55 protein-coding genes and 1 tRNA gene (1 of these 56 cut by a window edge) are annotated in these 56,254 nt (G+C 65.2%); 27 read left to right on the top strand and 29 right to left on the bottom strand.

The features are described 5' to 3' along the window. The 12 genes from V3B41_RS00280 to V3B41_RS00225 form a co-directional block, all read right to left on the bottom strand. On the bottom strand, window positions 1-729 hold the 5' portion of the coding sequence (locus V3B41_RS00280) for a hypothetical protein (RefSeq protein WP_329859557.1). It extends 99 nt beyond the left edge of the window; 729 of the gene's 828 nt are visible here — the first part of the coding sequence; its start codon is at window positions 727-729; its stop codon lies beyond the left edge, outside the window. A gap of 24 nt (window positions 730-753) precedes the next feature. Further along, window positions 754-3,201, bottom strand: coding sequence for a VirB4 family type IV secretion/conjugal transfer ATPase (locus tag V3B41_RS00275; protein WP_024958424.1), 2,448 nt, complete (start codon window positions 3,199-3,201; stop codon window positions 754-756). Between the two features lie 84 nt (window positions 3,202-3,285). Further along, window positions 3,286-3,594 (bottom strand): VirB3 family type IV secretion system protein, encoded by a 309-nt coding sequence (locus V3B41_RS00270; protein ID WP_012480639.1) that lies wholly within the window; start codon window positions 3,592-3,594, stop codon window positions 3,286-3,288. Further along, a complete protein-coding gene (locus tag V3B41_RS00265) occupies window positions 3,587-4,009 on the bottom strand; it encodes a TrbC/VirB2 family protein (RefSeq protein ID WP_033833163.1) in 423 nt (140 codons plus the stop codon). Before V3B41_RS00265 ends, V3B41_RS00270 begins: the two co-directional genes overlap by 8 nt. A gap of 73 nt (window positions 4,010-4,082) precedes the next feature. Continuing rightward, entirely contained in the window at window positions 4,083-5,048 is a 966-nt protein-coding gene (locus V3B41_RS00260; RefSeq protein WP_049429682.1) for a lytic transglycosylase domain-containing protein, read from the bottom strand. Window positions 5,049-5,051: 3 nt separating this feature from the next. Continuing rightward, window positions 5,052-6,095: a P-type DNA transfer ATPase VirB11 gene (gene virB11, locus V3B41_RS00255; RefSeq protein ID WP_033833165.1), complete on the bottom strand. Its 1,044-nt coding sequence runs from the start codon at window positions 6,093-6,095 to the stop codon at window positions 5,052-5,054. Window positions 6,096-6,109: 14 nt separating this feature from the next. After that, the gene (locus V3B41_RS00250) at window positions 6,110-7,363 is read right to left on the bottom strand and encodes a TrbI/VirB10 family protein (RefSeq protein ID WP_049429683.1); all 1,254 of its coding nucleotides are present in this window, start codon (window positions 7,361-7,363) and stop codon (window positions 6,110-6,112) included. Next, window positions 7,360-8,139, bottom strand: a complete 780-nt coding sequence (locus tag V3B41_RS00245) for a TrbG/VirB9 family P-type conjugative transfer protein (protein ID WP_033833167.1) — start codon at window positions 8,137-8,139, stop codon at window positions 7,360-7,362. The genes V3B41_RS00250 and V3B41_RS00245 overlap by 4 nt, the downstream gene beginning before the upstream one ends. After that, window positions 8,136-9,182 carry a type IV secretion system protein gene (locus tag V3B41_RS00240; protein ID WP_049429684.1) on the bottom strand — a complete coding sequence of 349 codons (1,047 nt, stop codon included), beginning with the start codon at window positions 9,180-9,182 and terminating at the stop codon, window positions 8,136-8,138. The genes V3B41_RS00245 and V3B41_RS00240 overlap by 4 nt, the downstream gene beginning before the upstream one ends. Window positions 9,183-9,271: 89 nt before the next feature. Continuing rightward, on the bottom strand, window positions 9,272-9,718 hold the full coding sequence (locus V3B41_RS00235; protein ID WP_049429685.1) for a hypothetical protein: 447 nt from the start codon (window positions 9,716-9,718) through the stop codon (window positions 9,272-9,274). Between the two features lie 424 nt (window positions 9,719-10,142). Further along, window positions 10,143-11,822, bottom strand: a complete 1,680-nt coding sequence (locus V3B41_RS00230; RefSeq protein WP_329859552.1) for a type IV secretory system conjugative DNA transfer family protein — start codon at window positions 11,820-11,822, stop codon at window positions 10,143-10,145. 36 nt (window positions 11,823-11,858) lie between these two features. Next, on the bottom strand, window positions 11,859-12,116 hold the full coding sequence (locus V3B41_RS00225) for a hypothetical protein (RefSeq protein ID WP_005410128.1): 258 nt from the start codon (window positions 12,114-12,116) through the stop codon (window positions 11,859-11,861). A 238-nt stretch (window positions 12,117-12,354) separates the two neighbouring features. Between V3B41_RS00225 and V3B41_RS00220 the strand changes: the two genes are divergently transcribed. Beyond that, a complete protein-coding gene (locus V3B41_RS00220; RefSeq protein WP_197632135.1) occupies window positions 12,355-13,563 on the top strand; it encodes an MFS transporter in 1,209 nt (402 codons plus the stop codon). 16 nt (window positions 13,564-13,579) lie between these two features. Here the strand turns inward: V3B41_RS00220 and V3B41_RS00215 are convergent, their stop codons facing one another. Next, window positions 13,580-14,059, bottom strand: coding sequence for a MerR family transcriptional regulator (locus V3B41_RS00215; protein ID WP_049429687.1), 480 nt, complete (start codon window positions 14,057-14,059; stop codon window positions 13,580-13,582). Window positions 14,060-14,148: 89 nt separating this feature from the next. Here V3B41_RS00215 and V3B41_RS00210 point away from each other — a divergent pair, with 89 nt between their 5' ends. From V3B41_RS00210 to V3B41_RS00180, 7 genes are all read left to right on the top strand, one after another. Continuing rightward, window positions 14,149-15,387 carry an NADH:flavin oxidoreductase/NADH oxidase family protein gene (locus V3B41_RS00210; protein WP_329859547.1) on the top strand — a complete coding sequence of 413 codons (1,239 nt, stop codon included), beginning with the start codon at window positions 14,149-14,151 and terminating at the stop codon, window positions 15,385-15,387. 92 nt (window positions 15,388-15,479) lie between these two features. Beyond that, complete coding sequence (locus V3B41_RS00205; protein ID WP_049429689.1) at window positions 15,480-15,956, top strand: membrane protein; 477 nt, start codon at window positions 15,480-15,482, stop codon at window positions 15,954-15,956. A gap of 133 nt (window positions 15,957-16,089) precedes the next feature. Then, entirely contained in the window at window positions 16,090-16,473 is a 384-nt protein-coding gene (locus tag V3B41_RS00200; protein ID WP_329859545.1) for a hypothetical protein, read from the top strand. An 86-nt stretch (window positions 16,474-16,559) separates the two neighbouring features. After that, complete coding sequence (locus tag V3B41_RS00195) at window positions 16,560-16,829, top strand: hypothetical protein (protein ID WP_005410135.1); 270 nt, start codon at window positions 16,560-16,562, stop codon at window positions 16,827-16,829. Window positions 16,830-16,951: 122 nt separating this feature from the next. Then, complete coding sequence (locus V3B41_RS00190; protein WP_049429692.1) at window positions 16,952-17,197, top strand: hypothetical protein; 246 nt, start codon at window positions 16,952-16,954, stop codon at window positions 17,195-17,197. A 97-nt stretch (window positions 17,198-17,294) separates the two neighbouring features. Beyond that, complete coding sequence (locus V3B41_RS00185) at window positions 17,295-17,543, top strand: hypothetical protein (protein ID WP_005410137.1); 249 nt, start codon at window positions 17,295-17,297, stop codon at window positions 17,541-17,543. A gap of 182 nt (window positions 17,544-17,725) precedes the next feature. Then, on the top strand, window positions 17,726-19,429 hold the full coding sequence (locus tag V3B41_RS00180) for an ATP-binding protein (RefSeq protein WP_329859542.1): 1,704 nt from the start codon (window positions 17,726-17,728) through the stop codon (window positions 19,427-19,429). Window positions 19,430-19,437: 8 nt separating this feature from the next. Here V3B41_RS00180 and V3B41_RS00175 read toward each other — a convergent pair whose 3' ends face one another. Beyond that, entirely contained in the window at window positions 19,438-20,961 is a 1,524-nt protein-coding gene (locus tag V3B41_RS00175) for an FAD-dependent monooxygenase (RefSeq protein ID WP_329859540.1), read from the bottom strand. 82 nt (window positions 20,962-21,043) lie between these two features. Between V3B41_RS00175 and V3B41_RS00170 the strand changes: the two genes are divergently transcribed. The 3 genes from V3B41_RS00170 (at window position 21,044) to V3B41_RS00160 (ending at window position 24,264) form a co-directional block, all read left to right on the top strand. After that, window positions 21,044-21,688, top strand: coding sequence for a TetR/AcrR family transcriptional regulator (locus tag V3B41_RS00170; protein WP_295550508.1), 645 nt, complete (start codon window positions 21,044-21,046; stop codon window positions 21,686-21,688). Window positions 21,689-21,762: 74 nt separating this feature from the next. Further along, the gene (locus tag V3B41_RS00165) at window positions 21,763-23,904 is read left to right on the top strand and encodes a TonB-dependent receptor (RefSeq protein ID WP_329859537.1); all 2,142 of its coding nucleotides are present in this window, start codon (window positions 21,763-21,765) and stop codon (window positions 23,902-23,904) included. Between the two features lie 162 nt (window positions 23,905-24,066). Further along, window positions 24,067-24,264 carry a hypothetical protein gene (locus V3B41_RS00160; protein ID WP_080355030.1) on the top strand — a complete coding sequence of 66 codons (198 nt, stop codon included), beginning with the start codon at window positions 24,067-24,069 and terminating at the stop codon, window positions 24,262-24,264. Between the two features lie 69 nt (window positions 24,265-24,333). On the opposite strand, the gene V3B41_RS00155 is transcribed toward V3B41_RS00160, so the two are convergent. From V3B41_RS00155 to V3B41_RS00145, 3 genes are all read right to left on the bottom strand, one after another. Further along, window positions 24,334-25,656, bottom strand: coding sequence for an XVIPCD domain-containing protein (locus V3B41_RS00155; protein ID WP_197650378.1), 1,323 nt, complete (start codon window positions 25,654-25,656; stop codon window positions 24,334-24,336). A 31-nt stretch (window positions 25,657-25,687) separates the two neighbouring features. Further along, window positions 25,688-26,551 carry a hypothetical protein gene (locus V3B41_RS00150; RefSeq protein WP_329859535.1) on the bottom strand — a complete coding sequence of 288 codons (864 nt, stop codon included), beginning with the start codon at window positions 26,549-26,551 and terminating at the stop codon, window positions 25,688-25,690. 198 nt (window positions 26,552-26,749) lie between these two features. Then, window positions 26,750-27,097 carry a helix-turn-helix domain-containing protein gene (locus V3B41_RS00145; RefSeq protein WP_049429707.1) on the bottom strand — a complete coding sequence of 116 codons (348 nt, stop codon included), beginning with the start codon at window positions 27,095-27,097 and terminating at the stop codon, window positions 26,750-26,752. 102 nt (window positions 27,098-27,199) lie between these two features. On the opposite strand from V3B41_RS00145, the gene V3B41_RS00140 reads away from it, so the two are divergent. Further along, complete coding sequence (locus V3B41_RS00140; RefSeq protein ID WP_329859534.1) at window positions 27,200-28,189, top strand: MDR family oxidoreductase; 990 nt, start codon at window positions 27,200-27,202, stop codon at window positions 28,187-28,189. A 146-nt stretch (window positions 28,190-28,335) separates the two neighbouring features. Continuing rightward, complete coding sequence (locus V3B41_RS00135) at window positions 28,336-28,656, top strand: hypothetical protein (protein ID WP_197619797.1); 321 nt, start codon at window positions 28,336-28,338, stop codon at window positions 28,654-28,656. An 88-nt stretch (window positions 28,657-28,744) separates the two neighbouring features. On the opposite strand, the gene V3B41_RS00130 is transcribed toward V3B41_RS00135, so the two are convergent. After that, window positions 28,745-29,137: an ankyrin repeat domain-containing protein gene (locus tag V3B41_RS00130; RefSeq protein ID WP_197650376.1), complete on the bottom strand. Its 393-nt coding sequence runs from the start codon at window positions 29,135-29,137 to the stop codon at window positions 28,745-28,747. A gap of 299 nt (window positions 29,138-29,436) precedes the next feature. Between V3B41_RS00130 and V3B41_RS00125 the strand changes: the two genes are divergently transcribed. Then, window positions 29,437-32,190 (top strand): UvrD-helicase domain-containing protein, encoded by a 2,754-nt coding sequence (locus tag V3B41_RS00125; protein WP_329859980.1) that lies wholly within the window; start codon window positions 29,437-29,439, stop codon window positions 32,188-32,190. Window positions 32,191-32,324: 134 nt separating this feature from the next. Here the strand turns inward: V3B41_RS00125 and V3B41_RS00120 are convergent. Then, window positions 32,325-32,414, bottom strand: a tRNA-Ser gene (locus V3B41_RS00120). A gap of 124 nt (window positions 32,415-32,538) precedes the next feature. Between V3B41_RS00120 and V3B41_RS00115 the strand changes: the two genes are divergently transcribed. Further along, complete coding sequence (locus V3B41_RS00115; protein WP_329859533.1) at window positions 32,539-33,612, top strand: DUF4241 domain-containing protein; 1,074 nt, start codon at window positions 32,539-32,541, stop codon at window positions 33,610-33,612. Between the two features lie 54 nt (window positions 33,613-33,666). On the opposite strand, the gene V3B41_RS00110 is transcribed toward V3B41_RS00115, so the two are convergent. Further along, window positions 33,667-34,659, bottom strand: coding sequence for a LysR family transcriptional regulator (locus tag V3B41_RS00110; RefSeq protein ID WP_049429058.1), 993 nt, complete (start codon window positions 34,657-34,659; stop codon window positions 33,667-33,669). A 135-nt stretch (window positions 34,660-34,794) separates the two neighbouring features. On the opposite strand from V3B41_RS00110, the gene V3B41_RS00105 reads away from it, so the two are divergent. Next, window positions 34,795-35,382, top strand: a complete 588-nt coding sequence (locus V3B41_RS00105) for an NAD(P)H-dependent oxidoreductase (RefSeq protein ID WP_197619789.1) — start codon at window positions 34,795-34,797, stop codon at window positions 35,380-35,382. Window positions 35,383-35,588: 206 nt separating this feature from the next. Further along, a complete protein-coding gene (locus tag V3B41_RS00100; RefSeq protein WP_197619788.1) occupies window positions 35,589-35,945 on the top strand; it encodes a ligand-binding protein SH3 in 357 nt (118 codons plus the stop codon). A gap of 355 nt (window positions 35,946-36,300) precedes the next feature. On the opposite strand, the gene serS is transcribed toward V3B41_RS00100, so the two are convergent. After that, window positions 36,301-37,581: a serine--tRNA ligase gene (gene serS, locus V3B41_RS00095; protein WP_049430061.1), complete on the bottom strand. Its 1,281-nt coding sequence runs from the start codon at window positions 37,579-37,581 to the stop codon at window positions 36,301-36,303. Between the two features lie 113 nt (window positions 37,582-37,694). Between serS and V3B41_RS00090 the strand changes: the two genes are divergently transcribed. After that, a complete protein-coding gene (locus V3B41_RS00090; protein WP_049430060.1) occupies window positions 37,695-38,333 on the top strand; it encodes an energy transducer TonB in 639 nt (212 codons plus the stop codon). 119 nt (window positions 38,334-38,452) lie between these two features. Beyond that, a complete protein-coding gene (locus V3B41_RS00085; RefSeq protein WP_049430059.1) occupies window positions 38,453-39,025 on the top strand; it encodes an energy transducer TonB in 573 nt (190 codons plus the stop codon). Window positions 39,026-39,172: 147 nt separating this feature from the next. On the opposite strand, the gene aroA is transcribed toward V3B41_RS00085, so the two are convergent. The 4 genes from aroA to V3B41_RS00065 form a co-directional block, all read right to left on the bottom strand. Then, on the bottom strand, window positions 39,173-40,480 hold the full coding sequence (aroA, locus tag V3B41_RS00080) for a 3-phosphoshikimate 1-carboxyvinyltransferase (protein WP_295550550.1): 1,308 nt from the start codon (window positions 40,478-40,480) through the stop codon (window positions 39,173-39,175). 76 nt (window positions 40,481-40,556) lie between these two features. Next, window positions 40,557-41,756, bottom strand: a complete 1,200-nt coding sequence (gene pheA, locus V3B41_RS00075) for a prephenate dehydratase (protein WP_006452477.1) — start codon at window positions 41,754-41,756, stop codon at window positions 40,557-40,559. 51 nt (window positions 41,757-41,807) lie between these two features. Continuing rightward, entirely contained in the window at window positions 41,808-42,893 is a 1,086-nt protein-coding gene (gene serC / locus V3B41_RS00070) for a 3-phosphoserine/phosphohydroxythreonine transaminase (protein WP_049427601.1), read from the bottom strand. Window positions 42,894-43,110: 217 nt separating this feature from the next. After that, window positions 43,111-43,917: an FHA domain-containing protein gene (locus V3B41_RS00065; RefSeq protein ID WP_197619787.1), complete on the bottom strand. Its 807-nt coding sequence runs from the start codon at window positions 43,915-43,917 to the stop codon at window positions 43,111-43,113. Window positions 43,918-44,042: 125 nt separating this feature from the next. Here V3B41_RS00065 and V3B41_RS00060 point away from each other — a divergent pair, with 125 nt between their 5' ends. From V3B41_RS00060 to V3B41_RS00050, 3 genes are all read left to right on the top strand, one after another. After that, window positions 44,043-44,318, top strand: coding sequence for a polyhydroxyalkanoic acid system family protein (locus tag V3B41_RS00060; protein WP_197619786.1), 276 nt, complete (start codon window positions 44,043-44,045; stop codon window positions 44,316-44,318). Between the two features lie 80 nt (window positions 44,319-44,398). After that, complete coding sequence (locus V3B41_RS00055) at window positions 44,399-44,890, top strand: phasin family protein (protein ID WP_329859532.1); 492 nt, start codon at window positions 44,399-44,401, stop codon at window positions 44,888-44,890. A 237-nt stretch (window positions 44,891-45,127) separates the two neighbouring features. Then, complete coding sequence (locus V3B41_RS00050) at window positions 45,128-46,141, top strand: restriction endonuclease (RefSeq protein WP_329859531.1); 1,014 nt, start codon at window positions 45,128-45,130, stop codon at window positions 46,139-46,141. Between the two features lie 119 nt (window positions 46,142-46,260). On the opposite strand, the gene V3B41_RS00045 is transcribed toward V3B41_RS00050, so the two are convergent. From V3B41_RS00045 to V3B41_RS00030, 4 genes are all read right to left on the bottom strand, one after another. Further along, complete coding sequence (locus V3B41_RS00045) at window positions 46,261-46,653, bottom strand: type II toxin-antitoxin system HicB family antitoxin (RefSeq protein ID WP_197619783.1); 393 nt, start codon at window positions 46,651-46,653, stop codon at window positions 46,261-46,263. 13 nt (window positions 46,654-46,666) lie between these two features. Next, window positions 46,667-46,843: a type II toxin-antitoxin system HicA family toxin gene (locus V3B41_RS00040; protein WP_329859977.1), complete on the bottom strand. Its 177-nt coding sequence runs from the start codon at window positions 46,841-46,843 to the stop codon at window positions 46,667-46,669. A 94-nt stretch (window positions 46,844-46,937) separates the two neighbouring features. Beyond that, the gene (hutC, locus tag V3B41_RS00035) at window positions 46,938-47,666 is read right to left on the bottom strand and encodes a histidine utilization repressor (RefSeq protein WP_049427593.1); all 729 of its coding nucleotides are present in this window, start codon (window positions 47,664-47,666) and stop codon (window positions 46,938-46,940) included. 27 nt (window positions 47,667-47,693) lie between these two features. Further along, entirely contained in the window at window positions 47,694-49,064 is a 1,371-nt protein-coding gene (locus V3B41_RS00030) for a formimidoylglutamate deiminase (protein ID WP_049427591.1), read from the bottom strand. A 67-nt stretch (window positions 49,065-49,131) separates the two neighbouring features. Between V3B41_RS00030 and hutI the strand changes: the two genes are divergently transcribed. From hutI to V3B41_RS00005, 5 genes are all read left to right on the top strand, one after another. Then, a complete protein-coding gene (hutI, locus tag V3B41_RS00025; RefSeq protein WP_049427589.1) occupies window positions 49,132-50,355 on the top strand; it encodes an imidazolonepropionase in 1,224 nt (407 codons plus the stop codon). Then, on the top strand, window positions 50,352-51,893 hold the full coding sequence (hutH, locus tag V3B41_RS00020; protein WP_197619779.1) for a histidine ammonia-lyase: 1,542 nt from the start codon (window positions 50,352-50,354) through the stop codon (window positions 51,891-51,893). Before hutI ends, hutH begins: the two co-directional genes overlap by 4 nt. Beyond that, on the top strand, window positions 51,890-52,744 hold the full coding sequence (gene hutG, locus V3B41_RS00015; RefSeq protein WP_329859530.1) for an N-formylglutamate deformylase: 855 nt from the start codon (window positions 51,890-51,892) through the stop codon (window positions 52,742-52,744). Before hutH ends, hutG begins: the two co-directional genes overlap by 4 nt. Continuing rightward, window positions 52,741-54,408 carry a urocanate hydratase gene (hutU, locus tag V3B41_RS00010; protein ID WP_049427583.1) on the top strand — a complete coding sequence of 556 codons (1,668 nt, stop codon included), beginning with the start codon at window positions 52,741-52,743 and terminating at the stop codon, window positions 54,406-54,408. Before hutG ends, hutU begins: the two co-directional genes overlap by 4 nt. A gap of 200 nt (window positions 54,409-54,608) precedes the next feature. Beyond that, window positions 54,609-56,045, top strand: coding sequence for a serine hydrolase domain-containing protein (locus V3B41_RS00005; RefSeq protein WP_329859529.1), 1,437 nt, complete (start codon window positions 54,609-54,611; stop codon window positions 56,043-56,045). The last annotated feature ends 209 nt before the right edge of the window (window positions 56,046-56,254 follow it).

Genomic DNA, 56,254 nt, shown 5'->3' with positions numbered 1-56,254 from the left:
ATTGGCCTTCATTGACTCCTGATAGGCGTCGTAGGACCGCATGCGCGCCTCCCACTCCTGCTGCAGCTTGGAAATATCGTTTGCCGTACGCAGGGAGTCGCTGTTCACGGCCGAAAGAGTTCCCGCAAGGTTGCCATCGGCGCCGCCTCTCCAGCCCATGATCTCAGACAACGACGCGTTGATGCTGGGAATGGTCTTCTCGATGAAATCCACCGTCTCGTTGCGCTTCCGGTTTTCCATCATCTGGATGTTGACGCACAGCTGCTGCTGCTGCGCGTAGAGATCACCGGAGGTATCCAGCACAAACTTCTTCAGCAGGCTGCCAGCGCTGAAGCCCGCCGACGTACGGCAGAGGTCGGCGACCATATAGTCGTCTGGAACCCGCTCCAATGTGGCGCCTGGCGGCAAGCCGAAGTTGTTGATCATGCCCTGGATCTGGACAAGCGCATTTTGGTACTCCTGGAACGTCCTTCTCCACCGAGTTACCTGAGCCGCGTACTCCAGCCCGTCAGCCTTCATTTGCGCCTTCCCTTGGGCAAAGTCCTTCAGTGCCTGCATGAGATTACTGAGGTCGAAGACAGGGTAACCACCGGCCGAAACCGACGTGGTGGAGAACATGACCATGCTCCCCAGCAGGATGGCTGCCAGGCGCTTCTGACGCAGACCGCGGTGGCGCTTGTGATTTCGGGATGTCATGCTCATGTTCTTCTCCAGGGGATTGGATTTCATTCGGCGCTGTCTGATCCAGGGCTTTCAAGCCGCATCGGTTTCGGCAGAGGCCTTGGCTTTACCAGAGCCCTTTCGGTTCTTGTAGAAGTCCTCCAGCCACTGTTCCGGCGTGAGTTCGTCCACAGTGATCCGATTGCGGACTGCAGCCGTCTGCAGCACCCGATGCATGATGTCGATGTTGTCGGTCGAGGCCGAGATCACCGACAGGATGTCGTCCATGCCACGCAGGTTGAGCTGGCAGACACTGGAAGCATGGCCCTGCTTGACCAGGAAGCAGCGCGAGCGCTCGTCCAGTGCCGTGACCACCTTGAACTCCGCCTCGGTCAACTTCAGGCCATCCATGTAGTCGCTCTTGCTGGCGTTCGGGTTCGGCAGCAGGATGAGCGTGGCGGTCTGCTCGATCAGGGCAGCGGAGATATCACTCTTCAGCGCGTCTTCCGGGCTCTGCGTGGCGAAGATGCCCAGGCCGTTCTGCTTACGGATGGTCTTCTGCTTGTTCTTCGCGAACTCCTTCAGGCCACCCTCGCCGTCCAGGATCTTCCAGAATTCGTCCATCACATAGATCAGCGGTCGACCGTCGATCAGCGATTCCAGGCGGTGCAGCAGGTAATTGATGACCGGCACGCGCACTTCGGGGTTGTCGATGATGTCGGTGTAGTCGAAGCCGATGATGTTGGCCTTGCTCAGATCCACCGTATCGATCGGATTGTCGAAGACCCAACCCAGCGAATTGCCCGAAGTCCAACGGCGCATGCGCGCATAGAGGCCGTCGTCGCCCATGTTGGGCAGGCTCTTCTGGAAGTTGGTCATGCTGCGCAGATGCATCGGCGTATCGAGCATGCTCTCCACCGCACGGTAGATGTCCTCTTCCTCGCGGGCGCTGTACTCGCGCTTGCCGGCCAGCACCTTGATCAGGTCGGCCAGGAACTGCACGTTCGCTTCGTTGTTCTCGCACTGGAACGGGTTGAAGCCAGTCGGCGCACCGTTCTCCAGAGCCAGATAATTGCCACCGCAGGCACGCACGAAGATCTCCGCACCACGGTCCTTGTCGAAGAAGAAGATGGTCGGTGACGGCTCATACTTCTGAACCTGGCTGAGCAGGAAGTTGATCAGCGCGGTCTTGCCGGTACCGGACTTGCCGATCACCATGGTGTTGGCGATCGCCTTCTCACCCAGCGAATTCTCGGATGGATGGGTGGCATGGAAGTTGAAGTAGTACGGCTGGCCGTTGGTGGTCTGCAGCGTGGTCACGCAGTCGCCCCACGGGTTGTTGTGCTGCTTGCCGGTGGCGAAGTTGTGCAGCGGCGACAGACCGAGGAAATTCAGCGAGCTGACGTTGGCCAGCCGCGTGCGGAAGCGCCAGTTGGCTGGCAGCTGCGAATAGAACGACGAGGTAACTGCCAGATCCTCCTTGGTCGACACGAAACCGGCGTTGGACAGCTCGGCACGGGTCGAGGCCACGTTCTGCGACAGCTTCGCCTGGCTGTCGCCATACACCGCGATGATGAAGTGGTATTCGCCCAGCACGAAGTTGCCTGACGACAGATGATCCATCGCCTGGTCGAGTTCGACGATCTGACTGACCGCCTTGTCGCCCGAGGAGATCATCATGCCCTTGGTCCGGTCCAGCACCTTCAATGCGTCCTGGCGCCCCATCGGGCTGAACGAATGGGTGATGACGTACTCGTAGTCCAGATACTTCAGACCATTGAGGATGCCCGGATAGGTCCCCTCGGCATATTCCTTGATATTCAGGATCGCGCCGAAATGATTGACGCCATTGGGCGTATTGATCACGAAATCGCCGGTCTTGGCCGAGAACATGTGCCGGCTGACCGGAAGATAGTCTTTCACTGGCGCCGACAGTACCGGCACCGGCTCATCGATGCGGTTGATCAGGTAGCCGAACAGCTCCAGCGTTTCGGAAAACACCACGCCGTTCTTGGCTTCGTACATGCCGAGCCGGTACGGCGCGTAGTCGCGGATCACCGCCTCGACGTTGCCGGCCAGCTCCATCAGCTTCTCGACAGCCTGCTCCTGCTCGGCGCGCAGCTTGTCCACGTTCGCGGACTTCTCCACGAAGCGCTTTCCCGCCACCACCGGGCGATAGATCATCGTCAGGTACAGCTCGTTCTGCATGATGCGCTGAGAGGACAGCATGCCCATGTACTGGTCGGACACGTCCTGGTTGAAGCGCTGCTTGTAGTAGCTCTTTCCCTTCAGCGTGCGACGGCGCCGGATGTCATGCACCCAGAAGGCAACGTTGACGAAATCCGGCGCGCGCAGCGTCTGCAGCAACCGGTTGAACGTGTTGTGCCGATGCTCAAGCTCCCATTCTTCGCGCCCCACGAACGGCAGCCCTTCCAGGTGCCACGTCAACAGGTAGTCGCCGCCCGTGGTCTTCACCACATTCGGAGCCACGTGCGACGACAAGGGGATGAATTCGCTGATGGAGGTATCTGGGTTGAACATACGACTGCTTCCAAAAGGTACTGCCGGCAAAGATGCGGAGTTGGCCAAGCGGGCGTTCAACGCCCGCCTGGCCGGATCCAGCCCTCAATCCCTGGGGGCTGGCTTGTTGCGGTAGTGATTCGGGTTGAACACCCACATGCCATCATGCTCCTGCACGTTGCGCACCTTGAGCTTGAACATCAGGCGCAGGCCCAGCAGGCGGAAGATCATCTCGTCACGCTTGGCCATCTGCCGCATGATGAAGATGGCCACCGGGATGGTCAGCAGAAACCAGAAGTTCGTGTACATGCTCAGCAGCAACAACCCGCCCGCCACCATGAAAAATGGCAGGTAGGGAACGCCCAGGAACATCGCTGGGCGCGTGCATCCCCGGAACAGGACGTTCTTATGCACTGTAGTACTGGACGGCGTGCTTGATCATTTCAAACGCCATGCCAGCGCCGTCGCCACCACCGACCTTGTCGCAGCTGCCAGCCTCCTTGCCGAGCAGCATGCGCGCGATCTGGCCTGCCGCGCCGATCAGCACACCGCCGATCAGGATCGGGGCCACGTCACCGATGCGCTTGTGGGCAAACGCGATCTGGTAACCGGCGAAGATCACGGCGATCGTGACCACGGCGATAGAGGCCATGTTCAGCAGGCCGTTGATGTTGGAGAAGAAGCCGCAGACCTTGCCATCGGTGCCGCCGAAGTCGGTACCGCCTGCCAGGGCCTGGGGAGCGAACACAGCACCTGCGAATGCGACGGCCATCAGCATGGTCTTCAGCGTGCGCTGGGCCTGGACGAGGTCGAGATTGAATCGCTTCATGGATTGATTTCCTTGTTGATGGACTAACACAACTGAATCGACCAGCCGGGGGACCGGTCGCACCACGACTTCGTCAGAACACGAAGGCCGCATCCCCTGCGGGAATCTGCTGCACCGGCGCACGGGGTGCCGGTGCGTTGTAGAAATTCTGGGTGTCCGCTGCCGGCGCGTTGCGCTCGTTCCAGGGGCGCAGCATCACCGGCGCATTCGCGCCAGCAGCCATCCCGGGCAGCTGTTGCGGCATGGCTGCCCCACCCTGAGCCGCACCAGGCTGCTGATACTGCTGCGGAGCCTGCTGCGGCATGTCGTTTCCGCCCTGCGCCTGTGGCTGCATCATTCGATCGACCGAACCCAGCACCACGCGCGATACCGCCTGGTCGGCGATGTTCAGCAGGCTGCTGCGGGCCATCGCACCGGTTGATGGGTAGACGGTGTAGGCCCGGGCCGGGTCATTGGACGGTACGTACACCGGCGCACTGCTCTGGGCGACGATGCGCGTCTGGGCCGGCGAGACTGTCTGCGGATGATGTTCGACCCTGACCACCCGACGCTCGCCACGGCTGACCACGTCAATCGGCGCGACGCCATTGCTTGCGACCTGCTGACCGCGGCGGATCGAGTCGTAGATCTTCTGCACGTACCCGTGACGGAAGCCGGTCTCGAAGTTGCCCGAGTAGTAGCAGCTGAACGACTTGCCCCAGTCACCACCGGAGCGCTTGTAGCAGTCGGCGAGGATGCGCGAACCAGCCTGCAGGTTCGGGCACTGTTGGAAGGCCTTCTCGTAGGAATCCAGCCCGTACTTGCCCAGGTTGTAGCGGTTGACCTGGGCCAGACCGATGGAGAAGTTGTAGCCCTTCTCCTCCAGCATGCGAACGGTGGCCAGCGCCTCGTCGAGGGCCTTGGGCTGGCGCACCAGGGCGCCGCCGACCACACCGATGGCATAGGGGTTGCGCGACGATTCCACGTTGATGACGTGCTGCATCACGTCCATCGAGACGGCCATTTCCGGGCACGCCATCATTTCCAGTCCTGGCAGCATTGGTCAGCCCTCCTGCCCCTGGGCACGCCCAGGATTGAAGTCGATGCCGGTGATGTAGCGCGAGCCGGCATGCGCCTTGATATGCACGACGATGTCGATGGTCATCATCAACAGTCGCTTGATGACGTTGAACTCCAGGCCAGAACCCTCGGCCGAGGCCTTCACCATCAGCGCCAGCTGGTCCCAGGTCTGCTCCGGGCTACCGGCATGGCAACTGGTGATCGAGCCCGGGTGGCCCGATGCGCAGTTGCGGATGAAGTAGAACGCCTCGTCACCGCGCAGCTCGGCCAGGATGATGCGCTCGGGCTTCATGCGCAGGCAGGCTTCCATGCAACTCTTTGCGCTGACATTGCTGGTGCTCTGCCCACCCTTGGAGTACAGCAGGTGCACCACATTGGGTTGGGTCAGAAACAGTTCGCGCGCGTCCTCGATCGTGACCAGGCGTTCGTTGTCCGGGATATGATTGACCAGCGCTTTCATGAAGGTGGTCTTGCCGCTACCGGTCGCACCGGAGACCACGATGTTCTTGCGGTACATCACCGCACGACGGAAGAACTCTGCGTACTCGCGCTGCTGGCGCAGTTCCAGCAGCTCGCGGTCCTGCTCGCTCAGACTGCCATCCTGTTCCAGGATCTGGTTGAAGAAGCCATCCTCGTGGTACTGGGTGAGCGACTTGGTGTGCTTGGACGGCAGGCGGATCGTGATCGAGACCTTGCCGGCATCACAGGCAGGTGGAATCACGAACTGCGCACGTTGCCCGGTCGGGAAGGTGAGCGAGACGACCGGATCGGCATCGGTGATGCGCTGGCCGGTGTTGCTTTCGTTCACCACGGCGGTGCAGAACTGCCGGGCCCGCTCGAACGTCAGGCCCGGCACCTCCACCCGCTGCCACCCCGCCCGGGTCTCCAGGTACAGCTCACCGGGACGGTTGATGCAGATTTCCGTCACTTCCGGGGATGTCATGTACTCGGCGATGCCCAGCACTTCGTACTGATAGCGCAGGAAGTCGCTGGAAACGAGGGCGAGGGGTGACACTTCGGCGTCCATGGTTGTTCTTCGGGTTACCGGCGCGGGTTGAGCACGTTGGTGAAGTCGACGTCCTTTGCGACGTAGACGTTCACGACGGTGCCCTGGTTGATGGTGACAGTCGGCGGGCGATTCGAACTGGTCAGGGCTTCGTTGGCGAGACGCTCCATCGTGCGCGCGGTGGCGCTTTCATAGGGCGAACGAACGGCAAAACCATTACTGGAAACCGTCGTCGACTCCGGGCCATGCTCGGCTGCGGCGTACTTGAAGGCGTCGGCGATCAGGCTGATCATCAGCGCCGATGCAATGCGACTGCCCCAGTGCGCGCTGTACTGGCCAGGATGACCGGCACCACCCAGCTGATCCACGCCCGGGCTGGACATGGCCACGTCGATGCCATTGGGCGTGGTGATGCGATCCCAGATCACTTCCACGCGCTTGCCCTTGGGACCACCACCGTACGCACCGTAGATCTTGGACCCCTTGGGCAGCAGCAGGCTGCGGCCGTTGATCGAGTACACCGGTTCGGTCAACAGGCACGACGTATAACCTGCAAGATCGGTGATGATGCGGGTCTCGAGAACACAACGCAGATAAGTGCCACGCACCAGCAGTGCATCGGGACTGCGGATGTAGGAAGCATTGGACACATCCTCCACGTCAGGCCCGCGGCGCACCTTGGCCGGCGGAGCATTGCCGTTCTGCGCCTGCAGCGCAGCCAACGTGGCCTGCATGTAGGGATCGTCGTTGTCCCCTGCTGCGGCCTGGCCGCCAGCATCGCCCGTGCCCACGCCTGCGCCACCACTACCGGCAATGCGGCGATCCAGCAGACTCGGGCCACGCTCGACCTCGCGCTCGGGTTCGGCACGAGGAATGAACGTCGGGCCCATCGTTTCCTGCGGCGGTGGCGGCAGCATCGGAATGGGTTCGGCGGCTTCCCGGGCGGCCTCGCGAATCGCGGAGGGTGCAATGATCGGCAGGTCGGGGGTGCTCGAACGTGCAACCTGCGGCGGCGCCTTGACTTCTTCAGCGTCTTCCTTGCCCTTGCGCAGCAGCAGGAAGCCCATGGCCAGCAACAACACCAGGATGCCGCCGAGGAACAACAGCGCCTTGCGGTTCAAGCGCTGCTCTTCCGCAGAGCGAAGCTGCGGGGCACTGGCATCCAGGTCCGGGGTTGCCTCGGCCTGCGCATGCCCATAATACGGGTTCGTCGGTGGCTCCTGAGCCGCAGGGCCCTGCCCGTACGGAGACGGATTTGGATCGTTGCCGGGAGTGTTCTGCTGGCTCATTTCTTCACATTCCTTCGCAGGCCGACGACGAAGTCGCCGTGGCGGATGACCAGGTACGGGTAGGTCCCGTGCACGATCAGCGTATTGCCCTCAACCGTGGTGTTGACCACGAAATCCTCGCCGTACTCCTTCTCGCGACCGAACACGGCCGGGAAGATGCCGGTCTTGTATTCGGGCGAGTTGGGCAGTTTCAGATAGGTGAAACGGCCATCGTCGTAGGCGTTGACCGGGATCAGCCACCCCATCTTCTTCGCCTTGCTGGTCGAATAGGAGTAGTTGAAGTTGTATTGGCGGTCCTTGGCCAGCTCGGTGCTCAGCAGCGGCTGCGCCTCTTCCTCGACCGCTGCCTGGGCAGGCCCGAACACAGTGTCATTCGGATAGACGAAGGCGATCTTGTACTGCACGCCGGCGCGACGGGCCTGCTCAAGCTGGCGCCAGTCGGTGGCAACGACTTTCAGCTCGAAAATGTACGAATGGGTCTCGGTACGCACCATCATGTTGGTGTCGACGTCGACGTTCTTCGGCTTGAGATAGAACACGTTCTCGCGACGGGTGAGTTCCCAGCCGCTGCTGAAGCCGGTGCTGTAGTCGAGGATCTTCTCGTTCGGGCTCAGCTCGATCTGGGTGGTGAGGCCCAGGCCGGTGCGAACCGGGTAGATGCGGTCCTTCTCATACTCGTAGTGGTCAACTGCCTGCGCCATCGCCGCGCTGGAAAACACCAGCGACAGCAACGACAGCAGCGCCCACGCGCTTCCCCTGATTTTTCGACTACTCATCGGTTGCTTGCTCCATCAGCATTTCCGGTGGAATGGTTCGGTGCCGGCATCATTGCCGGCTGTCCCGGCGCGCCCTGCCCCGGCATCGGCTGCCCCTGGACCGGCTGCCCCTGCATGGGCGCACCCTGCATCGGCTGCATCTGCCCACTGGCCGGCACTGCGACAGGCTGACCGGTGGCGGGATCGATCATGGTGGCAGCGGCCGGATTGTTCGGAACGTACATGCCCTGCGCCTGCTGTGCAGCGAGCTGTGCCTGTTGCGCAGCATCCTGGGCCTGTTGCTGCATGGCACCGTCATCCGGCACGGGCACGCCGCGCGCATAGTCGTTGTCGACACGGTACTCCGTGACCTGGAACGCCAATGGATTGAGCACGCGGTCCTGTTCGGAGAGCGCCAGATTCTGGTTGTACTGGAAGCGCATGGTGACCAGCTGGTTGTCCAGATAGGTCGATGCACCGCTGCGCTTGTCGAGCAGGCTGCGCTGGATGCGCACGGACGCGCCACGGAAGCTGCCGTTCGCCTGCACGCCCAGCGGGGTAATGCTGAGGATCTTGACCCTGATCGCCTTGCCCCGGCCGTACATCACGAACGGATTCTGCGGATTGTTGCTGGCATAGCGCTGCTTCATGCTTGCGGCGACGGCATCACTGGACATGACGAACACCAGCTCCCAGTCGCGCAACCCCATCACTGCGGAGTCGTACGACTCGCGCGCCAGCACGTACTGGGCGACATTGCTGCGGTTGACCGCCTCATTGGTGGTGATCGTCTCGCCCTGGAACGTACCCCTCAGGCGCGCCACAGTAGCGGTACCCGTGTAGGCATCGGCCATCACCAGGAAGGGCACCTTCTCCTTCAGCGGCAGCATGTAGTAGTAGCCGCCAGCCAGTGCCAGCGACATCAGCAATGAGCCGGTGGCGACCCACCAGGCACGGCGCTCACTACGACGCGCCATGTCGGCCACGGTGATCTCGTAGCTGACCGCCTTGGCGACCGACTGCTCGACCTTGGGACTATTGCCGGGATCCTTCTTGCGGAACATGGATTCTTCCGTACTGCTGAAACATCAATGGGCGTGGCACCCCTGCGACAGGCGCGGGGAGCGGCACGTTCGATGATTTCGAGGTGGACTCAGGTGCCGCTGTTGGAATCAGCGCCCTGTGCCGACGCGGTCGGCGTCGAGCCAGCGCTCTGCACAACGATCTGGTTGCCAACGATGGAGACGGAGATGCCCTGCGCTGCATAGGCCGCCGTCAGATCGATCACGGCCTGCTGAGCGTTGGTGGTGCCGATGTTGGAGACCGCGCCGTACAGGGTGAAGTCCGAGCTCAGGCGGTAATCCAGCGTGCGTCCGGAATCCTTGGCCCAGCGCTCGAGCATGGCTTTGAGCGTGCCATCCATCGGCGAGGCCTGGTAGACGTAGCTGGAGTACAGCGGGATCTCGGTGGTTTCCGCAGCAAAGCGGTTCACCGGCTTCCAGCGGCCTCCAAAATCGGGAGCGGACTTGGTGGCGCAACCGGCCACCATCAACGCCGCCACTGCGGCGATGGACATTTTCGCGATAAACGCCTGATTCATACGGGCTTCACTTTGACGTACGAAAAAGCAGTCCCGAGCATTGGTCCCCTGGTCGTCCGGCGCTGCGTCGCGCACGCCGGAATCGGAGCGACGCACTGACTGGCAGCACACCCACTCCGGCTCCCCTGCAGCCAACGGCTGCCAACCAAGTCGCGGGGCCGCCAGACACTCCCGGCGACACACCCGCATACCTCACCAACGTCGAAACCATCCATGTTTCATGGCACAAACTCCTGGCCACCCTGCTCTACAACATCTGCCATCCATCACACATTTCTGAACGGCATGCACAGGGTCGCACAACCACGCGTCAATTCCATGTCAGACAAGTCTGAAAATCCATGAACAAATGCCGAATTCTTGACTCAACTCACGTTTTCACGTCGATGAATATAAATCTACGTCACAAATTTAGCGACGTGAATTAGACGTTAAGCATGGGAACGTCGACTTTCGGCAGCAGCCTCGACGTGAAGTAGCGGTCCTTGTAATAACGGATCTTGTCGCATTTCACAGGATGCGGTATGCCCTCGTACAGGAACACTTCCTTGTCCGGCCCCATCGCCTTCAGCTCCTGCGGCAGCATCAGTGCCCGCCGCTCCTCGGTGAAGCTGTGGGTCTTCTCGCGGGCGTGGGTGACGTTCTTCTTGCGGATGGTGGTGTAGCCCAGCATGTCCGAATAGTCGTTGGCGTCCTGCTGCTCGCGCGGCGCGTACAGGATCTGCAGCGCGTGGTTGGTGATGATCGTTCGCGAGACTTCCCGGCCGTAGGTGGCATCGAGCTGGGACATGCTCTGGATGATCGGCAGCAGGCGGATGTTGTAACCGGCCATGTAGGACACCGCCGAGGCGATGATCTCGACCTTGCCGATCGAGGTGAATTCGTCCATCAGCAGCAGGCACTGGTACTTCAGATCCGGGTTGGACTTGGGCAGTTCCTTGGTGTTGAGGTTGATCAGCTGGCTGAAGAACAGGTTGATGATCAGGCGGCTCTCGGCCAGCTTGTTCGGCTGGATGCCGATGTAGATGGTCATCTTCTTCTTGCGGACGTCGGTCAGCAGGAAGTCGTTGCTGCTGGTGGCCTTGTCCAGCACCGGGTTGATCCAGGGGTTGAGCGGTTCCTTGAAGGTGCCCAGGATCGAGGCGAAGGTCTCGTCGGCCTGGGACAGCATGTTGGCGAACGCCGAGCGCGCGTTGGCGCTGAGGAACGAGCGCTCCGACAAGGCCTTGAGGTACTTCTTCAGGTCGGTGCCGTCGCCGGATGACAACCGGTAGACAGAACCCAGCGTCGGCGTACCCGAGCCGCCCGGGAAGCCGCTGCTGCGCTCGTCGTCCCAGTTCTCGAACAGATACAGGGTGAAGGCCATGAACGCGTTGCGCGCCTGGCTGACCCAGAACTTCTGGTCCTCGGCGCCGTCCGGATACAGCATTGCGGCGATGCTCATCAGGTCCGACACCCGGAACGCCGGGTCATCGGAGACGTAGCTGAGCGGGTTCCAGCGATGCGTGCGCCGGTCCTCGGCGAAGGGATTGAACAGGTAGATCTCCTGGCCCTGGCTGGCGCGCCAGCCACTGGTCAGGTCGAAGTTCTCCTGCTTGATGTCCAGCACCACCAGTGATTCGGCATACTCGAGCAGGTTCGGGATGACCACGCCCACGCCCTTGCCCGAGCGGGTCGGCGCGGCCAGGATCACGAACTGCTGGCCGTCCAGCCGCACCAGCTTGCCGCTGTGGCTGCCGACCACGATGCTCTGCCCGGTCTTCTTGAACATGCCATGCTTGGCCAGGTCGGCGCCGGTGGCAAAGCGTGCATCACCGTGCAGCGAACGCTTGTCCTTCTTCAGCAGCAGCACCAGGCCGGTGACCAGCAGCACCAGCAGGGGAAGGCCGAAGCCCACGTAGCCGGCCCATTTGATCTTGCCCACGAACGGCGCGACCTGCGGCTGGCCGATGGCGTGGTAGTACTGGTAGTACGTGTTCCAGGTGAAAAGCTTGGTGTCCAGCCCCAGGAACAACAGGGTCAGGTAGCCGGAAAACACGAAACCAAGCAGCAGGGTCGCCAGCGTGATGATGGCGATGATCGAATACTTCTTACTGGGCAACACCCGGATCCTCCATGATGCGCACGAGGGCGCGACGGCCTAGCGGCGGCGCCAGCGCGACGCCTTCTTCCGCAGGTTGTTTTCGTTCTCCAGCCCGGGCTCTTCGCCCTCTTCACGCACCCGCTGCAACAGCAGTTGGCGCGCTTCGGCCAGTGATACCAGGTCGGTCAGACGATCCCCATCGTCGGCGACGACCGCATGGCCGACCACATCGCCCGGAGCGTACACCGGCTCGTAGGACACCGCTACCAGCTGATAGCGACCACGCGTCTCCAGCACATGCCTGAATTCCTGCATCGATTTCCTCCTTGTTCAAGCGCTCCACGATCCCCTGCGTGCACCATCATGCCGCTCCGCATGTCGTCATCACATGCAGGACGCCAGCCACAGTGCGCCACACCTCCTGCAGCCCCGGGGCCACCCTCGGCTGGCCACAATCCCATCGATCAAACGCTGATTTGCCCCCTGGCATGGCTGCCCCTGTTGCGGTGCAGCAGTACAATGTCCGGCTCCCCTGCCCCTTCGCGCCCTCCGCATGAGCCCCAACTCTTCCCTGGCTGCGCGGCTGACGCCCCGTCAGCGCACCCTGATCATCCTCGCACTGTCACTGGGCGGCTTTGCCATCGGCACCAGCGAATTCGCCAGCATGGGCCTGATGCTGGAGATCAGCCGTGGCCTGTCGATTTCCGAAACCCAGGTCGGCCACCTGATCAGCGCCTATGCCATCGGCGTGGTCGTCGGTGCGCCGATCCTCGCCTTCGTCGGCGCCAGCTTCCCGCGCCGCAAGCTGCTGCTGGCGCTGATGGGCTTCTATGCCATCGGCAACCTCGCCAGTGCGCTGGCACCGAACTACGGCACGATGCTCATTGCGCGTTTCGTCGCCGGCCTGCCGCACGGTGCCTACTTCGGCGTGGCGATGCTGGTGGCGGCGGCGATCAGCCCCGCCGGCCAGCGTGGCCAGGCGATGTCGCGCGTGTTGCTGGGCCTGTCGATCGCGATCCTGGTCGGTAATCCGCTGACCACCTGGCTGGGCCAGCAGCTGAGCTGGCGCACCGCCTTCGCCCTGGTCAGCGTGCTGGCCGTCGCCACCGTGGCGATGATCGCGCGCTTCCTGCTGCCGGATCCGGATGAAGTTCGCACCTCGCCGATGCGCGAACTGCGCGCCTTCAATACCACGCAGGTGTGGCTGGCGCTGGCCATCGGCGCGGTCGGTTTCGCCGGCATGTTCTGCGTGTTCACCTACCTGGCACCGACCCTGGTGCAGGTCACCGGCGTCGCCGAATCCTGGATGCCACTGGCGGTGGGCGTGTTCGGCATCGGCGCGATCATCGGCAACATCGCCGGTGGATGGCTGGTCGACAAGTTCCAATTCAAGGCCGCCGCCGTGGTGCTGCTGTGGTCCATCGTGATGCTGCTGCTGTACCCGCTCGCCGCGCAGTCGGTGTGGACGATCGGCCCGATGATCATCACCGTCGGCACCATGGGCGCACTGGCGGCGGTACTGCAGACGCGCCTGATGGACGTGGCCGGCGAAGCGCAGACCCTGGCCGCCGCCTCCAACCATGCCGCCTTCAATACCGCCAATGCGCTCGGCCCGTGGCTGGGCGGCATGGCGATCAGTGCCGGCTTCAGCCCGGCCAGCACCGGCTATGTCGGTGCCGCCACCGCCATCGGCGGCCTGCTGCTGTGGTGCGTGGCGGTGATGCTGGACAGGAAGCGCAAGGCCACCGCCGGCAGCCACTGAACACGGCGCCGGGTCGTCAGCCGCTGCCCATGCGGCGGCGGCGTCCCGGCCGCAGCATTGCCACGTCGCCGGCTGCAAGCGTCGGTCGCGCCAGCTCGCCACGTTTCACACGGTCCAATACCCGCCGCGAGTTGGCCGCGCAGTCAATCCCGTCCGGCCGCGCCTGGATGTCCTCAATCAGGGCCAACAGGTGCGTCCGGCTCTGTACCAGCCGCAACTGCAGCGCCTCGATGTCGGCCACCTTCTGCTGCAGCATCGAGATCAATGCGTCGTGCTGCCACTGGCCCATGTCTGGCGGCAGCAGGGCGCGTATCTCCTCCAGGCTGAAGCCGGCGCGCTGCGCACCGGTAATCAGTTCCAGCAGCAGCACCGCCTGCTCCTGATAGTCGCGGTAGCCGTTGGCCTGCCGCTGGACGACCAGCAACCCTGCCTCCTCATAGAAGCGGATGCGTGACGCCGCCAGGCCCGTGCGCCGGGCCAGCTCACCGATCTTCATCCGCCTGAATCCTCGACATCGGAACCCATTGACCTTCAATCAAACTTGAAGGTTAGCGTAGCGCCATTCCCCTGTCCTGGAGCTGTCCGATGTCGCTGTTCTCGCCCTTGGCGCTGCCTTCCGGCGCCCTCATCCGCAACCGCATCGCCAAGGCGGCGATGGAGGAGAACATGGCCGACGCCGACCACGCCCCCTCCGAAGCGCTGCTGCAGTTGTACCAGCGCTGGGCCGACGGCGGCGCCGGGCTGATCATCACGGGCAACGTGATGGTTGATGGCCGCGCCATGACCGGCCCCGGCGGCGTGGTGCTGGAAGATGATCGCCATCTCGACCGCTTCAGCGCCTGGGCAAGGACAGCACGCTCGCGGGGGGCGCAGATGTGGATGCAGATCAACCATCCCGGTCGGCAGATGCCGGCCGCGCTTGGCCAACCGGCCCTTGCACCTTCGGCGGTGCCACTGGACATGGGCGCGCTGTCCAAGCAGTTCGCGCCGCCAAAGGCGATTAGCGAAGCCGACATTGAAGAAGTGATCGCGCGCTTCATCCGCAGCGCCGAGCTGGCCGAACGCGCCGGTTTCAGCGGCGTGGAGATCCATGCGGCGCACGGCTACCTGCTCAGCCAGTTCCTGTCGCCGCTGTCGAACCGTCGCGAGGATCGCTGGGGCGGCAGCCTGGACAACCGTGCGCGCCTGCTGCTGGAGATCGTGCAGGGCGTACGCGCCAGCGTGGCGCCTACGTTCGCAGTGGCGGTGAAGCTCAACTCCGCCGACTTCCAGCGCGGCGGTTTCTCGCCCGAGGACGCGCGCGCCGTGGTGGAGATGCTGGCGCCCCTCGGCGTGGATCTGGTCGAACTGTCCGGCGGCAGCTATGAGATGCCGGCCATGACCGGCGCCGCACGCGACGAACGCAGCGTGGCCCGCGAAGCGTACTTCCTCGAATTCGCGCGCGAGATCGCCACGGTGGCGACGATGCCGCTGATGGTCACCGGCGGCATCCGCCGCCGCGAGGTGGCAGAACAGGTGCTGACCAGCGGCGTGGCCATGGTCGGCATCGCCACCGCGCTGGCGATCGAGCCGGATCTGCCGCAGCACTGGCAGCAGGGCCGCGACCCGGTACCGGCGTTGCGCAACATCAACTGGCGCAGCAAGCCGCTGGCGGCCAGCGCACACATGGCGGCAGTGAAATACCAACTGGGTCGGCTCAGCCAGCGCCGCCCCACTGCGCCCGGCGTCTCGCCGGCGTGGGCGTTGTTGCTGGCGCAGGCCGCCGGCAAATGCCGGGCTCGCCGCTACCGGCGCTGGATCCGTGCACGCGCAGGTGGATGCTGAGCGGGCGGGCTTCTCATCACTGCAGCGATGCTCCACCATCTGCATGACCTGCGGCAGTCCGTCGCCGGTCGCAGCAGGCAGAAGGAACCACCGTGGCAGCAGGACCGACCAAGAACCGCGAAAAGCTGCTCGATGATCTGCTCTCGCTGGGCCGCAACTGGGCACTGGCGATCGCCATCGCCGGTGCCGGCGCAGCGGTCCATTACAGCGAGTCGGTGTTCGAAGCAGGACTCTGGCGCGGCCTGCTGCCCACGATCTGCTTCCTCGTCGCAATCATCTGGATCGTGCTCAGCATCATCCGCTTCGACCTGACCCTCCAGCAGCACTTCGAGCGCAAGCGCACGCGCTGGCTCAGCCGCCTGCTCTATGTCGTGCTGCTCGGCACCGGCGTCACTGCCGTGTTCTTCGTCACCGAGCTTGCGGCCAACAACCACATCGCGCGGATGTGCGACTCGGTGGCCAACGAACCGGCCAGCCGGATCCACCGGTCCGCCGAGTGCCAGCGCCTGTACCAGCACCGGGCGGCGTACCGGCAGCGACTGGAATCGGCGGAGGGCGAGTTCGACTGAACAGATGCGTGGGCGAAGGCGCACCGGGATTCACACAGAGGTCCAGCAAGGGTGGATTCGAAATAGTTGCATGGACTTCATTGCAACGCGACGCCACGCTTTCTTGCCAGAATGCCGTGATCGAACACAGTCCATGAAGTCACCCACCGCCCGCTCCCGTCTCCCGTTCAAGCAGATCCGGTCCTACAACCTGGACGATCATGTCGATCTGATCCTGATCGATGGACCGAGCGTGCTGCTGCAGCGCACACGGGCATCGATGCATGATTTCCCAACCTTCCGGGACGCACTGGCAGAGGCGCTCGCAGATCGGCCCGTAAACGCTGCCGTGGCTCCGCAACGTCGCCACTTCTTCGGTGCCTGGCCCGCACGCGTCTGGGGTGCGGGCCTGTTGCTGGCGACGGCGGCACTGGTGATCACGGGCGTACTGCATGGCTGGCCGTTGTACAAAGCACCGATGCTTGGGATCGTGCCCGTGGTGGGCATTGGGCTATTGCTGTCGCGCCGCCGTCACTGATCGCGTCGTCGGCGAAGTACACATGGCGTGGATGTGTATTCGGGCACAGTACGCGCGCCGCTCACGCTTGGAACCATCCAGTCACAATGCTTCACGCGCCCGCCCCCGCACATCACGATGCCATCGCCCTGCAGGCGGGCGTGCTGGGCAGCGTGTTGGGCGTGGCTCTGTACAAGGCCATCGCGTTGTCGGCGCTGGCGACCGGATCCTTGATCGTGATCGGGCTGTGGCTGCTGGCCTGCGCGCTGCTGGCTGCCTGGGCACTGGCCGCCTGCCTGGCCTGCCTTGCGCTGAGCCGGCGCGTATTCGTGCTGATGCTGGCGCTGAGCATGATCCTGATGATCTGCGTCGCCTGACAGCAGCAGGCGCCGGACTATCGCGCATCTGTTACAGAATAACAAGTGCGGTTGGACGGATTGCTCGTGCCCGGGGTCGCGGATTTGAATCGCATGGCCAGCCCGGCGCTACCTGAGACCCCATGAACCTGCAGCCCCTGCTTCGCGTCTCCCTCACCGCCATTGCCCTGGTCACGTTCAGCGCCTGCGCCACGTATGACGACAGCAACATGCACCAGGCCTGCCAGGAGTCGCCGCATCTGAAGGACCTGCCGCCCGAAGTGGCTGCCCGCGAGAGCCGCTGCAACAAGAGCATGGAAGTGTGGTCGAGCGAGCGCAAGGGCAGTGACAGGCCGATCGACCTGAGCGGCAAGAAGAAGGATCTCTGAGCCGCCGGGCATCTTGATCGCTCCAATGCATGCGGATGACCAGCCCGTCACGATCGGGGGGGCAGGATAAGGCCTCCCCATCACGACGACTTTCCCGATGCCGGCCACTGGTCACCCTGTCATCCATGCCTTTGAAGCTGTGTTCGACCTGTCTGGCGGGGTGGAGCGCATTACGGCGCTCACCGTCATCTGCCGGCATTGCTCCGAAACCCGCTCGGCCAGCGAAGACAATCTGGTCCAGCTGCCGGGCGGCGCCTTGTTCCGCTGCGACGGATGCGGCAGTCATCAGGCGGTGAGCCATGCGCGGGTTGCCGATTGGCAGGTGAATTCGCTTCTGGGTGTCTGAGGCTGCAGTACGACGGTGCCACGACGCAGGCTGTTGGCGCAGGGATGATGATGCAGTCAGAGGGCGCCCCGTGAGCCACCTCGTCCGCTGCGCAGGGCCGATGACAGCCAGGGCAAAGGAGCTGTGCAGGGCGCAATGACATCACCTCGGCTAAGCTGCGGCACCTTTCTTCGCGCACGGCCATGCATCCCTTCCCCCTTCCTGTCTCGGCACCCGATCAACTCGCCTACCGACTGCTGCAGGACAGCGACTGGGCCCGTTCCACCGACGCGATCAACGCTCCTCCCGAACTTCGCGCTCTGCTGGCGATGATCCTGGATTCTCCGGAGCCGCTGTGGATCGCATGGGGCCGCGACAACAAGGCGTTCTTCTTCAACGATGCCTACCTGCCCATGCTGGGCGGCAAGCTGCACGGCGCCATGGGCAGCCAATTGGAAGACGTCTGGGCGGACGTCTGGGCCGAAGTCGTCGATGCTGTCAACGATGCCTTCGGCGGCACAAGCCGCAGTTTCAAGAACATGCCGTTGATGATGGACCGTGATGGCACGTTGCGCGAGACATTCTGGACGTTCTCCTACTCGCCGCTGCGTGCCGGTTGCGGAGGCGTGGCCGGCATCATCTGCGTCGTCAGCGAGCAGACCGAGCGGGTGATCGAGCGCAACCGGCACACGCGCCAGGTGGCGGCCATCACCGAGCAGGCACGCGAGGCCCACCTTGAACTGGTACGCGCCCGCGAACAGCTGCGGCAGTCGCAGAAGCTGGAGGCCATCGGCCAGCTGACCGGCGGCGTTGCCCACGACTTCAACAATCTGCTGCAGGTGATCACCGGTTCCGTGGACATGCTGCTGCATACCTGGCCAGCCGGAGATGCGCGCCTGCGCTATGTACAGGCCATCGAAACCGCCGCCGACCGCGCCACTCGCCTGACCGCCCAGCTTCTGGCGTTCTCGCGTAGACAGAGCCTGTCGCCGCAGGTGTTCGACCTCTGCGAGAGCGTACGCGCGCTTTCGGACATCATCACCACAGTGCTGGGTGCACGCATCTCCGTGTCGGTGAACCTGCCCGACGCCCCATTGCCGGTGCTGCTGGACCGGACCCAGCTCGACACCGCACTGATCAACATCGCGGTGAACGCGCGCGACGCCATTGACGGCCACGGCAAGGTGACGATCAATGTGGAACAGCTGACGTCGGTGCCTTCCGTCCGGCTCGCGGCGCCGATGAAAGGCGACTTTGCTGCGATCAGCGTCAGCGACACAGGCGCCGGTATCGATCCGTCCGTGGTGGATCGGATCTTTGAGCCATTTTTCACCACCAAGGGAGTGGGCGCGGGCACGGGGCTTGGCCTCAGCCAGGTGTTCGGCTTCGTCAAACAGTCCGAGGGCGAAGTGGACGTACAGAGCCAGGCAGGTGTCGGTACGCGCTTCACGTTGTATCTGCCGCTGGCGCAGGAAAACGCCACCATCGAGCTGCCGACCGCGCAACAGGGGCTGCTGCATGGCCACGGATTGTGCGTACTGGTGGTGGAAGACAACGTGGATGTGGCCGAGTTTGCAGTCGGGGCGCTGCGCGAGCTTGAGTACAACGTCGTGCTCGCGCGCAATGCCGACGAGGCACTGGCGGAGCTCGAGCGCGACGCTGCGCGTTTCCACGTGGTGTTCAGCGACGTGGTCATGCCCGGGACCAATGGGCTGGATCTCGCCCGCACCATCCGCAGCCGCCTGCCCGATCTTCCGATCATTCTCACCAGTGGCTACAGCGAACTGCTGGCCCGCGATCCAGGCCACGGTTTCACGCTGCTGCGCAAGCCCTACTCCCTCAAGCAGCTGGCCTCGGTGATGACCGAGGCCAGTTGCCGCTCACAGGCGATGGTGACTGCGCTTTAGCCGGCAGATCACCGCGTCGAACCGGGCCAGGAAGCAAGCACTGAATCGATGCCGGACATATCCGCCCCTGCGCCGCAGGCCCAGGCGACGATGCCATCCGGGCGCACCAACACTGCTCCCAAGCCCGATGCCGCATCTCCAGTATTTGCGGCGCAGGCGATGGGAGGCAGCCAGCGTTGGGCAAACTGCGATAACGAAGATGCCCGGTCGAAGACAAGCAGCGCCCCCTGCCCCGTTCTCAGCAATTCGCCCAAGCGGCGGCCATCGGCCAACCGGAAGTCAGGCGCGCTCCTGCCGACAAGCGGGTGCTCTCCAGCAAGATCCAGCCGCTGCGAAACACCCCAGATCCGCTCGGCCAGATACGTGGCCCCATCGCGGGTGCCAGCCAGGTCGGCCATGATCGCTGCCAGCGCGCGCGAACCGGCCCCGGGACGCATCAGCGCAACCTGTGCGCGTGACCAGTCCAGTACTTTGGCGCCCACTGGATGGCGCTCAGCCTGATAGCTGTCCAGCAGCGCCTCATCGGCCTTGCCCCGCGCCACGGCGGCCAGCTTCCAGCCGAGGTTCATCGCATCGCCGATGCCCAGGTTCAGGCCCTGTCCGCCCAGTGGCGAATGCACATGCGCAGCGTCGCCCGCCAACAGGACACGCCCCTTGTGATAGGCGCTGGCCTGGCGCGCGCCATCGGTCCAGGTGCTGTGCAGATGCAGGGCCGTGATCGTTGCATCGCAACCGGACACGCGCCGCAGCAAAGCCTGCGCAGCGTCCAGATCGAGGTGCGTGCGATGACCGGCACCTCCGTCGAAATCGGCCAGCGCCAGCACGCCCGGCGGATTGAAATTGCACATGCCCTGCGCGGTGTTCTGCCGGCCCGGCGTCAGCACCGAAGGATCTTCCAGCTCAACCAGCAGCGAATGGCCGGTGAACTCCGGATCGGTGCCGACGAAGCTGAAACCACACTGCTTTCGCACGGTGCTGCGGCCACCGTCGCAGCCGACCAGCCAACGACCGCGCACGGCTCCGCCAGCAGTCTCAATGACCACCTCCGTCTCGCCGGCCTGTACCGCCTCTACCGCTCGCCCGCGTTCGATACAGACACCCAGCGCGCTCGCACGTTCGGCGAGGACCCTTTCCAGCGCCTGCAGTTCCACCGCCATCTGGGTGCCGACCGGCGTCGGCAGGCGCCAGTTCCAGCGCGTCTGGTCCACCTCGTCCAGTGCGAACGGAATACCCGCAAAGTGCCCACCCAGCGCACGCGGCTGCGCCAGCCAATGGGCGGTGCCGGGCGGCGGCGCGCCCTTGTCGGGCTTGAGCACCTGCGCCGCGGCGACCGCGTCCAACAGACCGCGCCGATCCAGTGCCTCCAGCGTGGGGGTGTTCAGGCCGCGCAGCCCGAACGGCAGGCGCTTCAACGGCGAGTCGGCGGACCCGGCCTGTTCCAGCACAAGCACCGAACACCCGGCCTGGGCCAGTTCGCAGGACAGGAACAGGCCAACCGGGCCAGCACCGGCAATGACGACGTCGTACAGCATGGGGATTCCTCGTGAGCGCCGGGCCGGCGCTCTGGCAAGTCAAATGTTACACTCGGTGTACGTTTTCACAAGTGAGCCGCCCATGACCCCGCTCCCAGGCCGCCGCGAGCAGCGCAAAGCCGAGACCCGACAAGCGATTTCCGACGTCGCCACCGGGCTGATCATCGCGCGCGGCTTCGAGGCCGTGTCCATGTCCGAGATCGCCGAGGCTGCGGGGGTATCACGCAAGACGGTCTTCAATTACTTCGCCAGCAAGGAAGACCTGGTCTTCGACCGCGACGAGGAAGCACGTGCACTGCTGCGCGAGGGCATGGCGGCGCGCACCGGCATGACCCCGCTGGCGGCCTTCCAGTCACTCGTGCGCGAGTTGCTGGAGGCGGGCCATCCGCTGCTGCGCATCAATGCTGGCGCCGCTGCATTCTGGGCAACCGTCGCTGACAGCCCGGTACTGACCGCGCATGCCCGGCGCCTGCAGGCGCAGCTGACGGACGATCTGGCGAAATGGATGGCCGAGGCGATCGGGCGACCGGAGAGCGACGCCGAAGCGCGCCTGGGCGCCGCCATGCTGCTGGCCTCGATGGTGGCGGCCTATGAGAAAGGACTGGCGAGCCAGCTGCAGGGCGAAGACCCGCGCGAGGCCATGCTGCAGCTGATCGTGCGCGGTGGCACCGGAGTACTGGCGGCCTTGGCAGGCACCCCATATACCGATCCCGGCGCACGTCCATAACGCATTCGGGGGATAGGTCACGAAGTGTTGCAAATGCTAATCTTTCTCATTTGCAGACACGTGAACCTCCGCCCATGCCCCTCCCCGCGATCCTGAAACGCACCCTGTGCCTGGCACTGGCCCTGCCCCTGGCATCCCTCGCCCAGGCTGCCGACGCCTCGACGACCTCGCCCAGGGACCTGGACAGGGTCGAAGTCCGCGGACGTGCGCAGACACTGTATCGGGTGGACGATGCCGCAGTCGGCACCCGCACGGACACGCCGCTGGAACTGGTCCCTCAGTCGATCCAGGTCATTCCGCGTGAACTGATCGACGACCAGGCCGCGCGCCAGGTGACCGATCTCTATCGCAGCATCAGCGGCATCAGCTATTTCAGCTATGCGGGGGTGACCCTGCGCGGCTTCCGCCAGGAGAACGTGCTGTATGACGGTCTGCGCGGTGATCCCTATGCAGGCTTCTCGGTGCCGCAGCTGTTCAACATCGAGCGCGTGGAAGTGCTGAAGGGCCCGGCGGGAGCGCTGTATGGCGGCGGAGATGCCGGTGGCGTCATCAACTATGTGACCCGCAAGCCCAAAGCCGCTGCCGAGCGCCGCATCGAGGTCCAGCTGGGCGACAAGGACTTCCGGGCCGGATCGATCGAGGGTACCGGGCCGTTGAATGCCGCCGGCAGCGTGCGCTATCGCGCCGGGCTCTATGCCGACAATGAAAAGGGCGTGCGCTGGAACACCGACAGCGAGAGCGTTATCGGCGATGCCTCGCTGGCCCTCGACGTCGGCCAGACCGGCGAACTGGTGCTGCAGTTCACCGACATCACCCAGAACCTTGGCGGCAACCGCCTGCGCGGCGTACCGGTCAACGATGCGGGCACTTTCCTGACCGACCGCCGCTGGAACCACAACGAAGCCAGCGACTTTCTCGACATGCGCGCCAAGGTGGCGCTGGCACAGTATCGCTTCGCGCCGCTCGATACCCTGGACGTGGACTTCGCCGCCCGCTGGTTCAGCAACAACGAACACCAGATGTACCACGAGCCGATGGGCCTGATCGATCGCGACCGCGATGGTGTGGCCGAATGGATGACCCGACAGCTGCGCAACCAGATCCGTGACAACGAGGCGTTCACTGCCAACGGCAATGCAGTCTGGCGGGTAACCACCGGCGCGGTGGAGCACAAGGTGCTGTTCGGCGCCGATGTGTACCAGCTGGATGCGGATTTCACTGCACAGACCGCCAACAGCGCTGACCTTGCGCGCGGCGCAGGGCCGGTGCGCGGCATCGACCTGTTCAATCCGGTGTACGGCGCCAGCACCTGGCATGACTACACCCTGGGCGCCCTGCCCTGGCGCAGCACGTCCACCCGCAGCAAACGCTATGGCGGTTACCTGCAGGATGAGCTGGCACTGGGCCCGCGCTGGCATGTGCTGGCCGGGCTGCGCTGGGACGGTTTCAAGGATGAGGATCGCATCGCCGGCAGCAGCGTGGATGGCAACGACATCAGCTGGCGGCTGGGCAGCACGTTCACCGTGCGCGAAGGCATGAATTTCTACGCCAACGTCGCCAGTGGTTTCGTGCCGCAGAGTGCCGCCAACCAGAATCCGGCGGCCGGCGGACCGTTCAATGCCGAGCGCAGCAAGCAGTGGGAAGTGGGCATGAAGTCCCTGCTGGCCGACCGCGTGACGTTGAACATGGCGGCCTACCGGATCGACCGCAGCAACATCGTGCAGGCCACCGGCGAAGTGATCGGTGGCGTGAACCAGCTGGCCGCGCTGGGCCTGGTGCGCAGTACCGGCATGGAGCTGGACCTGCTGGCCGACCTCACCGAGCGCTGGGTGCTGAACCTGACCTACGGCTACAACGATGCGCGGGTGAAGGACGCCGGCCCGAACGGCATCACCAACGCCTCCGGCGACCGCTTCGCGAATGCGCCCCGCAACAAGCTGGGCCTGTGGACCCGCTACGACCTGCCGGCAATCAACTCCGCCATCGGCTTCGGAGCAGACCATGTGGGCGAGCGTGTCAGCCTGGATGGGCAGGCGGTGAAGGCCTACACGGTGTTCGACATGAGCTGGAAGACGACGTGGAAGCAATGGCAGTTCCAGGCCAATGTGAAGAACCTGTTCGACAAGGTGTATGCGGCCAGTGGCTTCATCGAACGCAACGGGCATTTCCCCGGCGAGCCACGACGGGTGTATGTGCAGGCGGCCTACAGCTTCTGACCGGAAGCATTTGTAGCGCTGAATCCACTGTCGGCAAGCAGATCGTTGCCTGGCACTGGTTCACGCGTGTCCGAAACCATCGGCACTTCCAGTCACTTGTGCACGATCACCTCCGCCTGTAGCGTTGCCGTTGCCCAAGGAGGGCTATCAACGGAGTGAAGCATGAAGATTGGATTCAAGCTGTCTGTTGCTATTGCGGCTGCTGCACTGACCCTGGGAATCGGCAGTGCCTCCGCGCAGTCCCGCTGTACCCCGTGCTACACCGCCTACGATGCTTGTCTGGCGGCGGGCAATGGTGAGAACGTCTGCTACCCGGCGTTTGCACGTTGCCTGAGAAACAGTGGCTGCACCATCCCGTAAGTCACGCGTTGCCGTGATGCGTGCCGGCCCCCATCCGGGGGCTGGCATTGGCGGCCCGGCGCTGCGATTTCACCCCATCCGCATCCCAGGGCTCTCGCGAGCCTGCACGTCAATGTCCTGCTGGCGCTGCACAGCCGCCGGTTGGTGGTCCAGGCTGGCGGCCTCGATCTGCTGCAGCGACTGCGCAACCGGAGTCTGCACCGCCACGTCAGTGGGCATCGAGACGCGCAGGTGCGCGGGATCGTTCATCCCGCCCTGCACCACGAAGACGTTCCGCCCTGCGGGGCTGTCGGCGGTCTGGGCGCTCAGCAGCACATGGTCGGCACGTTCAAGCTGGTTGCGGCGGGCCAACGCCATCACGCTCGCCACAAGACGCTCGCTGTCCTCATCATGGGTACGCCCGGCGCTGGCATCGATCGCGGCCACGCCTTCGCGTACCTGCTGCATCAGTGCGTACTCACGGTGGCCTGGACGGATGTCGGCCAGGCGAGTCGGTGCCAACGAGGGATCAGGCATGTCGTCCACTGCTGCGGTAAGCGGGCTGCGGGTTATGGTCCGATAGGGGTCATCCGGGTGGAACCGGGTACGTTTCTCCTGTCGCTCCAGGCGGACGTCGCGAGCGTCGTTGAGTTCGGCGATGCGGGTGGGGTCGGTGATCTCGCGCATCGACACGTGGCCGCCGCCGGAACTGACGCTGGCCCATTTCCTGTCCGCCTCGAAGTACATCGCGTAGTAGCTGTTGCCACCGATGACGTTCGGATCGACCGCCGAGCGCCCTTCCAGTATCTGGGTGGCTTCCAGCACGCTCAACCGGGTCAGGTACTGGCCGCCCTTCGCCCATCCCATCTGGCTGATGGCATCGACGCTGGTGTTGCCCACGCGCGGGCCGCCGGCGTAGTCGTTGTTGAGCATGTTGGTCCAGATCTGTTCCAGCTTCTCGTGGCCGCTCTTCTGTTCAGCCGCCTGCAGCAACACGCGCGGCGTCCAGCAGTTGGGATCGAGTTCATGCCGTTCAAATGCACGGTCGTGGGCCAGCATCACATCCTTGCCGGGGAGATTCAGTGCCAGGTCTGGGCGGCGCTCGTTCATCCACTGCTGCCGCAACTCAAGATCTCTTTCGAGCAGGGTCTGCCCAAAGGACTCCCATTGCCGCTCGGTCAACTGTGCATTTGAAAACCGGGATCCCTCTTCCTGCTGGGTCTTCGCATAGTTCTGTGCATAGGTGTTCGCGACGCGTCCCGGCAGGCTGTCATTGCGTACAACACCCAGTGCCAGTGTCCCGTACCCATCGGCTCCCGGCAGTTGCGACAGGTAGTTCCAGTAAAGCTCGCGGTTGCCGTCTCTGGCATAGTTTCCAAGGACGCTCAGATCGCGTTCGGTCAATCCACTCATACCCTGCCTCTTCTCTTCCTTGAATCACCGATCACTTGGACCGGGTGCGCGCGATGACGTCCCTGACGGCCTCTTCCATGCGCTTCCAGTCCTTCAGAAACGCTCTCTTGTAGTCCAGGCTGATGGACAGCCTGTTGTCGATGTCCACGAAATAGTGAACGCAGCCCGCTGCCACTTCTCCCGGCTCGCTGATCACCTCGCCCCCCTCCAACCGCACGCCATCGCGTCGGAATTCCTCGCCGTCACATTTGATGAACGAGCTGATCCGGCCATCGCCCTGGCGTGCGATGTACCAGTCTCTCTCATAGGCCGGATTGCGGACAGGCGGCTTCCCGTACCGCGCCTCATGCTTCTTCGCGTACACCACCATCTTCGCTTCATCGATTGCATAGGGCGTCAGGCCCAAGGTCTCCGGCTGTGCGACGCGTTGGTCGAGACGGTCCCTGGGATCCTCCCTTTCCACAGAACCCTCCTCCGTGATGGCTTCATTTGACGACAGCCTTGAGAGCAGTGTTTCGACGGGAACGCGATCAACGTAGTTGATCCGAATGGGAATCTCCTTCCGGAAATCATTCGTGCGCGGATTGGCGCGGGCACCCGGCGCCGTCGGCGTCATGTCCGGCCACTCGATGACAAGCGTCACCCCCTCGCCCGGCCACGGTGCGATCTGGCTGTCCAGGTAGTTGGCCGGAATGCGGAAAGTGTTCGGCCCGAGCTTCACGTCCACGGGGGCATCGGTATAGGTGTGACCGTTGATCGTGCGGCCGGTCTGCGTTGCGCCGGACATGGCGGGATTCCTTTCGTGTTCGGTGGACGGCGGCCGCGCACACGCGCTGGCACTCACTGCGACGGCAAGTGCAAGCGTCAGGCAACGGCTGGGGGACATCACGTGCATGGGCATTCCATTGCAGGGTTCCGGGGCCACTATAGGGAACCGGGCGTCAACGGAACAGGAACCGCATCACCGCCCTTCACGGAGCGAGGCAGCGCTCCACATGCGCTGCCTGCAGTACTTCGGCTATTGCCGCGGCCTCCGGAATGCTGCAGGGGTTCAAGCGCCATGGCGGCGACGCTCGGCTCGCCGCTTCACGCCTCAGCCGTCGCTGTTCGTGCCTTTATGGCCGCGATAGGTTTCACCCCACTCGCGCATGGCAAGCAGTACCGGCACCAGCGTGCGCCCGAATTCGGAAAGCTCGTATTCCACCTTCGGCGGTACTTCCGGGTACACGTGGCGGATCACCACGCCGTCAGCCTCCAGTTCCCGCAGCTGGCTGGTCAGCATGGACTGGGTGGCGTTGGGCACACGCCGCGTCAACTCCATGAAGCGTCGCTTGCCTGTCATCAGGTGAAACAGAATGATCGGCTTCCACACGCCGCCCATCACCGACAGCGTGACTTCCACCGCGCAACCGCTCTTGCCGTCCCAACGCCTGCTACGCATGCATACTCCGGAAAACCATAGTACCTACGGAAAATCATCGTTCTTGTTGCGATAACGGTGCGAGCCTAGCATGGACTCATCCACTGAACGTGAGACCGCACCATGAGTTTCAAGGCACTGCTGACGCGCAGAACCAACGACGGCGTATCCACGGAGCTGGTCGATTTCGATGAAGCCAACCTGATGGATGGCGACGTGCTGGTGCAGGTCGAGTACTCCACGCTGAACTACAAGGACGCGCTGGCCCTCACCGGCACGCGCCCGGTGATCCGGACGTTCCCGTTGATCCCTGGCATCGATCTGGCTGGCGTTGTACTGGAATCGGGCAATGCCGGTTTCCAACCCGGTGACCGCGTGGTGTTGAACGGCTGGGATCTCAGCATGGGCCACCACGGCGGCCTCGCCCAGCGTGCCCGTGTTCGCGGCGAATGGCTCAACAGGATTCCCGCCAACCTGAGCACCCGCGACGCCATGGCCATCGGCACAGCAGGCTATACCGCCATGCTGTGCGTGCTGGCACTGGAAGATGCGGGCGTGACGCCCGGGAAGGGCGATGTGCTGGTCACCGGCGCCAACGGCGGCGTCGGCTCGATTGCGGTGGCGATCCTGTCCAAGCTTGGCTATCGCGTAGTGGCTGCCACCGGGCGACCTGAACACGCCGAGTATCTGCACAGCCTGGGCGCCGCCGAGATCATCGACCGCGCGCAGCTTTCAGCCCCGCGCGAGCGGCCCGTGAGTGCCGAGCGCTGGGCCGGCGTGGTCGATGTGGCGGGTGGCCCCACCCTCGTCAACGCCATTGCCGAGACGAAATACCGAGGCGCAGTGGCCGCCTGCGGGCTGGCGCAGAGTGATGAGCTGCATGGCTCGGTATTGCCCTTCATTCTCCGCAACGTGACGCTTGCTGGCGTGGATTCGGTGAATGCGCCGCAGGCCGTGCGCCAGCGTGCATGGGACCGGCTTGCCACCGACCTGGACCCGCAGAAGCTGGAAAGCACCGTGCAGCTGATCGGGCTTGCCGAGGTGCTGGACGTCTACGACCAGATCATCCCGGGCAAGGTGCGTGGGCGGATTGTGGTGGATGTGAATGCGTGAGCAGATCGTCTGGATCAACTGCATTTGATGCAGTTTCCATGCTGCGGCGAATGGTGAACACGTAGTGAAACAACGCGGGCGGCGATGACCTCAAGCCACTGCCGCTCGCATACGCTCGGGTTCCCATCGCTGCCTGGACACCCGACATGCCAATGACCGCGTTCGCACTTGCCGCTGCGCTTTCGGGCCTGCCCGACATCACCTGGGAGCGCGAGCGCGCCGAAGATGCGCACCAGCTCATGCTGTGCCAGATCCATCGCGATGCGCTGAAGCAGAGCGAGGGCAAGGACGATGCCTATCCGCGTGCCAAGGCGGTCTGCGACCTGCTGGCACGCGAGTACAAGGACAAGTGGGATTTCGATGCACAGGATGCCCTGGCCGCTTCGGCGGTGGATCTGGATGAGCTGATCCGGCGTGGTGATGTAGTCGAAGTAGCGCCAACGAAGCAGGATCGCGCCTACGAGTGATGGCACGCGATCCTAGCACCGTGATCTTCTCGGCCTGCCCCAGGTTGCGGAGCCACGAGCGCGCTCCAGCACCCACACCTCGCCCGCCTCAAACCGCCCCCGGCAGCTCGCTCTCGATCTGCTCAACCAACTGATTGAAGACGGGTCTCCTCTTCATGATCTCCAGCACCGAATCGCCCACTTCATCCAGGATCATGGGGTCCGCACCACAGGAGAGAAGGTAGACAACGGCCTCGAGGCTTTCACTAATCACCGCGTTCGCCATCGGGGTCAATCCAATATCCCCGAGTACGTCGATATTGGTGACGAACGGCATCAACTCTTTGAGTAGATCCACTTCGTTATTGAACGCCGCTATATGCAGCGGCGTATCGTCGTCGATCCCATGGCTTTCCGGACTGGTCAACTCGCAGCCTTCGAAGGTGTGGCTCTCATCGAACCTTGCCAGCAACCTCTTCAATTCCGGATCCACTGCATTCATCGGGGCATTCCCTCCCAAGCCCTTCTCCAAGCACCGCTTCCACTCAACATGCAGTGAGCCGCCGGATCGTGGCACACCATTGCACAGGTGCATAGTGGCACGTACGGAGCGCACATCCGGGACGCACGCGAAAAAACGCGACACCGCGCCACTCCACGGGCCACTTCCTGCGCATGCGAAGCCCGTACCGAGGTCAATCCGCGAGCTGACGACCACAGGCGGCTTCCAAGCCCCTTATCATGTGGGCTTAGGGGCTCAATAAGCCCTATTGACGCTTGCAAGGCAATATCTGGATGTCTATGGAATGGTGCCCCTCGGGCTGGGGCCGACGCGTGACCCGTTCGCCCCATTGGTCGCTGCGGCTTGATGGCGGGTATGTTGAACTCAGTGTCTCCGGCCAGCAGTACCGGCTGCGCGTGGATGATGATCAGCGGGTGCAGATCCATCCAGGGATCTTCTGGTCACGGGTCGAGCTGCAGACCGGCAAGGCTGCTGGGCTGAGCGTAGACGGGCTCCCCAACGGACAGGCATCCCGACTTGCGGCGGCCCTGCAGGACGTGCTCTTTGCGCGAACCACGCGTGGGCGCAAGGCCTTGTTTGACAGCGTTCTGCAGCAGATCCAGTCGTGGCTGGGCGCAGCAGATGACCTCATCGACCGGGGCAATGCCGGCCGCCGCTGGATCACCCACGAGCAGCAGCAGACGCTGCTGGCGAAGCGCTCCGCCCTGCCCCTGCAGCCGCCGGAGCTGGAGCGGCTGTTCCTCGATGAAAACGTGCATGGGGACCTGCAGGCGGACAGTCATCGTGCGGCGCTGGACGCCCTGCGCGACTGGAACCTGGATTGGTCCGCTGCCTGGGCCGAAGCCAACGAGGCCATGACCCGGCGTGAGCTGGTGTTGGCCAAGGACTTCCTGGACCGGGTCGAGAGCAAGCCGCTGACCGAGGAACAGTCCCGCGCCGTCATCTGCTTCGACAACCGGGTCCAGGTCGTGGCCGCGGCCGGTTCCGGCAAGACCTCCACCATGGTCGCCAAGGCCGCTTACGCCATTGACCGCGGCTTTGTCGAACCCGAACGCATCGTGATGCTCGCCTTCAACAAGGACGCTGCCAAGGAGCTGGAGGAGCGCGCGCAGCGATCTTTCGATCGGCTCGGCATGGGCGACACCGTGGTTGAGTCGCGGACCTTCCACGCCCTGGGCCTGGCCATCATCGCCAAAGCCACGGGGCGCAAGCCCGATATCCCGGAATGGGCCACTGACGCCACATTGGGCTTCAACAAGCTGGCCGAACTGGTGGACGACCTGAAGGACCGCTCGATCCACTTCCGCACCCAATGGGACATGTTCCGCCTGGTGTTCGGGCGCGACCTGCCGCCATTCGGTTCGGAAATGGAGGCCGACGGCTACGACCGCGATGGCACGCCCTACATCCGCGCCCTGCAGGGTGAGCGGGTGAAGAGCCTGGAAGAGTGCGTCATCGCCGACTGGCTCTTCTACAACGGCGTGACGTACGACTACGAGCGGCGCTACGAATTCGATACGGCCACCGACACCCATCGCCAGTATCGCCCCGACTTCTACTACCCGGATGCCGGGCTGTATCACGAGCACTTTGCGCTGGATGCCGATGGCCAGCCGCCGGCGCACTTCGCCCACTACGCCGATGGCATGCACTGGAAGCGCCAGCAGCATGCGGCACGCGGCACCGCCCTTGTCGAGACCACTTCGTTTGGCCTGCGCAGTGGACATGCCCTGCAGGATCTTGCGGAGAGGCTTGGCGGGTCCGGTGTCGAACTCGACCCCAACCCCGACCGCGAGCTGCCCGAGCAGGGCGCAAAGCCCATGCCGGACGCGGACCTGATCGGCTTGATGCGCACCTTCATTGCCCATGCCAAGAGCAACTGCCTGACGCTGGACGATATGGCCGAGCGCCTGCGACAGATGCCCGAAGACCAATTCAAGGAACGGCATCGGCGCTTCCTGGAAATCGCCAGCCCTGTTTTCCAGGCCTGGGGCAACGCACTGGCTGACGAGCACGGCATCGATTTCGAAGACATGCTCAACATGGCGGCCGGACTGCTGGAACAGGGCCGCTATGAATCGCCCTACGAACTGGTGATGGCGGACGAATTCCAGGATGCCTCGCGCGCCCGCGCTCGCCTATGCCGCGCCTTGGTCAGTAAACCGGGGCGCTACCTGTTTGCGGTGGGCGATGACTGGCAGTCGATCAATCGCTTCGCCGGCGCCGACGTTTCAGTGATGACCGGATTCCGCGAATGGATGGGGCAAGGCCAAGTGCTGAAACTGGAGCAGACATTCCGCTGCCCGCAGGCGCTCTGCGATGCGTCCAGCCGCTTCATCAGCCGGAATCCAGCGCAGATTGCCAAGTCGGTTCGTTCTGCCGCACCGGCAATGGGGCCAGTGCTGCAGGCGTTCCAGATGACCCGACGCGAGGAAATGCAGGATGGTGTTCGCCAGTACCTCGCCAGGCTGCATCAGCAGTTGCTGTCTGGGGCGGTGCCACAAGGCCGCAATGGACGCGTGACGGTGTTCGTCCTCGGCCGCTACCGCGCCGATCGCAGCGCGGTGCCTTCGGATTGGAAGACAGCCTTCGACAGCACGATGGACGTCGAGTTCCTGACCGTACATCGGTCGAAGGGACGCGAGGCGGACTACGTGATTCTGCCGGGCATGATCAACCGCAGCTTCCCGAGCCTGCGCTCGGATGACCCGGTGCTTTCCCTGGCGATGCCGGATGGGGATACCTATCCACTGAGCGAAGAGCGGCGGTTGTTCTATGTGGCGCTCACGCGCGCGCGACGGTCAGTCGCGATGTTCACCCTGCAGGGGAAGCACTCGCCATTCCTGGATGAGCTGGTGCGGGACGGCGCGGCGGAAGTGACCACGATTTCAGGTGCGGCCATCAACGAAGAGCGCTGCCCGGTGTGCAAGGTGGGCGTGTTCGTGGACAGGACCGGTCCGCATGGGGCTTTCCGGTCGTGTTCGAGTTATCCGTTGTGTCATAACAAGCCGAAGGGTGGGCGCCGGGGGTGAGTGCAGCTTTCTGCGTCTTCATGGCGATTACCGGCCTGCTCGTGCAAAGCCGCCGCGCTACCACGGCTGGCGTGCAGATCGAGGGGACTCAAGAAACGAAAAAGCCCCTGTGTCCAGGGGCCTTTTGAAATCAGTGGCGGAGAGAGTGGGATTCGAACCCACGGAAGGTTTGACCCTTCGCCGGTTTTCAAGACCGGTGCCTTAAACCGCTCGGCCATCTCTCCAATCGGGTCCCGGTCGCCCGGGCAGCGGCGTATTCTCGCACGTGAAGGGCATTTGCCCAAGACCACCTTGCCCCTGCCCTTCGCATCCGGCACGGTGGGGGCCTTCACCGCACTCGGAGCCGTCATGGCCCATCTCGATCTGGCCAACCTGCGCACCTGCCTGCTGGACGACACCCAGCTGGCTGCAGTGGCCCTGCACCGCACGTTCGCCGGGCACCTGCCGGTCAGCAGCGGGCATCTGGTGGTCTGCGATCCACTGGTCCAGGCCGAGGCGCCGGCGCTGGCCGACTACACCGCCCCGCTGGGCCGGCATCCGGTCGAGATCATCGTGCACAGCGGCCGCCCGGCACTGGCCGTGGTCTGGTTCAAGCCCCGCGAAGTCCTCACGGCATCTGCCCTGCACTGGCAGATGGCGCGCTGGACCACGCAGGACCTGACCGGCCTGGATGAGGACAGCTTCATCGGCTACCCGGTCGACGCCGGCATCGGCTGTTTCATGGACACCGATACCCAGCAGGCACTGCTGGTCCTGATCGAACAGGCCAATGGCGACGAAGACAGCGCGTGGTCCGATGCCCTGATCGACCACGACGGCTTGGATGAAGGCGCCGAGTACCGTCCATGGGGCGAAGACTCCCCGCATGGGCTGGTGGTGTTCACCAGTGGCTGGGGCGATGGTGTGTATCCCAGCTACTGGGCGCTGGATACGTCCGGCATTCCGGTAGCACTGGTCACCGATTTCCTGTGCATCGAGGGCGGTGACGGGCGCGACGAGCGCGAGATTGCCGATCAGGCCTACCGCGACAGCCTTTCACCCGACGAAGCGGAGGCGCTGGCGCGCCTAGTTGCGGCCGTGGAACGCGACGATTCGGATGCGCTGCACGCCCTGTTGAAGGACGCCCCACAGCGCGCCAACCAGATCGAACCCGGTTGCGGCGGCACCGCGCTGTTCGAGGCGATCCGCTTGGACCGTCCGCAGGCATTGCGGGTACTGCTGCAGGGCGGCGCCTTGCCGGCGATGCCGGAGCGCCTGCACATGAGCAAAGTGACCAGCTACCTGGACTATGCACGCTTCCTGAAGAAGCCGCGCAGCGCGGAGCTGATGGCGGTACTGGAAGCGCCGGTCGTCGCTGCCGCCCCCACGCCGATGCCGGCACCGCAGCGCAGCTTCTGGGACCGGCTGTTCGGGCGGAAGTGATCGACCCCGGAAACAGCAACGCCGGGCATGGCCCGGCGTTACCGTTCAGCTCTCTCAGCCCGCATCCACCGCCAGCGCGCCCAGCGCACTGGCCTTGATCCGCTCCTTGGCCTTCTCGCAGGCCCCATCGCAATGCAGGCGCGAGGCCTCCAGCTGCGGCGGCAGGTGCTCGGCCAGGAAGTCGATGAACACGCGCACCGCCGGCAGCAGGCCACGGCGCGAGGCGAACACGGCATGGCACACGCCCTGCGGCAGCGACCAGTCCGGCAGCACCACTTCCAGCTCGCCATTGCGCACGGCATCGGCGCACACGGTTTCCGGCAGCATGGTGATGCCGAAACCGTCCTTGACCATGCTCTGCAGCAGCGGGAAGTCGAAGCCGGCCACGCGTGGCTGCAGGTCGACCCGGCGCACTTCGCCTTCCGGGCCATGCAGCTCCCAGCGCTGGCGTGCCTCGTCTTCGCTGATGCTGAGGGTGACGTGCTGGGTCAGCTCTTCCGGGTCCTTCGGGCGGCCAGCGCGGTCCAGGTATTTAGGGCTGGCTACCAGCAGTTCCTGCACCTGGCCGAAGCTGCGCATCACCAGGCTGCCGTCGTCGTCCAGGCGCGAACGCACGCGCAGGGCCACGTCGTAGCCTTCATTGATGATGTCCACGCGGCGGTTGCTGATGTTCAGCTGCAGGCGCACCTTCGGGTACTGCTCGAGGAACTTGGGCAGCAGCTTGGGCAGCTGCATCTGCGCCAGCGAGACCGGCACGCTGGCACGCACCACGCCACGCGGTTCCGCACTGAGGCGGTCCACCACTTCGCGGGCGGCCTGCGCCTCGGCCAGCATCGTCTGCGCGTGGCGGTGCACGCTGGTGCCAACGTCGGTAACCGCGAAACGGCGCGTGGAGCGCTGCAGCAGGCGCACGCCCAGGTCGGTCTCCAGCTGGCTGATGCGACGGCTCAGGCGCGACTTGGGGATGCCCAGCGCGCGCTCAGCGGCGGCAAATCCGCCGTGGTCGACCACCATCGCAAAGTAGTACAGATCATTCAGGTCATGCATGCCCGAGTTCCATATCTAGAACAATACGTGGCATTCAATCACCTTTATCCCGCCTTTGCAACAACCTATCGTTCTCTCCGTCGGCGGGGCCTACCCGCTTCTTCCTTCCAGAACATAAGAACATAGGTGACTGCCATGAAGCTTCTGCATCTCGACGCCAGCGTGCTTGGCGAGAACTCCGTCTCCCGCCACCTGACCGCCGCCGTGGTGGCCCGGTTCAAGCAGCAGATCGAAGGCCTGCAGGTCGATTATCGCGATCTTGACGCCAATCCGGTACCGCATCTGCGCAGCAGTTCGCTGGCCAAGGCGGATGCGGTGGAGGCCGCCGATGCTGAACAGGTGCTCGAGCAGTTCCTTGCCGCGGACATCGTGGTGATCGGCGCGCCGATGTACAACTTCAGCATCCCGTCCACGCTGAAGGCCTGGATCGACCGCGTGGCCGTGGCCGGGCGCACCTTCAAGTACACCGAGAACGGCCCGATCGGCCTGGCCGGCGGCAAGCGCGTGATCGTGGTCAGCAGCCGCGGTGGCATCTACACCGATTCTCCGGCCGACTTCCAGGAGCCGTTCCTGCGCCAGACGTTCGCCTTCTGGGGCATCAACGACATCGAATTCGTGCGTGCCGAGGGCATCGCCTACTCGCCGCAGCACCGTGAAGACGCCATTGCCGGCGCGCTGGCGGCACTGCCGTCGCACGAAGCGGCAGACGCCGTCGCGGCATAAGCGTTCCAGCGTTCGGCGCCGCTCTCTCCTCGTCGAGGCGCTGAACGCGGGCCGGGATCCCCTCCCCCATCCCGGCCCACCCTGACGGCCCCGCTCTGCGGGGCCGTTTTTTTGTGGACCGATTCCCGCCCGCCGGGCATGGCCCGGCGCTATCGGATCCGGAAGGTGGCGCCGGGCCATGCCCGGCGGAAACGGTACAGTGGGCCATGAACTACATCGTGACCACTGCGCACCGCAGCGAATTTCCACACCCGATCACCCTGCGCCGCGGCCAGGCGCTGGCGGTGGGCAAACGCTATGAAGGCCCGGAGGGCTGGAAGGACTGGTTCCTGTGCGAGGCCGAGGGGCAGCAGCCCGGATTCGTGCCGGCACCGGTGATCGGTCGCGATGCGCAGGGTGACGCGTTTGCCACGGAGGATTACTGCGCGCGGGAACTGGATGTGGATCCCGGGCAGTTGCTGCGTGGGCTGCGCACGCTCAATGGTTGGGCGTGGTGCGTGCCGGAGACCGGCGAACCGGGATGGGTACCCCTGGAGAAGCTGCGGGCAACAGAGACCCAGTAGCGCCGAGCCCATGCTCGGCGGCGGCGCCGAGCGCCCACAATCAAAGCGGCCGGCGATGGGCAGGAGCAGCCGAGCATAGGCTCGGCTCTACATGGATCTGTAGCGCCCGAGCCTATGCTCGGGCGGCGGCGCGGAGCCCCGACAATCAATGCGACTGGCGATGGGCAGGAGCAGCCGAGCATAGGCTCGGCTCTACATGGATCTGTAGCGCCCGAGCCTATGCTCGGGCGGCGGCGCGGAGCCCCGACAATCAATGCGGCCGGCGATGGGCAGGAGCAGCCGAGCATAGGCTCGGCTCTACATGGATCTGTAGCGCCCGAGCCTATGCTCGGGCGGCGGCGCAACGCGCCGGTTGTCAGGCGATGGTTTCCAGCCCACCCATGTACGGGCGCAGCGCTTCCGGCACGGTGATGCTGCCATCGGCGTTCTGGTAGTTCTCCATCACCGCGATCATCGCGCGGCCGACCGCCACGCCCGAGCCGTTCAGGGTGTGTGCCAGTTCCGGCTTGCCGGTGGCCGGGTTGCGCCAGCGCGCCTGCATGCGACGGGCCTGGAAGTCACCACAGTTCGAGCACGAGGAGATCTCGCGGTAGGTCTGCTGCGACGGCAGCCAGACTTCCAGGTCGTAAGTCTTGATGGCTGAGAAGCCCATGTCGCCGGTGCACAGCAGCACCTTCCGGTACGGCAGGCCCAGCTTTTCCAGCACCACTTCGGCGCAACGGGTCATGCGCTGGTGTTCGGCGTCGCTGTCTTCCGGGCGGCTGATCGACACCAGCTCGACCTTCTCGAACTGGTGCTGGCGGATCATGCCGCGCACGTCGCGGCCACCACTGCCGGCCTCGGCGCGGAAGCACATCGAGTGGGCAGTCATGCGCAGCGGCAGGCGCTCGGCGTCGACGATCTCATCGCGCACGATGTTGGTCAGCGGCACTTCCGAGGTCGGGATCAGGTAACGCGTGGAGTCGCCCACGGCGGTCTTGAACAGGTCGTCCTCGAACTTCGGCAGCTGGCTGGTGCCGCGCAGCGAATCGGCGTTGACCAGCAGCGGCACGTTGGTTTCCTCATAGCCGTGCTCACCGGTGTGCAGGTCGACCATGAACTGGGCCAGCGCACGGTGCAGGCGCGCGATCGGGCCGCGCAGCACCGTGAAGCGCGAGCCGGACAGCTTGGCCGCGGTCTCGCCGTCCAGCCACCCGTTGCGGGCGCCCAGTTCGACGTGGTCAAGCACCTTGAAATCGAACTGGCGCGGGGTGCCCCAGCGCGCCTGCTCGACGTTGTCGTTCTCGTCGGCACCGGCCGGCACGTCATCGGCCGGCAGGTTCGGAATGCCCATCGAGATCGCTTCGATCTTCTCGCGCAGCTCGTCCAGCGCCACTTCCGAGGCCTTGAGCTCGTCGGCGAAGGCGGCAACCTCGGCCATGATGGCCGAAACGTCCTCGCCCTTGGCTTTGGCCTGGCCGATGGCCTTGGAACGGCTGTTGCGCAGGCTCTGCAGCTCCTGGGTCCGCACCTGGATGCGCTTGCGATCGGCCTCCAGGGACTCCAGGGCAGACACGTCGAGCTCGAAGCCACGGCTGGTGCGCAGGCGTTCGGCGAGGTCGGCGGGCTGGTGGCGGAGCAGGGCTGGATCAAGCATGGCAGGTGTCGTGGTGGGTATCAGGAATGGGATTATCGCTTGTTATACGGATTTCTGCCGCCCGGTTCATTCCCGCCGTGGCAGAATCGAGCCATTCCGTACTGGTCCGGTCCATGTCTGCACCCCGCTCGTCGTCCGCCAAGTCGTTCACTGTGCATATCCCGCGCAATGCCCTGAAGATCGCCGGTATCGCCTTCGGGGTGGGCGTGCTGCTGTTCGTGCTGGTCTGGCTGACCGGTCGCGACAAGGAGTTCTTCCGCGCCGATCCTGCCGCGCAGACCCCGCAGGAAACCGCCCAGATCGAGCCCCTGCCGGAGCCGTTGGCCGCTGCGGCCGGTTCCAGCGACATGCCCGATGCCAAGCCGGCCCCGGTAGAGGAAGAAGCACCAAAGCTGGTCGAAACGGCCCCACCGCCGCCTGCCCCCATCGCTGAAGCGACCCCGGCCGCACCGGGCCCTGCGCCGGCGGCCACCGGCAACAGCCAGCCGATGCCGATTGCCGGCCAGTCGCCGCCACCCGCCTACCCGGCTGCCGCGCTGCGCGCTGGCGAGACCGGCACCGTGGTGGTGCGGGTGGACGTGGACGCCACTGGCTATCCAAACAACGCCACGGTGATCCAGCGCAGCGGTTCACGCGAGCTCGACCGTGCCGCCACAGACGCCGTGCGCCGCTGGCGCTTCACTCCGGCGCAGAGCAACGGCCAGGCCGTCCCCGGCAGCATTGAAGTGCCGTTCGACTTCAAGACGCAGTAACTGAACGCTTCCCGGCAGGCAAACTGAACCCTGCCGGTGGCGTTGACGCAACGCTGACACTTCTCGTCCGTGGCTCGCGCAACACTTCCCATGTCGTCCATTGACGGAAGGAGTTAGCGATGGCTGCCACCACCCACGAAGACCTTCATTCGCCGCATCTGCAGGAAGATTCCAACCTGCAGCACAAACCCACCTCGCCCTGGATGTGGATCGCGCTGATCGTGGCGATGTTTGCGGCCGCCCTGCTCTGGCTGCGTCATTCGAACCAGGAAGACGTGGCACCGGCGCCAGTTGGTGAGCGCATGCTTCCCGCCCCCGAGGAGGCAGCGGTGACGGATGCAGCGGCCCCTGCCGCGCCCCAGGCAGCCCCCGCTACTGCTTCGCGGAAGGCCGCCCCGGTAGTGCGCAATCGTGAGGCCCGGCCGCTGGCCAGCAACCGCATGCCCACCTACCCCGCCGCCGCGCTGCGTAGTGGCGTGCAGGGCAGCGTGATCGCCAGCCTGAGTGTCGATACCCGCGGCAACGTCGCCAATGCCGCGATCGTTTCGCGCAGCGGCGAGCGCAGTCGCGATCTGGACCGCGCAGTGCTGAGCACTGTGCAGAACTGGAAGTTCCAGCCGGCGATGCACGAAGGCCGTGCCATCGCCAGCGTGGTGCGGGTCCCGGTGGATTTCCGTACCGAGCAGCGTTGATCGCGGACGAGGGGTTCGTGATGTTTAGACGGAGGCTTCGGCCTCCGTCCTTTTATCTGCCGCCTCGAATGTAGAGCCGAGCAATGCTCGGCTCATCGCAATCTCCCTCTGGAGTCGAGCATGGCTCGACCCTACAGAGCCTCACGATCAGGCCAGGTTGAAACCGGCGCTGCGCGCAAGGCCGTCGAAATCCGGGAACGACGTGGCGACGTTGGCGATATCGTTGATGCGCACTTCGCCGTCACTGATCTGGCCGGCAATGGCGAACGCCATGGCAATGCGATGGTCGCCGTGGCTTTCGATGGTGCCGCTGCCCAAGCGCACGCCACCGTGCAGGGTGGCACCGTCTTCGGTTTCGTCCACCTGCATGCCCAGCGCGCGCAGGCCGGTGGCCATCGCAGCGAGACGATCGGATTCCTTCACTCGCAGCTCGGCCGCACCGCTCACCACGGTCTGGCCTTCTGCGGCGGCAGCCGCCACGAACAGCGCCGGGAATTCGTCAATCATGTCCGGCACCAGCGCTTCCGGAATGCGCGCGCCCTTCAGCGGGGCGTAGCGCACCACCAGATCGGCAACGGGTTCACCCCCCTGCTCGGCCGGATTCTCTTCGGTGATGTCCGCGCCCATCAGGCGCAGCGCGTGCAGCAGGCCGGTGCGACGCGGGTTCAGGCCAACCTGCTTCAGGCGCAGTTCGGAACCTGGAATGATGCTGGCGGCCACCAGATAGAACGCCGCAGACGAGAAGTCGGCCGGCACCACGATGTCCGTGGCACGCAGGCGCTGGCCGCCACGCAGGCACGCCTTGCCCGGCGAGAATTCGATATCCACGCCGAACGCCGACAGCATGCGCTCGGTGTAGTCACGGGTCGGATGCGGTTCGGTCACCTGGGTTTCGCCCTGCGCGTACAGTCCGGCCAACAGCACCGCCGACTTGATCTGTGCGCTGGCCACCGGCGAGGCGAAGTCGATGCCGTGCAGCGACTGGCCGCCATGCACCTGCAGCGGCGGCGTGCCGTCGTCCTGGGTGTCGATCTTCGCGCCCATCTGCGACAGCGGGCCGGTGACGCGACGCATCGGGCGGCCCGACAGCGATTCATCGCCGATCAGCGTGCAATCGAAGGCCTGGCCTGCCAGCAGGCCGGCCAGCAGGCGCATGCCGGTACCGGCATTGCCGCAGTCCAGCGGTGCGTCTGGGGCCTTCAGCCCATCGACGCCGACGCCATGCACGATCCGCTGCGACGGGCTGGGCGTTTCGATGCGCACGCCGAGCTGGCTGAAGATGCGCGCGGTGGCGCGGGTGTCTTCGCCTTCCAGGAAGCCTTCGATATGCGAGGTGCCATCGGCCAGCGCGGCGAACATCACCGAGCGGTGCGAGACCGACTTGTCGCCGGGAATGGTCAGGCTGCCCTGCAGCGGCTGGCCCTTGCGGGCAATCCAGTGTTGCGCGTTGCTCATCGTTCGATCATTCCGTAAACACCGGCAGTGCCGGCGATGCATCAGGGAGCGGCGGCCGTTGCCGCCGCAGCAGCACTCAGGGCACGGCCACCGGGTAGGAGCCGAGCACCTTGATCTGCGCCGAGTGCGCTTCCAGTTCGGCCAGGGCAGCCTGCATCGGCGCGTCGTCGATGTGGCCGGCCAGGTCGATGAAGAAGCCGTACTCCCACTTGCCGTGGTGCGACGGGCGCGACTCGATGCGGTTCATGCTGATGCCATGGCGGGCGAACGGGCTGAGCACGTCGAACAGCGCACCAGGCTTGTCATGGATGAACACCAGCACCGAGGTACGGTCGTGGCCGGAGGTCGGGAAGATGTTGCGGCCCACCACCAGGAAACGGGTGGTGTTGTCGGCATCGTTCTGGATGGGCTTGGTGACCACCTTCTTCAGGCCGTACACATGGCCGGCGCTCTCGCCGCCGATGGCCGCCGCGTCGTCGGCGTTGCGCGCACGGCGTGCACCCTCGGCATTGCTCGACACCGGGATCTTCTCGGCCTTCGGCAGGTTGGCACGCAGCCACGCCGAGGTCTGCATGAACGACTGCGGGTGCGCGTAGATGCGCTCGATGTCTTCGATGCGGCCGCTGCGCGACATCAGGTACTGCTGCACGCGCAGCTCCACTTCGCCACAGATCTTCAGGTTGGAGGTCAGGAACATGTCCAGGGTGATCTGGATGGTGCCCTGCCCCGAATTCTCCACCGGCACCACGCCGAAATCGGCATTGCCGGCTTCCACTTCCTGGAACACTTCCTCGATGCTGGCCATCGGCAGGCCCAGCGCCGAGCGACCGAAGTGCTTGAGCACGGCCTGCTGGCTGAAGGTGCCTTCCGGGCCGAGGTAGCCGATCTTCAGCGGCTCCTGCTGGGCCAGGCAGGCCGACATGATCTCGCGGTAGACGTGCACCAGCAGCTCGTCGCTGAGCGGCCCCTCATTGCGATCGACCACCATGCGCAGCACCTGTGCTTCGCGCTCGGGGCGGTAGTAGTCGACAGCGGCGGCCAGCTTGCCCTTGGCCTTGCCGACCTGGTGGGCGAAACGCGCGCGCTCGGCGATCAGGTTCTGGATGTCACGGTCGATCTGGTCGATCTTCGAGCGCACATCGGCCAGCGCCAGCGGCGCCAGGGTGGGCGCCGGGTTCGACGCGGCCTTGGCCTTGCCCTTCGCCTTGGTGGGCGCGCTGTCCTTGGCCGGTTCGGCCTTCTTCGGCGCCTTCTTGCTGGATTTGCTGCTTGCCATCGGAATTCCCTGTTGCGGGGCACGCACCCGACGGTGCGCGCCATTCATTGCTCAACCGTGACGCTGCTGGAAATCGGCCATGAAAGCGACCAGCGCCTCGGCCCCGGCCAGCGGCATGGCGTTGTACAGCGAGGCCCGGATGCCCCCGACCACCTTGTGGCCCTTCAGCGCCAGCAGGCCGGCAGCCTTGGCTTCGGCGACGAAACGGGCGTCGAGTTCGGCATCGGGCAGGAAGAACGGGATGTTCATCCGCGAACGGGCCGCATGTGCGACCTCATTGCGGTAGAAGCCGCCGGAGCCGTCGATGGCGCCGTATACCAACGCGGCCTTGGCGGCGTTGCGCTTGGCGAACTCGGTCACGCCGCCCTCGGCCAGCATCCACTTGAACACCAGGCCGGCCAGATACCAGTTCCAGGTCGGCGGGGTGTTGAGCATCGAATCGCGGGCGACGTGCGAGCGGTAATCGAAGATGTCCGCGCGCGGCTGGCCACTGCGTTCGAGCAGGTCACGGCGGATGATCATCACCGCGATGCCGACCGGACCGAGGTTCTTCTGCGCGCCGGCGTAGATCACGCCGTAGCGGCGCACATCCAGCGGCTCGCTGGCGATGGACGAACTGAAATCGGCGATCAACGGGACGTTGCCGGTGTCGGGCACATCACGGAACTCGACGCCGTGGATGGTCTCGTTGGCGGTGATGTGCACGTAGGCCGCACCGGGCGAGAGCTGCCAATCGGCACGCGGCGGCAAGGTGCGGTATCCGTCGCCCTCACTGCTGGCGGCGATGTTGACGTCGACGTAGACACCGGCCTGCTTGACCGCGGTCTTGCCCCAGTGGCCACTGACCACATAGTCGGCGCGCTGGCCGGGGGCGGCGAAGTTGAGCGGGATCAGCGCCTGCTGAGTGGTGGCGCCACCGGACAGGAACAGCACCGCATAGTCGTCGGGGATATCGAGCAGGCGACGCAGGTCGGCCTCGGCCTCGGCGGCCACCGACATGAATTCCGCGCCGCGATGGCTCATTTCCACAATGGAGGCACCGGAACCGTGCCAGTCCAGCATTTCCGCCTGCGCCTGGCGCAGGACCGATTCCGGCAAGGTTGCAGGGCCGGCACTGAAGTTGAACGCGCGCGTCATGTCACACCTGTGGGGCAAGACCCCTAGTATGCCGCAGTGCACCAGCCTTGCGGCCTTGTGGCGCAAGGGAAATTTGGTTTCATTGGAATCCATTGGCCCGCAGCAATGCTCCGGTAGTCGCCGACCTTGGTCGGCGTACGCCGTCAGGCGTCATGCCCACCGGAGGAGCGTGCCGACCAAGGTCGGCACCCACCAGAGCGGACCCGGCGGATGCGGATCAGCGCGCGCCGAACCAGAGCAGCAGGCTGAGCACTGCCGCCAGCAACAAGGCGCTGGCCAGCAGCCACGGCCAGCGCCGGACCCTGCGCGGTGCAGCCGGCAGCACCGGCGCTTGTTCCGCGTCCTCGCTGGACTCGTCCTCGGCCGGCAGCGGACGCCGACGTGGATCATGCGGCACTTCCAGCACGAAACGGTGTTGGCCATCGAACACCACCTGATCGCCGGCCTGCAGCCAGCAGTGGCGCACGGCCACGCCGTTGACCCGGGTGCCGTCGGCACTGCCGAGGTCGCGCAGCAACACACGATCACCGTGCACTTCCACGCGGGCGTGCTGTTCGGCGAAGGCCGGGTCGTCGATGGCGATGTCGGCCTCACTGCCGCGACCGACCAGGCGGGCCCGCGACAGGGTGAAGCTGCGGCCATGATGCAGGCCGCCGACACCGCGCAGCAGGCGCTGCTGCTCGTCGCTGCCGTCATCGTTCTTCGGCGCGGGTGCCTGCAGCAGGCTCTCGACCTCGCCCTGCAGCACCATCTCCACGCCGTCCACATACACCGCGTCGCCTGCACGCAGCAGGGCCATGCGGCGCACTGGTCGACCATTCACATGGATGCCACGGATACCGTTGCCGACCTGCAGCCAGAGGCCGCGATCGTCCATGCAGAACTGCGCCAGCAGCAGGGCGCCGTGGCCGGCGTCGCCGAGCCGCACACTGCCGTTGGCCTGGCGCACGATGCGTTGCACCCCGGGCCGCAGCGGCTGGTCGGGCTGTTGTTGTTGACTGAAGTGAACAAGCAGGTTCTGCACGCGGCGCAGCCTAGCAGGTTGGCCGCCAACGAAGAAGAACCTGCGATGAGTGCTTGGCGCGACGCCCCTCGATGCGCACAATGCTCGCCCTCATAGATCATCCCCGCCCTGCGCCAGGAGCCTGCATGTCCACCATCGATGTCCGCCACGCCCACGCCCTGCCCGACGCACAGGCACGCGCCGCGATCGAACAGGTCGCCGCCAAGCTGTCCGAGCGCTTCGGCCTGAAGTCGTCCTGGACCGCCGACGTGCTGAACTTTTCCGGCAGCGGCGTGGATGGTGCGATCGAGCTGCAGCCGGGCGCCGTGCACGTGACCGCCAAGCTGGGCTTCCTGTTGTCGGCGATGAAAGGCATGGTGGAAGGCGAGATCCAGCGCGTACTGAAGGAAAAGCTGGGCTGAACCCCGGCGGCGGCCGTCACGGCCGTGCAACGCCAACGCGCGCTACTCTCGGGCCAGGCCCAACTCCCACGGGAAGTGCGATGAACCAGTACGAAAACGATGACCGCCGCAACGACGACGCCTCGTTCGGTGACCAGGCCGAGCGCTTCTCGCGCAGGCTCAGCGACTCGGCCCAGCAGGTCTGGCTGGCTGGCCTGGGGGCCTTGGGCCGCGCACAGGCCGAGGGCAGCCGCTTCTTCGATGGCCTGGTGAAGGAAGGCGAAGCCTGGGAAGCCCGCCGCCGTGAGCGCAATGGCGAACAGGGTCCGGGCTGGCGCGACAACGTGGAAACCTCACTGGATGAGGCCCGCGAGAAGGCCTCCGGTACCTGGAACAAGGTCGAAAAGGCCTTCGACGACCAGGTGCAGGGCGTGCTCAAGCGCCTGCACGTGCCCACTGCCGACGAGGTGACCGCGCTGGAAGCCCGTATCGACGCCCTGCACGCGCGGCTGGCCAGGCTGGAAAACCGTGCGGCCTCGGGCGCCGATGCCCCCGCACCGGGCAGCCATCAGTCGCCGGGCAGCGTGCCCTGAACATCGATTGTTGCAATGCAATAAATTTTGATTGACAATCGCGAGCAACCCGCCAATCGCTTCGGCTGCCGTTTGTTCCCTCCCCTCACGGCTTCAGGATTGGCGGGTTTTTCGTGCCTGCCATATGCCGATCTGAGCGTTCCGTCACGCTTCCTGTCAGGAACGTCCTGACCCAGCCGGATAGTGCGACCTTTACACTGTCGTCTTCCGCATTCGCCCCTTCCGCGCACCTCCTGCATGCTTCCTTGGATCCTGGCCCTGCTGTCGGCCCTGCTTACCTGTTCCCTGGCCGTTGTCTATCTGTGGTGGATCAAGCGGCGGCAGAAGGAGATGCAACTGGGCCTGCAGGCGCTGGCCGGCATGCATTGGCGCGAGTTCTCGGTGCTGGTCAAGCGCGCGCTGCGGGAACAGCGCGGCCTGCGTGAACTCAGCGATACCACCGAAGAATCACGCGAGCCCAGCAGCGACTTTCTGCTCAGCGATGGCCCCAACACCTGGCTGGTGTCGTGCAAGCACGGCCTGGCCTATCGCATTGGTACCGCCGCGGTTAACGAACTGGGCGCCGCCGCGCGCCTGGCCGGCGCCAAGGGTGGCGTGCTGCTGACCGAAGGCCGGATCGAACGCGATGGCCGCAGCGCTGCCGAGAAGCAGGCGGTGGAAGTCCTTGATGGCCCCCGCCTGTGGCCGTTGCTGCAACCCTACCTGCCGGCGGACATCGAATCGCGCGTGCGCACCCGTGCCCGGCATGAGGCGCTGCGCCGCATTGCTATCGCCGCGCTGGGTTCGGTGACGCTGGGCCTGCTGGTCGGGCTCGGCCTGCAGGGCCTGCATGTGGAGGACGCCGCGCCCGTTGCCGCAGCGCCGGTGGAGACTGCCCCGTTGCCAGCGGACGCCCCCGCAGCCGACGCAGCACCCGAAGCGAGCGAGGCTGCATCGCCCATCACTGCGGCGCCCTCGCCGACGGCGGCGGCCACCGATGAGCGCAGCAATCCCAATCCGGACGCGGCCACCCTGGAGCGCTTCCAGGCCGATCTGGCCCGCGCCCTGGCCGGCAAGCCTGGTATCGCCAGCGGTGTCTGGCTGACCCGGCAGACCCTGGCGATCAACCGCACCGGTGAACTGGAAGCCGTGTGGCCACGCGTGTGCGAGGAAGTGCTGCGCTATCCCGCGCTGCGCAACGTGCGCATCCAGCTCAATGCCCGCCCCGGCGTGAATGAGCCGGTACGCTGGCGGCAATGCGCCACGTATTGATGGGGGCGAGCATCCACGCATGGCGTGGATCTACTGAATCCCGATGCACGAATCCCCCGACTCATCGCCCATCACGCGAACAGCAGCCGAGCATGGGCTCGGCTCTACATGGCGCCTGCTCAGCCCAACGCCGCGAGATGCGCAATGTAACTGGAGCGGGATTCACCCGCAGCTCTGGCCTGCGCATCCAGCCTCGCCAGGATGCGACGCGGCAGGCTGATGTTGACCCGCTCGATGGTGTCATCCAGCAGCGCCGGATCAATGCAGATGTAGGCAAGAATCCATTTCGTATCGCCAGAGGCCTCGGCGACGATCTTCTGCGGCGCGGAAGGACTGGGGATCGAGCGCCCCTCATCCAGGGCCACATCGATCCAGGCAAGCGCAGCCTCTTCGGCAGCGCCAAGCGCATCGTCAAGCGTGTCGGCCGCCGAAAAGCACCCCTGCAGATCGGGAACGATGACACCCCACGCGGTGCGTTCATCGCCCGCCTCAATCAAGACTGGATAGCGCATGGGACCTCCTACGTCAGTCCTGCCAGCTTCCGCAATGCCTGCACCAGCCCCTTGCCCAGATCCTTTTGGGGTGAGGCACGGTGATGATGTGAGGCCGCTGCGGGTGCACGAATACATGATGGGATCCGCGGATCCTGCAACAGGTCCAACCCGCCCCCTCCAGATCCCGGATGAGGTCCCTGCTCTTCATGCAGGGACGATACACATCGTACACACGCATCAACAGAGTTCAAGACGACAGCCGTTCCAGACCCGTTGATCCACGCCATGCGTGGATGGAATCCCTATCGCGCGCCCGGCGCGAAGCGCGCCACCAGGTCCCAGGCATCCCCCAGGAACACCTGCCGCACGCGGGTGATCGGCTGTTCGCCGCGCCAGGTCAGGCGCTCGATCACCAGGCAGGCGGTGCCGGGCTTCACGTCCAGCAGCTGGGCGCTGGCGGTGTCCGCGCCCCAGGCACTGATGCGGTGCTGCGCGCGCGTCCACGACACGTTCTGCAGCAGCCAGCTGCCAGGCGCGGTGGTGCTGAAATCGACCTCCAGCACCTCGGGCACGCCGACGGGGCTGATCAGGCGATGCTCCAGTGCCAGCGGGCGGCCATCGGCCAGATGCAGGCAGCGCATCGCCAGCAGCTGCTGCTGGCCGGCCAGCTCCACCTCGCCGGCATTGCTGCTTTCGGCCAGGCGCAGCTCGCGCTGCAGCAGCCGGTAGCCGTACAGGTGGCCGCGCGAGCCGACCTCCATGGCGATATCGGGAATTTCCAGCGCCACCTGCTCCAGGTGCGGCGGCTGCCGCGCTACGAACGAACCCGCACGACGGCGACGCTCGATCATGCCGCTCTCGGCCAGCGCGGTCAGCACCTTGTTCACCGTCATCCGCGAGCAGCCGTACTGTTCCATCAGCTCGTGCTCGTAGGGAATACGGAAGCCCGGCGCCCACTCCCCGCTGAGGATGCGGCTTTCCAGATCGCTGCGGATACGCTGGTTGAGCGTGGCGGACTTGCTGGCCTTCACGTAATGGGGTCCCGGTGGCGGAGGCGATCAGCCCAGCACGCCCTTCAGGGCGGCGGCGAAGGCGGTGGTGATCGCCTCGCGCTGCAGGTGGCGGCCCTCGGCCACGCACTGGCGGCCATGTCGCCAGACCGATCGCAGCGCGCCATTACGTGCGGCGAACACCCAGCTGTCAAGCCATGCGTCATCCTGCCGCGCCTGCAACGCCGGGTGCGCGGCGTCCAGCTCAACCAGATCGGCGCTGGCGCCGACCTGCAGGCCAGCAGCCACGCCCAGCGCCTGCGCACCACCGTGCAGTGCGCCTTCAAACAGGAAACGACCGGTACTGCGGGTGGCATCCGGGGCCAGCACGTTGCGCCCGCGCAAGGTAAGCCGCTGGCCGTATTCGAGCAGGCGCAGTTCTTCGGCGGCATCGATCAACACGTTGGAATCGGAGCCGACACCGAAACGGCCGCCCTCGCGCGCAAAGGCCTGCATCGGGAACAGGCCGTCGCCCAGGTTCGCCTCGGTGATCGGGCACAGCCCGGCCACGGCACCGCTGGCCACGATGGCCGCGCGCTCGTCATCGGTGATATGGGTGGCATGCACCAGGCACCAGCACGCATCCACCGGCACATGGTTGTACAGCCACTGCACCGGGCGCTGGCCGCTCCAGGCCAGGCAGGCCTCGACTTCGCGCATCTGCTCGGCGATATGGATATGCACCGGGCCATCGGTCAGCGGCAGCAGCGCGTCCAGCTCCTCCCCGGTGACCGCGCGCAGGCTGTGCGGGGCGATGCCGAGCACCGCGTCGGGCAGCGCGTCCAACGCCGGCTTCGCCGCGTCCAGCAGCTGCGCGAAGCCCTCGACATCATGGATCAGGCGGCGCTGCGCCGGATTCGGCGGCGCGCCACCGAAATCGGCGTGGGCGTAGAACACCGGCAGCAGGGTCAGGCCGATGCCGGTCTGCGCGGCGGCGGCAGCGATGCGCGCACTCATCTCGGCGCGATCGGCATACGGCTGGCCGTCGGCATCGTGATGCAGGTAGTGGAACTCGCCGACGCGGGTGAAGCCGCTTTCCAGCATTTCCATGTAGGCCTGGGCGGCGATGGCCTGCACCGCGTCCGGGCGCAGGTGGGCCAGGAAGCGGTACATCAGTTCGCGCCAGCTCCAGAAGCTGTCACCGTCGCCGCCGCCGATCTCGGTCAGGCCGGCCATGCCGCGCTGGAACGCGTGGCTGTGCAGGTTGGGCAGGCCCGGCACCAGGATGCCGACGCGGGTGTCACCGTCCTGCGCGCCCTGCCCCATGCTGATCGCCGTGATGCGGCCGTCCTGGACCTGCAGCCGGACATCGCGGGCCCAGCCCTGGGCCAGCAGGGCGTAGGTGGCATGGAAACTGAGCTGGGAACGCGAATCGGACATGGCTGGACAACCCGAAATGGACGCCTATATTGTATAGACATATAAGCACAGCCGCGTTGTGGATGCCATGCACGTCGATACCCTCTGGTCCAACGTCCACCTGATCACCCTCGACGGCGAGGGCCTGGGCGTCATCCGCGATGGCGTACTGGCCTGCGCGGACGGGCGCATCGTCCACGTCGGTGCCGCCGGCAGCGATACCCACCTGCAGCCGACCACCCGCATCGACGGCGAGGGTCGCTGGATGTCGCCGGGCCTGATCGACTGCCACACCCACCTGGTCTACGCCGGCAACCGCGCCAACGAATTCGAGCAGCGCCTGCAGGGCGTCAGCTATGCCGACATCGCCCGTGCCGGCGGCGGCATCGTCTCCACCGTGCGCGCCACCCGCGCTGCCACGCCCGGGCAGCTGGCCAGCGAGAGCCGGCCACGCCTGCTGGCGATGCGCGCCGAAGGCGTGACCACCATCGAGATCAAGTCCGGCTACGGCCTGACCCTGGCCGACGAGCGCAAGCAGCTGCAGGTTGCGCGCGCACTGGGCGAGGAATGCCGGGTCAACGTGGTCACCACCTTCCTCGGCGCGCACGCGATTCCGCCGGGCCGCGAGGCGCAGGAATACACCGACGAGGTGTGCAACGTGATGATTCCGGCCATCGCTGCCGAAGGCCTGGCCGAAGCGGTGGACGTGTTCTGCGAGAACATCGCGTTTTCCCCGGCGCAGGCGCGACAGGTGTTCGAGGCAGCGCGGGCGAACGGGCTGGCGGTGAAGATCCACGCCGAACAGCTGAGCAACCAGCACGGTGCCGAACTGGCGGCCGGCTTCGGTGCGCTCTCCGCCGACCACATTGAACATCTGGATGACGCTGGAATCGCCGCGATGGCCGCCGCCGGCACCGTGGCCGTGCTGCTGCCGGGCGCCTTCTATTTCACCCGCGATACCACCCTGCCGCCGATCGCTGCATTGCGCGCGGCCGGCGTGCCACTGGCACTGGCCACCGACAGCAACCCGGGCACTTCGCCACTGACCAGCCCGCTGCTGGCGATGAACATGGGCGCCACCCTGTTCCGCCTGACCGTGGACGAGTGCATCGCCGGCTTCACCCGTGAAGCGGCGCGCGCGCTGGGCCATGGCGAGCGCATCGGCCGCCTGGCCGTCGGCATGGACTGCGACCTGGCGATCTGGGACATCGACGCCCCCGCCGATCTGGTCTATCGCATTGGATTCAACCCGCTGCACGCGCGCGTGGTGCGCGGTCAGCCCGACCTGCCTGCCTCCTGGAGCAACACATGAGCAACACCCTGGTTCTTCGCCCCGGCCATGTCACTCTCGCCCAGTGGCGGCAGGTCTATCGCGGTGCGCCGCTTGCACTGGACCCGGCTGCGCTGCCGGTGGTGCGCGCCAGCGCTGCGGCGGTGGCCGCCATCGTCGCCAAGGGCGCGCCGGTGTATGGCATCAACACCGGCTTCGGCAAGCTGGCCAGCGTGCGCATCGAGCGCGAAGACCTGGCCACCCTGCAGCGGAACATCGTGCTCTCGCATGCCGCCGGCGTGGGCGAGCCGATGCCGGCCAGCGTGGTGCGGTTGATGATGGCGCTGAAGCTGGTCAGCCTGGCGCAGGGTGCGTCGGGCATCCGCGAGGAAACGCTGCTGCTGCTGGAAGCGATGCTGGTCAAGGGCGTGCTGCCGGTGGTGCCGGCGCAGGGCTCGGTGGGTGCTTCCGGCGATCTGGCACCGCTTTCGCACCTGGCCAGCGTGATGCTGGGTGTGGGCGAAGCGTTCATCGGTGACGAACGCCTGCCCGCAACCGACGCATTGGCGCGTGCCGGCCTGCAGCCGATCGAACTGGGCGCAAAGGAAGGCCTGGCGCTGCTCAACGGCACCCAGTTCTCCACCGCCTATGCGCTGGCCGGCCTGTTCGAAATCGAAACCGTGTTCCAGGCGGCACTGGTCACCGGCGCGTTGTCGGTGGAAGCGGCCAAGGGTTCTGACACACCGTTCGACCCGCGCATCCACGCCATCCGCGGCCAGCGCGGGCAGATCGCAACCGCGGCCACCCTGCGCACGCTGATGCAGGGCTCGGACATCCGCGAATCGCACCGCGACAACGACGTGCGCGTGCAGGACCCGTACTGCCTGCGCTGCCAGCCGCAGGTGATGGGCGCGGCGCTGGATATCCTGCGCCAGGCCGCGACCACGCTGGAAATCGAAGCCAATGGCGTGTCCGACAATCCACTGGTATTCACCGATACCGGCGAAGCACTGTCTGGCGGCAACTTCCACGCCGAGCCGGTGGCCTTCGCCGCTGACATGCTGGCGATGGCGGTGTGCGAGATCGGCTCGATCAGCGAGCGCCGCCTGGCGATGCTGGTGGACCCGGCGCTGTCCGGCCTGCCGGCCTTCCTGACCCCGCGCCCGGGTTTGAATTCCGGCTTCATGATTCCGCAGGTGACCGCCGCCGCGCTGGTCTCGGAAAACAAGCAGCGCGCCTACCCGGCCAGCGTCGATTCGATCCCCACCTCGGCCAACCAGGAGGACCACGTGTCGATGGCCGCGCACGGTGCACGCCGCCTGATGCAGATGGCCGAGAACGCCGCCAACGTGATCGGCATCGAGCTGCTGGCCGCCGCGCAGGGTTGTGATTTCCATGCCCCGCTGCGCTCCAGCGCCGCGCTCGAGAACGTGCGCGCCACCCTGCGTGCCCAGGTGCCGACGCTGGAAGAAGACCGCTACTTCCACCCGGACATGGTGACCGCCACCCACCTGGTGCGCAGCGGCGCGCTGGCACGTGGCCTGACCGACCTGTTGCCGACCGTGGAACCGCAGGCATGAACACCCATCACGAATGGTTGACGGTGCACGAGGGCGACGCCCCGTTGATCGTCAGCTTCCCGCATACCGGCAGCGAGCTGCCGCACGACCTGATCGGCGACTACCACTCGCCGTGGCTGGCACGCCGCGACGCCGACTGGTGGGTGCACGAGTTGTACGACTTCGTGCGCGGCATGGGCGCGACCACGGTGCGCTCGGCGATCTCACGTTCGGTGATCGACCTCAACCGCGATCCCAGCGGCGTGTCGCTGTACCCGGGCCAGAACACCACCGGCTTGTGCCCGCTGACCACCTTCGACAACCAGCCGCTGTACCACGCCGGGCGCGAACCGGACGACGCAGAAATCGCCCGTCGCCGCGACACGTATTTCCTGCCTTACCACGATGCGCTGGCTTCGCAGATCACGCGTCTGCGTGAACGCCACGGCACCGTGGTGGTGTACGACGCGCACTCGATCCGCTCACACATCCCGCATCTGTTCGACGGGGAGCTGCCGCAGTTCAACCTCGGTACCGCCGGCCCGTCCGGCGCACCAGACACCTCCTGCGACAACGCCTTGAGCGACGTGGTGGAGAACCTGCTGAAGATCAGCGGCATGAGCCAGGTGCGCAACGGCCGCTTCAAGGGCGGCTGGATCACCCGCCACTACAGCAACGTCGCCGGCGGCGTGCACAGCCTGCAGATGGAGCTGGCCTGCCGCGGCTACATGCACGAACCGTTGCCCGACCAGGTGGACGAGCACAGCTGGCCCACCCCGCTCGACCCCGACCACGCCGCACCACTGCGCCACACCCTGGCGCAGGTGCTCAACGCCTGCCTTGAATTCGCTACGAACCGGAGCGCCGCATGACCCGCAACGACCCGTCCCGCACCATCGCCGCGCCGACCGGCACCACGCTCAACGCCAAGAGCTGGCTGACCGAAGCGCCGCTGCGCATGCTGATGAACAACCTGCACCCGGACGTGGCCGAGCGGCCGCAGGAACTGGTGGTGTACGGCGGCATCGGCCGCGCCGCGCGTGACTGGGAGAGCTTCGATGCCATCGTCGAAACGCTCAAGCGCCTGGACGACGACCAGACCCTGCTGGTGCAGTCCGGCAAGCCGGTGGGCGTGTTCCGCACCCATGCCGATGCGCCGCGCGTGCTGATCGCCAACTCCAACCTGGTTCCGCGCTGGGCCAACTGGGACCACTTCAACGAGCTGGATAAGAAGGGCCTGGCCATGTACGGCCAGATGACCGCCGGCAGCTGGATCTACATCGGCGCGCAGGGCATCGTGCAGGGCACCTACGAGACTTTCGTGGAAATGGGCCGCCAGCATTTCGGTGGCGACCTGACCGGGAAGTGGCTGTTCACCGGTGGCCTGGGCGGCATGGGCGGTGCACAGCCGCTGGCTGCCGTGATGGCCGGCGCCTCCTGCCTGGCCGTCGAGTGCCGCAAGAGCAGCATCGACATGCGCCTGCGCACCGGCTATCTGGACACCTGGACCGACAATCTTGACGAAGCGCTGCGCCTGATCGAGGAGTCGTGCAAGGCCGGAACGCCGAAGTCGGTGGGCCTGCTCGGCAACGTTGCCGACGTGCTGGCCGAACTGCTCAACCGCGGCGTGAAGCCGGACCTGCTGACCGACCAGACCTCCGCGCACGACCCGGTGAACGGCTACCTGCCGCAGGGCTGGACCGTCGAGCAGTGGGACGACAAGCGCGTGTCCGCCCCCAAGGAAGTGGAGAAGGCCGCGCGCGCGTCGATGGCCAACCACATCCGCGCCATGCTCGGTTTCCACGCGTTGGGCGTACCCACCGTGGACTACGGCAACAACCTGCGGCAGATGGCGCTGGAAGAAGGCGTGGCCAATGCCTTCGACTTCCCCGGTTTCGTGCCGGCCTACATCCGCCCGCTGTTCTGCCGTGGCATCGGCCCATTCCGCTGGGCGGCGCTGAGTGGCGACCCGGAAGACATCGCCAAGACCGATGCCAAGGTGAAGGAACTCATTCCGGACAACCCGCACCTGCACCGCTGGCTGGACATGGCCGCCGAGAAGATCAAGTTCCAGGGCCTGCCGGCGCGCATCTGCTGGGTCGGCCTGGGTGATCGCGATCGTCTGGGCCTGGCCTTCAACGAGATGGTGGCCAACGGTGAACTGAAGGCACCGGTGGTGATCGGCCGCGACCACCTGGACAGCGGGAGCGTGGCATCGCCGAACCGCGAAACCGAGGCGATGGCCGATGGTTCCGATGCCGTGTCCGACTGGCCGCTGTTGAACGCCCTGCTCAATACCGCCAGCGGCGCGACCTGGGTCTCACTGCACCACGGTGGCGGCGTCGGCATGGGCTTCTCGCAGCATGCCGGCATGGTCATCGTCTGCGATGGCACCGAAGCGGCGGCGAAGCGGATTGGCCGCGTGCTGTGGAACGACCCGGCCACTGGCGTGATGCGCCATGCCGATGCGGGTTATGAGATCGCGATCGACTGCGCGAAGGAAAAGGGACTGGATCTGCCGGGAATCCTCGGCTGATCGCATCCCTGCACGACTGCCGCCGGGCATGGCCCGGCGCTACCGGAACTACCTGTAGAGCCGAGCCCATGCTCGGCTCGATTTTTTCCGAGTGCACGACGTCTGGCCCAAAGTCAGCCGAGCATCGGCTCGGCTCTACCTGCTTGACCTGCTCTTCCACCGTGACCAAGATGCGCCATCGCCGCTGACGGAACACCGCGATGTACCGCACGCTTGCTGTCCTATTGCTCTGTGCCCTGGCCATCGCCCTGCCCGCTTCGGCCCGTGACGTTCCAGGGGGGCTCACCGCGCAGCTGGACGCGCAGCTACAGACCAATCGCGAGCGCTACGGCATTGCCGGCCAGTCGGTGCTGGTCGCCCACAACGGTCAGGTGCTCTACCAGGGCGCCAGCGGCGATCGTGATCCCACCAGCCATGCACTGGCCACCCTCGATTCCATCTTCGCCGCGCAGTCGATGGCCAAGCTGCTGACCAGCACGCTGGTGATGCAACTGGTCGATCAGGGCAAGGTGGATCTGGATGCGCCGGCGAGCCGCTATGTGCCGGACCTGCCGGCCGCATGGCAGACGATCCCGGTGCGCGACTTCCTCAACCACAGTTCGGGCATCGGCGAGTACTACGACCGCGTCGACAACCGTTGGATCAGCAAGGGCTACAGTGGCGTCGCGCCGGATCTTGCGGCAGCCCTGAAGGTCGCCGCGGCCGCGCCGATGCAGTTCGCCACCGGCAGCCGTGTGCAGTACACCCAGGCCAACTACCTGGTGCTGACGGCGTTGCTGGAAGCGCACTATCGCAAACCCTTCCCGGCCATCGCGCGCGAGCGCATCCTGCAGCCGCTGAAGATGGCCAGCACCTCCTGGGGCGTGGCCAGCGTACCGGCCCAGCTCGCGGCAGTTCCTTACATTGGCAAGGACGGCCAACTACAGACGGCCAATGAAGATCCCTGGCCGGACTACGGCTGGGGCCATGCCGATCTGCAGACCACCGTGGGTGACATGAACCGCTTCCTGCAGGCACTGGCCACCGGCAAGCTGCTGCGCACAGCCACGCTGGAAACGCTGTGGCAGCCGCAGAAGCTGACCGGCGGCGGCAGAAATTTCTTCTCCACCGGCTGGGACACCACCCGCAGCGACGGCTACACCCAGGTCGGCCATGATGGCGGCACCCGAGTGCGTGCGCGGCTGGCCTACAAGGGCACGCTGGCGAATGGCTACTGGGTATTCGTGTACCTGACCAATGGCAGTGCGCGCAATGTGTGGTCGAGCACGCTGGTGGAAAGCACGATGGCGGTGGTCGCGCCCGAGGAGTTTCCGCATGCGGTGCTGTCCGAGCGGCTGATCGCGTATGCGCTGGATGATGACGCTGGCGGTGCCCAGGCGATACGCAGCTGGTTGCGCGATGACAATCGGGTGACGGGCAGCGAGCTGGAACGTGCGATCAACGCCAGTGGCTATGCCATCCGCGAGAGTCTGGGTGCCAGCAAAGCACTGAAAGTGTTCGCGCTCAACGCCGAGCTGTATCCGGATTCGGCCAACGCGTGGGACAGCCTGGCTGAGTGCCATGCGGCATTGGGCGAAAGAGAAGCGGCTGATCGGCTGTATGCAAAGGCCAAAGCGCTGGCCAAGCCCTCGCCGTAACTTTCTGTAGAGCCGAGCCCATGCTCGGCTGCTCTTCGTTTCGAGCGAAGGAAACCCGCGCTGCGCGCGATAGCCGAGCATGGGCTTGTATGTTCCTCCCGGCTCCTACGAGGTATGTAGGAGCCAGGGTGGAGGGACCGTCAACATGATATCTGCGGGTACCAGCCGACAGACGAGCCGAGCGATCCCCATCCCGCACCTTAACGTCG

The organism is Stenotrophomonas sp. SMYL89 (assembly GCF_036319985.1).
Taxonomy (GTDB): Bacteria; Pseudomonadota; Gammaproteobacteria; order Xanthomonadales; family Xanthomonadaceae; genus Stenotrophomonas; species Stenotrophomonas maltophilia_Q.
This window is presented reverse-complemented; position numbering and strand designations above follow the sequence as displayed.

Coding starts and splice junctions, on each gene's coding strand:
- hutU (WP_049427583.1), top strand. CDS start 52,741: ATGACCCGCAACGACCCGTCCCGCACCATCGCCGCGCCGACCGGCACC.
- V3B41_RS00200 (WP_329859545.1), top strand. CDS start 16,090: ATGAAGTCACCCACCGCCCGCTCCCGTCTCCCGTTCAAGCAGATCCGG.
- V3B41_RS00185 (WP_005410137.1), top strand. CDS start 17,295: ATGCCGGCCACTGGTCACCCTGTCATCCATGCCTTTGAAGCTGTGTTC.
- V3B41_RS00155 (WP_197650378.1), bottom strand. CDS start 25,656: ATGAGTGGATTGACCGAACGCGATCTGAGCGTCCTTGGAAACTATGCC.
- V3B41_RS00150 (WP_329859535.1), bottom strand. CDS start 26,551: ATGCACGTGATGTCCCCCAGCCGTTGCCTGACGCTTGCACTTGCCGTC.
- serS (WP_049430061.1), bottom strand. CDS start 37,581: ATGCTTGATCCAGCCCTGCTCCGCCACCAGCCCGCCGACCTCGCCGAA.
- V3B41_RS00005 (WP_329859529.1), top strand. CDS start 54,609: ATGTACCGCACGCTTGCTGTCCTATTGCTCTGTGCCCTGGCCATCGCC.
- V3B41_RS00145 (WP_049429707.1), bottom strand. CDS start 27,097: ATGCGTAGCAGGCGTTGGGACGGCAAGAGCGGTTGCGCGGTGGAAGTC.
- pheA (WP_006452477.1), bottom strand. CDS start 41,756: ATGGCAAGCAGCAAATCCAGCAAGAAGGCGCCGAAGAAGGCCGAACCG.
- V3B41_RS00105 (WP_197619789.1), top strand. CDS start 34,795: ATGAAGCTTCTGCATCTCGACGCCAGCGTGCTTGGCGAGAACTCCGTC.
- V3B41_RS00160 (WP_080355030.1), top strand. CDS start 24,067: ATGAAGATTGGATTCAAGCTGTCTGTTGCTATTGCGGCTGCTGCACTG.
- V3B41_RS00050 (WP_329859531.1), top strand. CDS start 45,128: ATGCTTCCTTGGATCCTGGCCCTGCTGTCGGCCCTGCTTACCTGTTCC.
- V3B41_RS00030 (WP_049427591.1), bottom strand. CDS start 49,064: ATGTCCGATTCGCGTTCCCAGCTCAGTTTCCATGCCACCTACGCCCTG.
- V3B41_RS00190 (WP_049429692.1), top strand. CDS start 16,952: ATGAACCTGCAGCCCCTGCTTCGCGTCTCCCTCACCGCCATTGCCCTG.
- serC (WP_049427601.1), bottom strand. CDS start 42,893: ATGACGCGCGCGTTCAACTTCAGTGCCGGCCCTGCAACCTTGCCGGAA.
- V3B41_RS00220 (WP_197632135.1), top strand. CDS start 12,355: ATGAGCCCCAACTCTTCCCTGGCTGCGCGGCTGACGCCCCGTCAGCGC.
- V3B41_RS00110 (WP_049429058.1), bottom strand. CDS start 34,659: ATGCATGACCTGAATGATCTGTACTACTTTGCGATGGTGGTCGACCAC.
- V3B41_RS00045 (WP_197619783.1), bottom strand. CDS start 46,653: ATGCGCTATCCAGTCTTGATTGAGGCGGGCGATGAACGCACCGCGTGG.
- V3B41_RS00240 (WP_049429684.1), bottom strand. CDS start 9,182: ATGTTCCGCAAGAAGGATCCCGGCAATAGTCCCAAGGTCGAGCAGTCG.
- V3B41_RS00215 (WP_049429687.1), bottom strand. CDS start 14,059: ATGAAGATCGGTGAGCTGGCCCGGCGCACGGGCCTGGCGGCGTCACGC.
- V3B41_RS00170 (WP_295550508.1), top strand. CDS start 21,044: ATGACCCCGCTCCCAGGCCGCCGCGAGCAGCGCAAAGCCGAGACCCGA.
- V3B41_RS00265 (WP_033833163.1), bottom strand. CDS start 4,009: ATGAAGCGATTCAATCTCGACCTCGTCCAGGCCCAGCGCACGCTGAAG.
- aroA (WP_295550550.1), bottom strand. CDS start 40,480: ATGAGCAACGCGCAACACTGGATTGCCCGCAAGGGCCAGCCGCTGCAG.
- V3B41_RS00085 (WP_049430059.1), top strand. CDS start 38,453: ATGGCTGCCACCACCCACGAAGACCTTCATTCGCCGCATCTGCAGGAA.
- V3B41_RS00225 (WP_005410128.1), bottom strand. CDS start 12,116: ATGCAGGAATTCAGGCATGTGCTGGAGACGCGTGGTCGCTATCAGCTG.
- V3B41_RS00175 (WP_329859540.1), bottom strand. CDS start 20,961: ATGCTGTACGACGTCGTCATTGCCGGTGCTGGCCCGGTTGGCCTGTTC.
- V3B41_RS00090 (WP_049430060.1), top strand. CDS start 37,695: ATGTCTGCACCCCGCTCGTCGTCCGCCAAGTCGTTCACTGTGCATATC.
- hutH (WP_197619779.1), top strand. CDS start 50,352: ATGAGCAACACCCTGGTTCTTCGCCCCGGCCATGTCACTCTCGCCCAG.
- V3B41_RS00180 (WP_329859542.1), top strand. CDS start 17,726: ATGCATCCCTTCCCCCTTCCTGTCTCGGCACCCGATCAACTCGCCTAC.
- V3B41_RS00100 (WP_197619788.1), top strand. CDS start 35,589: ATGAACTACATCGTGACCACTGCGCACCGCAGCGAATTTCCACACCCG.
- V3B41_RS00195 (WP_005410135.1), top strand. CDS start 16,560: ATGCTTCACGCGCCCGCCCCCGCACATCACGATGCCATCGCCCTGCAG.
- hutG (WP_329859530.1), top strand. CDS start 51,890: ATGAACACCCATCACGAATGGTTGACGGTGCACGAGGGCGACGCCCCG.
- V3B41_RS00250 (WP_049429683.1), bottom strand. CDS start 7,363: ATGAGCCAGCAGAACACTCCCGGCAACGATCCAAATCCGTCTCCGTAC.
- V3B41_RS00140 (WP_329859534.1), top strand. CDS start 27,200: ATGAGTTTCAAGGCACTGCTGACGCGCAGAACCAACGACGGCGTATCC.
- V3B41_RS00055 (WP_329859532.1), top strand. CDS start 44,399: ATGAACCAGTACGAAAACGATGACCGCCGCAACGACGACGCCTCGTTC.
- virB11 (WP_033833165.1), bottom strand. CDS start 6,095: ATGGACGCCGAAGTGTCACCCCTCGCCCTCGTTTCCAGCGACTTCCTG.
- V3B41_RS00235 (WP_049429685.1), bottom strand. CDS start 9,718: ATGAATCAGGCGTTTATCGCGAAAATGTCCATCGCCGCAGTGGCGGCG.
- hutI (WP_049427589.1), top strand. CDS start 49,132: ATGCACGTCGATACCCTCTGGTCCAACGTCCACCTGATCACCCTCGAC.
- V3B41_RS00040 (WP_329859977.1), bottom strand. CDS start 46,843: ATGAAGAGCAGGGACCTCATCCGGGATCTGGAGGGGGCGGGTTGGACC.
- V3B41_RS00130 (WP_197650376.1), bottom strand. CDS start 29,137: ATGAATGCAGTGGATCCGGAATTGAAGAGGTTGCTGGCAAGGTTCGAT.
- V3B41_RS00135 (WP_197619797.1), top strand. CDS start 28,336: ATGCCAATGACCGCGTTCGCACTTGCCGCTGCGCTTTCGGGCCTGCCC.
- V3B41_RS00275 (WP_024958424.1), bottom strand. CDS start 3,201: ATGTTCAACCCAGATACCTCCATCAGCGAATTCATCCCCTTGTCGTCG.
- V3B41_RS00125 (WP_329859980.1), top strand. CDS start 29,437: ATGGAATGGTGCCCCTCGGGCTGGGGCCGACGCGTGACCCGTTCGCCC.
- V3B41_RS00060 (WP_197619786.1), top strand. CDS start 44,043: ATGTCCACCATCGATGTCCGCCACGCCCACGCCCTGCCCGACGCACAG.
- V3B41_RS00260 (WP_049429682.1), bottom strand. CDS start 5,048: ATGCTGCCAGGACTGGAAATGATGGCGTGCCCGGAAATGGCCGTCTCG.
- V3B41_RS00115 (WP_329859533.1), top strand. CDS start 32,539: ATGGCCCATCTCGATCTGGCCAACCTGCGCACCTGCCTGCTGGACGAC.
- V3B41_RS00210 (WP_329859547.1), top strand. CDS start 14,149: ATGTCGCTGTTCTCGCCCTTGGCGCTGCCTTCCGGCGCCCTCATCCGC.
- V3B41_RS00165 (WP_329859537.1), top strand. CDS start 21,763: ATGCCCCTCCCCGCGATCCTGAAACGCACCCTGTGCCTGGCACTGGCC.
- V3B41_RS00245 (WP_033833167.1), bottom strand. CDS start 8,139: ATGAGTAGTCGAAAAATCAGGGGAAGCGCGTGGGCGCTGCTGTCGTTG.